The organism is Janthinobacterium sp. OK676 (assembly GCF_900103595.1).
Lineage (GTDB): Bacteria > Pseudomonadota > Gammaproteobacteria > Burkholderiales > Burkholderiaceae_D > Janthinobacterium.
In genome coordinates this window covers 257,642-303,331 of sequence record NZ_FNHA01000009.1, presented here as the reverse complement: position 1 = coordinate 303,331, position 45,690 = coordinate 257,642, and the positions used below count along the sequence as shown (strand labels likewise).

Below are 45,690 nucleotides of genomic sequence, written 5' to 3'. Positions count from 1 at the left end.
TGCTGGTCACCGATGGCCATGCCGCCTACCGGGCTTTTGCGAGGGAAGCGGGCATCAGTCATCAGGCCGTCAACTTGCGCGCCGGCATCCGCGTGCAGGGCGCCGCCCACGTGCAGAACGTCAACGCCTATCACAGCCGATTGCGACAATGGCTGGGCCCGTTTCACGGCGTGGCGACGCGCTATCTGCCGAACTACCTGGGATGGCGCTGGATCCTCGATGCCGGGCGCATCCGCTCACCCGAAACGTTATTGAAGGCAACATTGGGCGCATTCCCACATCTGACGATGACATAGCCTAAAAAAACCGGGACATGTCCCGGTTTTTGCTGATGTGGCGAAGATTATTTCTGATAAATCTTGTCGAACTCACCACCATCGTCAAAGTGTTTCTTTTGCGCTTGTTTCCAGCCGCCAAAGACGTCATCAATGGTAAACAGCGTGATCGGCTTGAAGCTGGCCGCGTATTTCTTGGCCACTGCGGCCGAACGGGGACGCAGATAGTGCTTGGCGACCAGTTCCTGGCCAGGTTCCGAGTACAGGTATTGCAGGTAGGCCGTGGCTTCCTTGCGGATGCCGCGGCGGTCGACGACCTTGTCGACGACGGCCACCGGCGATTCGGCCAGGATGGAGATGCTTGGATACACGACTTCGAAGTTGTCGCCGAATTCGGCGCGCACCAGTTGTACTTCATTTTCAAACGTCACCAGCACGTCGCCGATTTCACGCTGCGTGAAGGTGGTGGTGGCGCCGCGACCGCCGCCGTCGAGCACGGGCACGTTCTTGAACAGCTTGCTCACCAGTTCGCGCGCCTGCGCTTCGCTGCCGCCTTTTTTCACGGCATAGCCCCAGGCCGCCAGGTAGGTGTAGCGGCCATTGCCCGAGGTTTTCGGGTTCGGCACGATGACCTTGATGCCGGGCTTGGCCAGATCGTCCCAATCCTTGATGTGTTTCGGGTTGCCTTTGCGTACCAGGTACACCATGGTCGAGTAAAACGGCGCTGCGTTGTTCGGGAATTTCTTGGCCCAGTCGGCCACCACGAGGCCGCGATCGACGAGGATGTCGATGTCATTGGCCTGGTTCATGGTGACGACGGACGCTTCGAGGCCATCGGCAACGGAGCGCGCTTGCTTGCTCGAGCCGCCGTGCGACTGCTTGATGGTGATGGTTTCGCCCGTTTTGGCTTTCCAGTCAGCAATAAATGCGGGATTCACATCCTTGAACAGTTCGCGCATCACGTCGTACGAGGCGTTCAGCAAGACCACGGGTTCGGCGGCGGACACGGTCATCGGCAGGCTCATGGCGGCTGCGGAAGCGGCCAGGGCGCTGGCCAGGAACCAGCGGCGCGAGCGTTGGGTGAACGTGGCTGCGGCAGTCGATACGGCGTTGGAATGGGTCATGTTGAACTCTTGTTGTGAGAATAGATAGACATAGTCTAAAATTCCGGCCGGAAAAGAAACGAATTTTTCGTAATATGCTTAGATTTGATTCCCGTTTACGCTAAAAAACAGATATCGATTTTTGGAAACATTCGTGGGCAAGGCGCGCATCAGCACTTAGTCTGCAAGCATCGCGCCATAGGCAGAACCGGTCTGTGGCGTGCGGCAAAAAACCCGATTGCGCCGCTTGGTGTATAGTCGAATCGCGCGATACAGGGGTAAAACCGTCTGCATCGGCAACTGGAATATTTTGTGAGCGTACATGAGTCTTGAAATTCGTATTGCAACATCGACCGACGCTTTCGAGGCGTGCAATGTATTACGACGCTCCATCGTCGAATGCTGCAGCCTCGATCATCGGGACGATCCGGCCATCCTGGAAGCCTGGCTGGGCAATAAAACACCGCAGATGGTGGCGTGCTGGTTCGCGTCGCCCACCAATTTTTCGCTGGTCGCAGTCGAGGCGGGCGCCGTCGTCGGCGTCGGCTTGCTGACGCGCGCCGGCAAGCTGGCCCTGTGCTACCTGCTGCCCGAGGCGCAAGGCCGCGGCGCCGGCAAGGCGCTGGTGGCGCAACTGGAAGCGCAGGCGCGCGAGTGGGGCATCAAGGCCCTGCAGCTGCACAGCACGGCAACGAGTCAGGACTTTTTCGTCAAGCAGGGTTATGTCGAGGCGGGCAATGTGCGCTCGCCCTATGGCGTGGAAACGGTATTTTGCTGGAAACGGATTGATCCCGCGGGCATCGCCAGCGGCGACCCCAAGCGCAAGCGCTTTTGCAACTGCAATTCGGCCTGACGCCTGTCCTGCACTTCAGCCCGCCCATCCGGCGGCGGGCCTTTCCCTTCTTTTGCTCTCTCTTAATAACTAATCTGGATATACACGCCTTGCGGCGCAGCATCGTTTGACGGCAGCAAGGTGCCGCCGCTAAACAGTTTCAGTTCGCCCGGTGCGAACGCCAGCCAGTTTTCGTTTTGCGTCAGCGGATGCGTGGCGATGACGGCGATGCGGTCGTCAAGGTGGTTGTGCTGGCGAAAGTCGATGCTGCGCTCGCAGTCGATCAGCTGGGCCACGGAAAACGGGTATTCGCGTATCACGTAGTGCAGATGCGTGGAGCAGTGGGCAAACAGCAGCTCGCCGTCCGACAGGATGAAATTGAAGCTGCCATGGGCGGCGATGTTCCTGGCGACCTCGGCGATGGCGGCGCGCAAGTCGGCGCGTGCCGGTTCGCCGGCGGGAAACTGAGCGCGCAGGCTGGCCAGCAGGTGGCAGAACGCCTGTTCGCTGTCCGTGTCGCCGCTGGCGCGGTAGTGCGCGTTGGCGGGCGCGCGCCACGTTTTCAAGTCGCCATTGTGGGCAAACGACCAGGTCTTGCCCCACAGTTCGCGGGCGAACGGGTGGGTGTTTTCCGGCGCGATGCGGCCCTGCGTGGCTTTGCGGATGTGCGCGACGATGTTTTTCGCCTTCACGGGATGGCGCTGTACCTGGGCCGCCAGCGGCGAATCGATGGCGGCCAGGTGATCCGTCAGCAGGGTGCAGCCGCTACCGGAATGATAGGCGATGCCCCAGCCGTCGCGGTGCTCGTCCGTGCGTCCGCCCCGTTCGGCAAAGCCGGCGAAGGAAAATCCCAGCGCGGCCGGCTTGCTGCTGTTCATTGCGAGTAACTGGCACATGGCGGCCCTTCCTGATGATATCGGTACACGCCCACAGTAAAGGCGGGCGCCGGGGGCGGGAAGGAATGTTTCCGAGTATCGTTATGCGCCGGCCGTCGCATCGCTTATGTGCTGGGCGCATATCAAATGGCGAAACCATTCGTTCTCCTTTGCTTGGCGCTGCCTTAGTCTGCACACTTTGGCGCCGCCTTCCCCATGAGGGCAGCTGGCGCAGCCCGATGAAGGAGCACGTATGCCATTTCCCGTCCTGAAAAATTACCTGGCCCGCCTGTCGCACCAAACCCAGGCCGGCACCAGCGTCTGGCTCGACGGGGAGGGCAGGGCGCTGGGGCGCTTTTTCAATTGCACCATGACGAGCGCTTTCCAGCCGCTGCGCGAACTGGAAAGCGGCAAGCTGCTGGCGTTCGAGGGCCTGGCGCGCAGCGTGTCGAAGGCGGACGAGGGCTTGTCGCTGTGGCGCTTGCTCGATCACGCGGCCAGCGACGACGAATCCGTGGAGCTGGACCGGCTGTGCCGCATGCTGCATGCGATCAATTTCTTTCGCCAGAGCGAAGCGGAGGAGGCCGACCTGTACCTGAACGTGCATGACCGGCTGCTGAGCGCCGTCAGCAGCAATCACGGCCACGCTTTCCAGCGCATCCTCGACGCGCTGGGCTTGCCCATCGAGCGCATCGTGCTGCAATTGCCGACGGTCACGCCTAACCAGGGCTGGCTGCTCAACTACGTGGCCGACAATTACCGGCGTAACGGTTTCCGCCTGGCCATCAACGTGGCCAGCGTGCAGGAGGCAACCGGCATGCTGGAGCGTTTGCACCCGCATGCGTTCAAGCTGGACGCGGGCAATCTCAGCGACGAGCAGGCCGTCGCCAGTTTCGTCACCGTGTGCCATGCGGCGAAAATCCGCGTCATCTTCAAACGCCTCGACACACCGGCCGCCTTGGCCGCGCTGCAGCGCATAGGCGCCGCCACGGGCTTGCCCATCGTCGCCCAGGGATACTTGCTGGACAAGCCATTGACGGCACTCGCGCAGGCGAAAGAGGGCGTCGCGTCCATCGTAGCGGCCGCCTGACGCAAAAAGCGGGGCAATCAGGCGCGTACGATAGGCATGGAGGGTTTTTCTTCGCAGCACAATACGCTATAGTATTCCCATCGTTAAATTGGACTGACTATGGCATCGCGCAGAAATTTTCTACATCACGGTATGGGCCTGGCCGCGCTGGGCCTCGTTGCCACTCCTCTCATCGGCTGCGCTTCGCGCACGGCCGCTCCCGTCTCGGCTTCGGCCAGCGCCAAGCCGCGCGCGCCGCGCACGGGCGTGCCGCCCCAGCCGACGCAACTGGCCAGCGTCGACCGCTCGATCACCTCGCAGTCGCGCCAGGCCATCACCGAGATGGAACCGCCGCCCGACATCTTCGACGCGCAGGCGCTGGACCTGGAATTCTGGCTCAAGCCCCGCACCCTGGAAGTGGTGCGCCCGGCCAGCAATGAAAAGGCAAAATTGCTGTACTGGAAAGATGGCGAAGTCATCGATTCGGCCTACCAGGAACTGTGCCACTTGCTGCGCGACGTGAACGGCAAGAAGACGGCGCCCATCGATCCGAAACTGCTGGAAACCCTGTGGGGCACGCAAGCGTTCGTGGCCCGCTACGGCATCGAGCAGCCGCTGGAAATCCTGTCGGGCTACCGCACGGCCGAATCGAACGGCAAGCTGCGCGAAGCGGGCGTACCCGCCGCGCGCCAGTCGCTGCACATCTCGGGCCGCGCCGCCGATATCCGCGTGGCCAATTTGAACGCGGAAGTGCTCGGTTCGCTCGTGCGCAGCTTCAAGCAGGGCGGCGTGGGCTTTTATTACCGCTCCGGCCCCCGTGGCGGCTGGATTCACGCAGACACGGGATTGCAACGCACCTGGAAAGGTTAAGCCTACGCTTAAAACGCCTGACAAAACAGTTTGCTCAGGCGTTTTTGACTAATCGTAGTGGTAGGGCGGCTCCGGCACGCTGTCGGCGTGGATCAGTTCCAGTTCGTGCAGCTTGGCGGGGCGCTCCCACCAGATGCGCCAGCCGCGGCGCTGGTTTTCCAGTACTTCCGGGTGCGTCTGCAAATAGCCGTCGATAAAGCGGGTAAAGTCGGAGACATAGCCGCTGCGGCGGTACGGTAGTCGATGGCGCATGCGTGTCCTCCCATGATGTTCCCTTTTGACCGCCCTGGCGCGCAAAAGTGCCGCACTTTCCACCGCACTTTGCATATTCCCATGAAACTGTCCAGCCATAACATCGAACTGTTCCTCGCCGTCGTCGACGGCGGCTCGTTCTCGGCCGCCGCGCGCGCCTTGCGGCGGGCGCCATCGGCCGTCAGCATGGCGATCGCCAACGTCGAGGCGGAACTGGGCATCGCCCTGTTCGACCGGGGCGCGCGCGAAGCCGTGCCCACGCCCGCCGCCATGGCGCTGATCCCGCACGCGCGCCTGATCGCCGAGCAGTTGAAGCAGTTGCACCTGCACGTGCAGGAATTGTCGCAGGGATTGGAAAGCCGCATTTCGCTGGGCATCGCGGCCGAGCTCGACCATACGCCTTTCCTGGCCGCCGTGCGCGCGCTGTCGCAGCGCCATCCGCTGCTCGACATCGAAGTGCTGACGGCGCCGCAGGACGACGTGCTCGACATGCTGCACCGGGGCCGCATCAGCGTCTGCATGGCTTTTGCTGGCGGACGCATCAATCACGAGGAACAGTTCCAGCTGGTGGGCAGCGATGCCTTGCTGGCCATTATCTCCACCCAGCATCCGCCCGACGCGGCGGGCCGGCCCCTGTATATCGAGGAATTGGTGAATTTGCGCCAGATCATCGTGGCCAGCCGCGAACTCGACCTGGCCGATGCGCGCCCCGTCGTAGGGCTGTCCTACTGGCGCACGGACAGCTTGCCGATGGCGCTGGCGATGGTGGAGGCGGGACTGGGCTGGGGCAACTTCGCCGCCTCGGCCATCCAGGATTCGCTGGCGGCGGGGCGGGTGCGCTGCGTGGCGTTCAAGAATACGGGCAATGGCCTCGTCGTGCCCATCCACCTCGTGTGGATGAAGGACCGGCTGCTGGGGATGGCGGCGCGGTCCTTTCTTCAGTTGCTCAGTGAAGCGGCCTGAACATTCGCTGGCTCTTCCTTCGGCTGCTGCGCCGACAGGGGCACGCCGAACAGGCCGTCGAAGAAGTAGTTGAAGATGAAGCTGTAGCACGGGATGATCAGCATCAGCGCGAAATCGAGCACGAACGCTTGCCACAGGCTGATGTCGAGCCACCAGGCGATCAGCGGGATCAGGTAGATGACCAAGGTGATCTGGAAACCGATCGCATGCAGGATGCGGCGCCAGACGGTGCGCGTGCGCGACACCTGGCGGATTTCCCAGTATTCGAATGCCGTGTTGTAGAGCAGGTTCCAGATCACGGCGATGGTGGTGATCATGATTGCCAGCGGCCCGGTGCTGGTGGGCGATTCGCCCGAAAGCAGGGTCAGCCAGGCCGTGGAAATGGCCATGCCGATGATTTCAAAGGCGGTGACGTAGACGATTTTGCGTTTGATGCCTTGCATGTAAAGCCTGTAAAGAAGAGATGGCGGTCATTTTAAGTCAGGTATGCTGATGTTTGAAGTCGATAGCTGTCAGTTTTTCTGATTGATTCGGCGTGGGAATACCATGCTGGCCGCGAACGGGGGATAATGGCGGCTGGCGGGCAACCGGTCCCGCCGCATCACCGCAGAAAAGGTCAACGAGCATGCAAGGCGCAGCAGACAGCAACATCCCCGACGTTCCCGGCACCCCCGCCAGCGCGGACGAACGTCCCCGTTTCCGCCCCCGTCCATGGGAACACCTGGAAACGCCGTACGACGTGGAAGTGTGGATCGAGGAACATAACCGCAGCATGCAGGACAATATCCGCGCCACGGAAACGGGCGTGGGCATCTGCTTTACCCTGGCCGAAGGGGGCGACATTTATATGCAGACGAGCGCCGACGGCGCCGTCGTATTGGACGTGACGCCGGACGCGGCCTGGGTGTCTCCGCTGATCAGCGCGGCCACGGGCTGCGAGACGCCGGCCTCGTCCTTGTGGATATTGCCTGACGATAAGCTGATCCAGCTGATCGTGGGCTTGTCGAGCCTGGTGGCCAGCACCTTGCTGGTGGTGGGCCATGATTTCGGCTTGCGCCGGCGTGGCATGGGGCGCTGAGCCGTTTTCACTGCAGTGGGGCGGGTCATGCCCCTTGCCCGGCTCCGCTTTGCGCTGTAAGATGCTGGCGTTGTAAAATATGCCATGCCCACGCTAGCATGCCTTCCGCCTATACTTCGATTGAAAAGCCTGCGATGCATAATGATAAGCTGGACCTCCGCAACATCAGCCTGGTGTGCGTGGAAACGCGTTATCCCGAGCTGGCCAGCTTTGCCATCGAGCGCTGCCTGGCCGGCGCCGATTTCAAGGAATGCCTGCTGTTCACTTCCCGCCTGCATGACTTGCCCCCGCATATACGCCAGGTACTGATTGCGCCCATCGAGAGCGTGGAGGCGTATTCGGCATTCATGGTGCATGAGCTGGGCGCCCATTTCAGCGGCACGCATGTGCTCATCATGCAGTGGGACAGTTTCGTCGTGGATGTGCGCCAATGGCAGAACGCTTTCCTGGACTGCGATTACATAGGCGCACCGTGGTCGCATCGCCCGGTGGCCGTCGGCAATGGCGGCTTTTCGTTGCGATCGCGGCGCCTGTATGAGGTCTTGCCTCAGTTGGCCATCACGCAAGTCCATCCCGAGGACTATGCGATCTGCGAGTTGCATGGCGACCGATTGCGCGAGGATTTTGGCGTGCGCTTTGCCGACGCCGACCTGGCCTCCAGCTTTGCCTTCGAATGTGTTGAACCCACCGGCCCCACGTTCGGTTTCCATGGTTTTTTCAACTTTGGCCGTGTGCTGGACGACGTGGCGCTGCGTGATTACTTGCTCATGTGCGACGATGCCTTGATGCATGCCTCCGCCGTGCGCAGGCTGGTCAAGCAGCTGTATGGTTCCGGCCGCTACCGGATGGCGGCACACGTATTGCGCCGGCGCCTCAACGGTGGCGCCGCCATGTTCGCCGATGCCTGTCTGCTTGCCCTGCGTGCCGGCTGGCATGCGCTCACGCGTGGCCGCTCGCGCGCCCCTGCGCTGCCGGCGTAGCTGTCCTGACCGCTTGTGGCGAAAGTGGCATATCGGCAGGCATGGCTCGACACTGCGCGTGGCGCGTGCTAGTCTCGCTACTGCACCCACCTGTTTTCCAGGGCGGCCGTGCCAAGGACAGCCATGGATACACCACCGCAAGCGGTACCTGCTCTGGATTCCTCTCCGCCCGGCCACGACGGCGTGCCGCGGCATGTCGCGCCTCTGCTTGACGATGGCGTCTTCAGTCCGGAACGGATGAAGGCCGAACGCGAACAAGCGTATTTCAACGATTTATACCTGCTGGCGCCCGTCGCCTATTTCGTGCTGGGCCTCGATGGCGTGATCCTGCAGGTCAACCTGGTGGCGGCCGAACTGTTCGGCCTGGCGCGCGGGCGTCCTGGCCACGTGCTGTTCCGTTCTTTTGTGCACGAGGCGTTCCGCCGCGATTACGAACAGTTCGTGGAACGCGTGCTCAATAGCAGCGAGCCCGAGCGCATCCAGCTGCAGGTGCAACTGCCCCCGCCGCGTCCCGGCGTGCGCGAGGCGGGCTTGCCCGTCAGCCTGCTGGGCAGCGCCGACCCGAACGGCCAGGCGCTGCGCCTGGTGCTCGAGCAGGCCGAGGGCAAGCTGGCCGCGCTCGAACGCAGCGAAGAGCGCTTCCGGCGCATCGTGCACAGCGCCGAGGAGGGCATCTGGGAAATCGATGCGCAGGCGCTGACCAGCTTTGTCAATCCGAAGATGGCGCAGATGCTCGATTGCCAGATCGAGGATATGCTGGGCCAGCCGCTGGCCGCTTTCATGGATGAGGAGGGGCGCGCCATCCTCGAGCGCAACATTGCGCGGCGCCAGGATGGCATCGTCGAGCGCCACGAATTCAAGTTCCTGCGGCGCGATGGCAGCACCTTGTGGGCTACCCTGGCCACCAATCCCATCTTCGACTCCAGCGGCACCTACCTGGGCGCGCTGGCGCTGGTCAGCGACATCACGGCGCAGCGCGCGGCATCCGAACGCATTTGGCGGCAAGCCAATTTCGACCAGCTGACGGGCTTGCCGAACCGCCACATGTTTCTCGACCGCTTGCAGCACGAGGCGGCCCACGCCAAACGCGAGGGCGCTTGCCTGGCCCTGCTGTTCATCGACCTCGACCATTTCAAGCAGGTGAATGACAGCCTCGGCCACGAGAAGGGCGACATGCTGCTGCGCCAGGCGGCGCGGCGCATCACCGAACGCGTGCGCGCCACCGATACGGTGGCGCGCCTGGGCGGCGACGAATTTACCGTTATCCTGGCCGGCGTGGGACAGCTGGGCGGCATCGAGCGCGTGCTGCAGGAGCTGACGGCCGCGCTGGCCCAGCCTTTCGTGCTCGACGGCGATACGGCGCAAGTGTCGGCCAGCGTGGGCGTGGCCCTGTATCCGGCCGACGCCGAGGCGCCCGACACCTTGCTGCGGCATGCCGACCAGGCCATGTATGCGGCCAAGAGCGCGGGGCGCAACGGCTACAGCTATTTCACGCCGGCCTTGCAGCAGGCGGCCGAATTGCGCCGCAGCACGGTGCGCGAGATGCGCCTGGCGCTGGCGCAGGACCAGTTCGAAGTGCATTACCAGCCCATCATCCGCCTGTGCGATGGCAGCATCGAGCGGGCCGAGGCGCTGCTGCGCTGGCGCCATCCGCTGCGCGGTTTGCTGGCGCCCGCCGAGTTCATCGGCTTTGCCGAGGCGAACGGCCTGATCATCGATATCGGCGAGTGGGTGTTCCGCCAGGTCGTGCGCCAGGCGCGGCAGTGGCAGGACGAGCATGGCGCTTCGATCCAGATCAGCATCAACAAGTCGGCCGTGGAATTTCGCTGCGACGCCGCGCTGTACCAGGACTGGGGCGGGCATCTGGCGCGCCAGGGCCTGGCGCCGGGCGCCATCGTCATCGAAACCACGGAAGCGGTGCTGCTCGACGAGGCGCGCCAGGTGGTCGATCGGCTGCGCCAGTTCCGCGCCATGGGCCTGGCGCTGGCGCTCGACGATTTCGGCAGCGGCCAGGTGTCGCTTGCGTGCATCCAGAAGGCCGATATCGACTTTCTCAAGATCGACCGTTCCCTGGTCGGCGAACTGGGACGCGACGGCGCGGGGCAGGGCCTGTGCGAGGCGATCATTGCCCTGGCGCAGCGGCTTGGTCTGAAAGTCGTGGCCGAAGGCGTGGAGACGGCGTCGCAGCGCGACCTGCTGCGCGCCGCCGGCTGCGACTATGCGCAAGGGTATTTCTTTTCGCGCGCGGTGCCGGCGGGACAGATGGACCGGCTGCTAGCGTCTCAGCCGGCGGCCTGAAGCGTTTCCTGCGCCGGTCCGGCGCCCTCCATCAGCTGTTCCACGGCGGCCAGGGTTTCGGCAGCGCTGACGGAGGCCAGGGTCAGCCCGGTCGCCAGGATGACGCGGTAGTGGCGGCTGGCCGGATAGAACCAGCGGTAGTTGTCGGTGCGGATGTAGTAGCCGACGATTTTCTTGTCATACGCCGAAGCGATGTGGATCACCGACGTGTCGGGCGACAGCACCAGTTCGCAGCGGCGTATCAGGGCCGCCAGCTCCAGGATGTGGCCGGTGGGCGGCGCGCTCATCACGTTGGCATGGGCGGCGCCACGCACGATCTCGGCGGCGCGCGCCTCGGTGCCCGGCGCGGCGATCACCAGCAGCGCATGGCGCGGATAGCGTGCCGCCAGGGCGGCGCAGCAGCGCTGTGCATCGGCCACGCTGACCGTGCGTTGCGCATTGCTGCCCTGGAAATTGAGGCAGAACAAGCCTTCATGAGCACGCAGCAGGCTGTCGCAGGCGAGGTCGACCCGTGCCGCATGCGCGTCCACGCCGAACAGTTCATAGCGCATGTCGATGTCGCGCAGGCCAAACCCCTCGAACGTGGCGAAAAAGCTGTGCAGGATGTGGCGGCTGCGGTCGCACGGTACCGTATGGTCGAACATGCCCAGCTTCGCCGTCGAAGTACCGTACTTGGGAATGGCAAAGCCCGTCAGATAGCGGGCCCCCAGCCATTTGATACGCAGCAGCAAGGGAATCGAAAAGCGGTTGTAGGGATTGAAGATGACGTCGTAGCGGCGCCGGCGCAGGTCGGCGATGGTGGTGCGCAAGTCGCGCAGCAGCGGCTGCTTGTCCCAGATGAGGATCTCGTTCACATGCGGATTGTCCGCGATGACGTCGCGGTTGGCGCTGCTGGCGGCCACGTCGATCTGCCAGTGCGGATAGTTTTTCTTCAGTTCGCGCAGCAGGGCTGACGTGACGATCATGTCGCCGATCTTGTCGTTGCGCAAAATCAGCACCTTGCGCACCTTGGCGATATCGAGGGGCTGCTTACCGGATTTGCCCAGCAGGGCATGGCTGATCAGCCGGGCGGCGGTTTTTATCAAGGGAACTCCGGAAGTGGATGACGGAATGCGCTGGCGTACTGGTGAATTGGCCAACGACAGCAGCATCTTACGGATTTCCACTGTCCGGGGCCAGGGTGCGCGTCCTTTTTATTGCCGCGTGCGCCAGGGCGGCGCACGCGCCGGGAGCGATTATTCCAGGCCCAGCAGGGCGACAACGCGCTCGCGGCTGATGCCGACCAGTGCCGAGCTGATCGCCAGCAGCGATTCATAGCCGGGCTCGCTTGCCTTTTGCGTGAAGTTTTCCGCCAGGGTATCCATGCTGACGTTTACTTGCACCGGTTGCGCGCGGGCCACCCGTCCCGTCGCTTGCGCCAGGGCCAGGCTGACGGAGCTGCGCGCCGCCTGCAACTGCGCCAGCGCCTGCACCACTTGCTGCAAGGTGGCGCGCAGGGCTTCCACGTCGCCCGTATTCCATTCTTCCGGGGCGATGGCGGCCGGTTCCGCATCCGTGCGCACGCGGCTCATCTGGCCGGTCGGGTAGCGGATGCCGCTGCCGCGCACGGACAGGCTGTCGCGCACGTTGGCCCAGTTCGCCTCCGGCGTGCTGAACACCAGTTCGCCGTTCTCGCCCTGCTTGACGCTGATGCCTGACGGCATCAATGCGCGGTCGAAGCGCGAGACGATTTCATTCGCGCTCAGGCCAGGTTCGATATTGACCGAGCGCAAGGCCTGATTCGCGCCGCCGACGGAAAACGCCAGCACTTCCTGCGGGCCTTCCTGCAGGCTGGCCATGGTCAGGCCGCGGATGCTGAATTGCTGCTGTGCCGCCTGCGGGCTGGTATAGCCAAGCTGTGCGTCGAGCGTGCCGCCCGAGGCGCTGGCGCGCTGGCGCCAGGTATTGCTGAATTGGCGGACTCTGGCCTCGACTTGCCCTTCGCGGCCCTGGCGCGCGGCCAGCTTGGCCGCCAGTTCGCTTTTCAGCGCCTGCAACTGGCTGCTGCTGCGTTCCAGGTAGTCGAGTGTCTGTTGAGCGTTGGAAATCTCTCCCTGCAACTGGTGGTCCCAGTTGCTCAGGCCACGCTGCAAGCTCGCCGTCGACCTCTTCGCCGCCGGCGCCTCGCTGCGCGCGCTGGCGCCGCCGTTGATGGCGGCCGATGCGTCATCGACGACGCGGGCTGTGCCGGCGCCTTTGGCATTGACGCCGGAAGAGGAGGAGGTCTGAACGATTTGCATGATGGTCAGAGAAGATCAAACAGGGAAATGGTGCCAACCTTGGCGTAGGCTTTGTATGTTGCCTGCAGGGCCGTCTGGTAGCCGGTCAGTTCGATGGCAGCGGCGCCCATGTCGGTCTTTTTCAAGTCCAGCAGGGCCGAATTGTTCGACAGCGAGACATTGGCCAGGTTGCCCGAGAGCGTGGTGAGGATGTTTTGCGCGCCGCCGAAGATGGCGATCTTGCCAGAAAGTAAATCCATGCCGTCATCGGTGCCGCCGAGGCCGTCGTTGACGATGGCGCGCACGGCCGGGTCGTTCGGGTTGACGCCGGGCGCACCGAGGGTGTCGACGACCTTGTCGATCTTGTTGAGCCACACTTCCAGGTTCTTCACGTCGACGTTGGCCGCTTGGGTCACGCCATTGCCGACCACCACGGTCTGCGTGTCGGTATTGCCGACATAGGTGTAGCGCGAACCGACGGCTGCCGCCGGATCGTATTTGATCGCTGGCTGGTCGGTGGCGGTGCCGGAAAACATGTAGCGGCCTTCCTGGTCCTTCAGGTTGGCCGTGTACAGCACGCTGTCGCGCATGGCCGTCAGCGATTGCGTCATCGCATTCAGGTCGCCCGGCGTGTTGCTGCCGTCGGCGGCCCACACCAGCAGGTCGCGCGCCTGGCCCATGTCGGTCACCATGCTCGACAGGTAGTTTTCGTTTTTCAGCAGGCGCACTTTCACTGTGGCGATATTGTCCTGGTACTGGGTGACCATCGCTTGCTCGCGCGTCAGGCGCGAAATGCGCACGTTGCCGATCGGATCGTCCGACGGCAGCTGGATGCGCAGTCCCGACGACATTTGCTGGGTCAGGAAGTTGATGCGTTCCTGGTTTTGCTGAAGCGAAATATTGATCAGCGATTGGTACTGGCTACTGGCGACACGCATGATCTTCTCCTTAACCCATCATTTGCAAAGTGGCGTCAAACAGGCTATTCGCCACGGAAATGACTTTCATGTTTGCCTGGTACATATTCTGGAATTCGACCAGGCTCATCGCTTCTTCGTCCTTGTTCACGCCGCTGGTCGATTTCCAGTCGTCGATCGCTTGTGAGCGCACCGTGTTGGCCGTCTTCAGCAAGGCCTGGTTCTGCTGGCTGTAGATGCCCAGCTTGCCGACCAGTTGCGTGTCCGCGTCGCTCATCAGGACGGAACCGACCCAGCTGACGGTGATCGGTTGATTCTTGATCTCGATCAATTTCTGCAGGTTGCCGCTGTCGCCGGCCGCGCCCGTCAGCGACAGGGCCAGGTCCTTGGCGTTGAAGCCGGGAGTAATGCTCAGTTTGCCATTCGCGTAGACCAGCAGGGGACCGCCTGGCGCGCCGGCCATGGTTTTGCCCAGAGCCAGCTGTGCGTTGACCTTGCTGGTCAGCTGGGTGGCCATGTCTTGCAGCGACTGCTGCAGCGGTTTCAGGGTATTTTGCTCGAACTCACCCAGGCCGCCCATCTGGCCGCCGATGGCGACCGGGTCGAGCTTGTACGAGGACTTGGCGAAATCGAGGTTCAGGGTTTGCTCGCCCGTGTTCGTCATGCTGCTGCTCAGGGTGCCGGCCAGGCTGCCGATGACCAGCGGCTGGCCCGACTTCAGCGAGACATTGCGCGAGCCGTCCGGCTGGTCGAGCACTTCGATGCCCATTTGCGAGGCCAGGCCATCGATCAGCTGGTCGCGCGCATCCATCAGCGACGACACGTTCGTGCCCGATGCCGTGGAGGTGCTGATGCGCTGGTTCAGCGCGGCGATATTGGCCAGGGTGGTGTTGGCTTGCGGCACGATGGCTGCCCGTTGCTGCTGCACCGACAGCAGCTGGTTGCCCATGACGGTGCTGATGCTGTTGAAGCGCTGCGCCATGGCGTCGGCCGAGGTGACGATTTGCTGGCGCAGCGGCGTCGACGTCGGGTCGACGGCCGAGGCATTGAGGGCGGCGAAAAAGCCGTCGATGCCGTTGCTGATGCTGGACGCATCGTCGCCCATCACGCGCTCGAGCTGGGTCAGGTAAGGCTGGGTCTGCGAACGGGCGCCCTGGTCGGACGCGGCGCGCCACATTTGCTGGCTTTTATAGGCATCGGCAAAGCGCAGCAGGGCCGACACTTCCACGCCATTGCCGGCCGAGCGCACGCCCACGCCGGCACCAAGCGAGGACAACAGCACGCCCTGGCGCGTGTAGCCCGCCGTTTGCAGGTTGGCGATGTTCTGGCTGGCCGCATTGAGTGCGGCCTGGGCGGCGATGCTGCCTGACAATGCATTGCTGATGATGCTCATTGGGCAAGTTTCTTTCGTGAAGAGTGTGGCGCGTGCCGATGGGCAAGCCTTGAATCGTTGTTACCTTGTACAGGCGACGCTTCAGACGGATTTATTAAGCGGCGCTGCAATATTGTCGGTCTTGACAGCGCTGTTGACCGCCACGGGGGCGCCGGCCGGCGGCAGCAGCTGGCGCAGGATGGCGTCGGCGATGCCGAAGGCGCGCTGGCCGGCCATCTTGTCGGCCACCAGGTTGTCGGCCATTTCCAGCATGTCGCTGTTGATCGGGTCCTTGAAGACGCTGTCTTCGCCCGCCATCTCGCGCGTGCCCGAACGCATCTGGCGCAGCATGTGCGAGATGAAGAAGGCTTCGAACTTGACGGCCGCCTCGGTGGCCTTGGCCGCATAGCGCGGGTCGGCCGGCGTGGCTGCCGCAGGAGACTTGTCGTCGAGCGCCGAGGGCAGGGCGCTGCTGCTGTCGTTGATATTAAGCATCAGATCACCACCAGTTCGCCTTCGATGGCCCCGGCTTGATCCAGGGCTTGCAGAATTGCCATGATGTCATCGGGCGAAGCGCCCAGGCTGTTGACGACGTCGATGATCGACTGCAGCTTGGCGCCGGCCGGCCATTTGAACATATTGCCGTTGCCCTGGTCGACGGACACTTTCGATTGCGGCGTGACGGTGGTCTGGCCGCGGCCGAACGGCGCCGGCTGGCTCACTGCCGAGCTTTCGGAAATGACCACTTTCAGCGAGCCGTGCGTGACGGCGGCCGCCTTCACGCGCAAGCCTTCGGCGATGACCACGGTGCCGGTGCGTGAATTGAACACCACTTTCGGCGTATCGACGCCCACATCGACGGAGAGCGCTTCCAGCTTGGCCATGAAGGCCACGCGCTGGGTCGGGTTTTCCGGCGCCAGCACTTCCACGCTGGTGGCGTCGCGCGTCGTGGCGACGGCGCCAAAACGGCGGTTGACGGCTTCGACGATATTGATGGCGGTCTCGAAATGCGGGTGGCGCAAGTTCAGGGTGACGGTCGGCCTGGTCGAGAAATCGCTGAGGATTTCGCGCTCGATGTTGGCGCCGTTGGGAATGCGGCCCGAGGTGGGCGTGTTGACGGTGACGGACGAGCCGCTCTTGCCGGTGGCGTTCAGGCCGCCGACGACGACGTTGCCTTGCGCCAACGCATAGGTTTCATTGTCGGCGGCGCGCAGTGGCGTCAGCAGCAAGGTGCCGCCGCGCAAGCTTTTCGCATCGCCCAGCGACGAGACGGTGACATCGATGGCCTGGCCACGGCGGTATCCTGGTGGAAACACGGCGCTGACCATGACGGTGGCGACGTTCTTGCTTTTCGCTTCGGCGCCGTCCGGCATCTTCACGCCGAACTGCTTGAGCATGTTGACGACGGACTGGCTGGAAAACTTCACCTGGGTGGTGTCGCCGCTGCCGTTCAGGCCGACCACCAGGCCGTAGCCGACCAGCGGGTTGTCGCGCACGCCCTCGATGCTGACCAGGTTGCGCAGCACTTGTGCGGCGCTGGCGGGCAGGGCAAGGCCGGAGAGCGCGGCCAGCATGGCTGCCAGAGGCAGGGCGGAACGAAATTTCATGAGCTCACCTTAAAACGGCATCCATGGGCCGACGAAGAAGCGCGTCAGCCAGCCTGGTGTATTGGCTTCGGCCAGGGTGCCCTGGCCGGAATAGGCGATCTGTGCATTGGCAATGCGCAAGGACGAGACCTGGTTGTTCGAATCGATGTCGGCCGCGCGCAGGTAGCCGCGCAGGCGCACGAATTCCTCGCCCTGGTTCAGGGTCAGGGTTTTCTCGCCTTGCACGCGCAGCAAGCCGTTCGGCAGCACTTCCTGCACGATCACGGTGATGGCGCCGGACAGCGCATTTTGCTGCGTGCTGGTCGAATCGCCGGCGAAGTTGCGGTCGGCCGACAGGTCGATGCCCGTCTTGGGGAAGGTCTTGCCAAGGATGTTGGCTGCATTCACGCCGACGGACGAACCCTTGTTGAACGAGGTGCCGGCCTTCTTGCTGGCCTGCGTGGTTTCCTGCAGGGCCACCGTGACGACGTCGCCGACGCGGAAGGCGCGGCTGTCCGAGATCAGGTCCAGGCCCGCGTCGGCATTGAACACGCCGCCGCCCACGCCGCCGCGCGCGCCGCCGCGCGGCGCCACGGGCAGCGGCGTATCGGAGAAGCTGGGCGCCACCGGCGCGGCCGGCCGGCTGGCGCAACCGGCCATCAATACCAGCAGCATGGCTGCCGCGGCTTTCATGGCGACCGTCATCAGCGTGCCGCTTGCGCCAGGTATTGCAGCATGTTGTCGGCGGCCGACAGCACCTTGGTGTTCATTTCATAGGTGCGCTGGGCAGCGATCATGTCGACCATCTCTTCGACCACCTGCACGTTCGAGCCTTCCAGCGCGAACTGTTTCAGTTTGCCCAGTGCGCCTTCGCCGGGACGGCCTTCCGTCGGCGTGCCGCTCGATGCCGTTTCCTGGAACAGGTTTTCACCGAGTGCCAGCAAGCCCGTCGGGTTGACGAAGCTGGAGAGGTTCAGCTGGCCCAGCTGGGTGCCGTTGACATTGCCCGGCACGGTGGCCGTGACCATGCCGTTTTCGCCGATGGTGATCGCCGTGGCATTGTTCGGTACGGTGATCTGCGGCACCAGCGGCAATCCCTGGGCATTGACCATCACGCCGTTTTCATTGATGCCCAGCTGGCCGGCGCGCGTGTAGGCCGCTTCGCCGTTCGGACGCAGCACCTGCAAAAAGCCGTTGCCGGTGATGGCGACGTCGAATTCGCGGCTCGTCGTTTGCAGGCTGCCGGTGGTAAACACCTTTTGCGTGCCCACCATGTGGGTACCGTTGCCGAGCTGTACGCCCGATGGCGAGAGGGTATTGTCGGCGCGCTGCGTGCCCGGCTGCTGCTCGACCTGGTAAAACAGGTCTTCGAAGACGACGCGGTCGCGCTTGAAGCCCACGGTATTGACGTTGGCCAGGTTATTTGCGATGGCTTGCAGTTTGGCATCTTGTGCCTGCACGCCGGTCTTGCTGATCCACATTGCTGGATTCATGATTTACTCCTGGTAATTGGTTGGCGTTGGGCTTAGGCGCCCAGCAGGCGGTTGCCCGACTCGGTCATCGCGTCGCTGGCCTTGAAAATTTTCATCTGCATCTCGAAACTGCGGTTCAGGCTCATGGTGGCGACCATTTCCTCGACGGCCGAGACGTTGCTGCCTTCCAGGTGGCGGTCGCGCAGGCGCACCGCCGGGTCGGCCTGCAAGTCTTCGCCGCTGCGCGCCACGATCAGGCCCGCCTCGTTCTTCGTCAGCTCGCCCGCTTCCGCGTTGACCAGCTTGAGCTTGTCGACGGTCTGCATTTGCGCGGTGCCCGGCACCTGGATGGAAATCGTGCCATCGGCGCCGATCGACAGGCTGGTGTGCTCGGGAATCGTGATGGGACCGCCTTCGCCCAGCACTGGCCGGCCGTTGATGGTCAGCGCGCCCGTTTCATCGAGGTCCATGGCACCGGCGCGCGTGTAGGCTTCGCCGTTTTGCCATTGCACCGCGAGAAAACCGGGGCCCGTGACGGCCACGTCGAGTTCGCGTCCCGTTTCCTTGATCGTGCCCGTGCGCGTGCCCACGGCGCTCGACTGCGTCTGCGTCATGTGGCGGTCGTCGTAGCCGTAGCCGTTTTGCAGCGGCTGGGCAGTGGACACTTCCAGGTTGGCGCGAAAGCCGCCCGTCTCGATATTGGCCAGGTTGTTGGCGTGTACCTGCTGTGCCCGCAAGGCACGGTCGGCCCCGCTCATGGCGGTATAAATCAGCGCATCCATTGCTCTTTACCTTTGCGTATCGTGGATTACAGCGCTTGCATCAGCGATTGCAGCATGGCGTTCTCGGTCGAGATGACCTTCGAGTTGGCCTGGTAGTTGCGCTGCGACGTCATCAGGCCCACCAGTTCGGAGGTGATGTCGACGTTCGACTGTTCCAGCGAACTCGTCACCAGTTTGCCGGCCATGCCTACGCCTGGGCGGTCATACATGGCGGTGCCGGAAGTGGTCGAGGCAACCCAGCTCGTATCGTTGACGGCCGTCAGCGCGCCTTCGTCGGGGAAGGTGGCCAGGGCGATCACGCCGATGCTTTGCTTCTGGCCGTTCGTGTATTTCGCCACGACGGAGCCGTCATCGGCCAGTTCCACGCCTGTGTAGGTGCCCGAGGCATAGCCGTCGGCGCGGTCGGTCGAGGTCGTCGCTTCGCCGGCGAACTGGGTGGTGCCCGTATAGTCGATGGCGATCGTCAGCGCCGCCGCGCCAGGCGGCGTCGGCAGCACTGGCGAGGCGGACGTGCCGGTCACCAGCTTGCCGTTCGTGTCGAACGTCATGCTCGTCACTGGCGTCACATCGGCGTTGTCGAAGGTGTAGTGCACATCCACGCCCGTCACCGTCTTGACGAAGTACTGGCCCAGCGAGTGCTTGGCGCCCAGCGAATCGTAGACGATCGAGGACTTGGCGCTGTTGTAGCTCAGCTCATTGGTCTTGTCGAAAGCGGGGGTTTTGACGGCCCATTCGGACGACATATTGGCCGCGTATGCCAGTTTGGTCGACGCCACGGCGGGAATCTGGCCCGTCGGAATGAGCATGTCGCCCATGGTGCCCAGGGTGGTGCTGCCCTTGACGGCGGCGTAGCCTTGCACCAGGCGGCCGTTCGAGTCGATCAGCTTGCCGTCATTGCTTGCCGAGAAGATACCGACGCGGCTGTAGCTCATGGTGTTTTGCGCATCGCGCGCGACGAAATAGCCGCGGCCGTCGATGGCCGCGTCGAGCGCGCGGCCTGTGTTGAGCACGCCGCCATTGAGCGACATGCTTTGCGTGATCGAACCGATTTCCGTGCCCGTCGCGCGCGAGCCGGCGTACATGGCCGAAAAGTTGGCGCGGCTGCTCTTGAAGCCATAGGTGCCGGCGTTGGCGATATTGTTACTGGTGCTGTTCAACTGCTGGTTGATGGATTGGATACCGGACAGGGCGATGTCGAAACTCATGTTGACTTCCTTTAGTGAAGGACGAGATTAGTGTGCTGGAAACAAAGGGAAGGGCGGATCAGGCCGTCTTGCCGTTAAAGCCGGTGATCGCGCCAGGGTTGACTTCGCCCAGGTTCGATACGCTCAGGATCATGGCGCCGCCGGACGACAGGCGCACGCTGTTGAGCTTGCCCGCGATGTCGACCGTCGGTTTTTCGGTGCCGCCTGTGCTGACCGTCATGCTGTAGGTGCCGGCAGGCAGGCCCAGGGCCACCGGGTCGATGGTGAACGGCACCGTGCCGGCCGACTTGGCGCCCAGTTCGATCTTGTATTCCTTGTCGTCGATGCCTTTCAGGGTCACCGTGGTCATGGTGGTGCTGGCGGCCAGCGCGATGCTGCCGTTGACCTTGCTCTTGTCGAGTTGCACCGTTTCGCTGTTGACCATCACTTCGGAACCGACTTGCGCGCCCAGGGCCAGCACCTGCATCGATTGCAGCACGCTGGCATTGGCGCTGGTCAGCGCCGACAGGTTTTGCATCGCTTCCGTCTGCGCCTGCTGCGTCAATTGATTGACGAACTGGCTCGGGTCGGTCGGCGCGAGGGGGTCCTGGTTCTTGATCTGGGCGACCAGTAATTTGGTGAACATGTCCTGGGTGGCATTGCCTTGCGACTTGACCGCATTGCTGCCGTTGTTGCTGCCGCTGGTGTTATTTGTAAAGAGATTGGTTTCCATGGATTATGCTTCACCTAATTTGAGGAGCGATTGCTGCATCGACTTGATGCGGCCCAGAACTTCGACATTGGTTTCAAAGGCGCGCGACGCCGACATCATGTCGGTCATTTCAGCGACCTGGTTGACGTTGGGGTAGAACACCATGCCATCGGCATTGGCCATCGGGTGGCCCGGTTCATACACCTTGCGCAGCGGCTCGTCGCTTTGCACCACGTCGAGCACCTGTACGCGCCCGCCCGCGCCGCTGGCGCCGGGGCCGTCCATCACGGCCGCAAACACGGGTTTGCGCGCGCGGTAGGTTTCGCCTTCGGAACCGGCAACGGAATCGGCATTGGCCAGGTTGCTGGCGATGGTATTGAGGCGCACGGTTTGCGCCGCCATCGCCGAACCGGCGATCTTGGAAATATCCTGGAAGCTCATGCTGATCCTTATTGTCCGGAAATGGCCTTGGACAGACCCTTCAGTTTCATGTTGACGAAAGTGAGGCTGGTCTGGAAGTCGGTGGCATTCTGCGAAAACGCCGCCTGTTCGACGCCGATTTCGACGGTATTGCCGTCGCGGCTGGGGTGGTAGGGGACGCGGTACAGGGCGCTGGCATCGTCATCGGTCGACAGCAGGCCGGCTTCGTTGTCCTGCAATTGTTGCAGGGCGCTGCCGAAATCCATGTCCATGGCCTGGAAGCCGGGCGTGTTTTCATTGGCGATATTGGCCGCCAGCACGCGGGTACGGTCGGCACGCAGCGCGAGTGCATCGGCGTGCACGCCCAGCGCATCCTTGAAATTAATCCCCATGGTCATCCTTTGTATTGAATTCGATCGTGCTTTTTGCGGTTCGGGCCAGAAAACAGGTGGTGCAGAGGTAAAATCCCAGCCTGGTCATGTTGACGCATGGTAAGGTCATGCCGCTTCAGTATCTTTGATTAAGGTTAGCAATGATTTACTTTGAGAACTATTCCGTGATGTGGAACAAGGCGCAATATCGCTGCATACTGCTTCCTGGCCTCTTTTTACTGGCCAGCCTATATAGTAGTGCAGGTCGCGCAGAATTGCCAGCCGACAATATATTTTCACGTGTGGAACAGTTGGCGCGGGAGCAATTGGCACAGCAGGCAGCCTCGGCGGGACTGCTGGAACCGCAGTTTCAGGTGACTGTCGTGAAAAGCACGCGCCCCATGCCGGCGTGCGCGGCGCCCGTTGCGCTGGAAACGGCGGACAGCCGCTCGGCGCAGCGCATGCGTTTTGTCGCGGTGTGTCCTGGAAGCAACGGATGGCGTTATGAAATGCTGGCGCGCGGCAGCATCACGGCCCAGGTGGCCGTCACCAGCGCCCCCGTTACGGCCAATACGCCGCTGCAGGCGGGCGACGTGACCCTGGCGCGGCGCGACGTGACGATGGTGCCCGACAGCATAGCCTCCTTGGCTGGCGCCGTTGGCCTGTCGAGTCGGCGCAGCCTGCGCACCGGCGAAGTGTTGCGCCAGGGACAGCTGGCGTCGCCCGTGCTGGTCAAGCGGGGCAGTGCCGTCAACATCGTGGCGCGCAAGGAGCAGGTGGAAGTGAGCATGGCCGGCGAAGCGATGGATCCGGGCGCGCTGGGCGAGGTGATTCGCGTGCGCAACGCCACCAGCGGCACGGTCATACGTGCCAGGGTGGTCGATGCGGGCGTGGTGGAACCGGCCGATATTGTCGGCCGTTAAGGAGATCAGTCGGCGGCGGCCGTGCGCTGCAGGCGCGTCGCCAGCTGCGTCAGCTTGGCGGCGTAGTTGGGATCGGTGGCATAGCCGCCCCGTGCCAAACCCTGCGCGAAGGCGCCCGCATCGGCGCCCGTGTTCAGGGCGGCGCGGTAGCGTGGGTTGTCGAGCAACACTTGCGCATAGTCGCGGAAGGCGCTGGCCTGGTCCGGGTAGCTGCGGAAGCGTTCCGTTTTCTTCAGGGCCGTGCCGCTGCCCGCCTCGTATTCGGTGGTCATGTTGCTGGCCACGTCGCCCTGCCATTTGCCGCCGGCCTTGATGCCGAACAGATTATTCGTGTCCGCGCCCGTGCCCTGGCGCAGCGGACGCTGGCCCCAGCCCGATTCCAGCGCCGCGTGGGCGGCGACGATTTCCGGCGCCACGCCCAGGCGGGCGCCCGTTTCTTGCGTCCACGGCTTGATCGAGGCGAGGAATTGCTGCTGCGTTTCGCCGATCTCGCCGCCCTGGTTGATGCTGCCCAACACATTCACGGGTTGGCTCTGTTCCAGGTAGGCGCGTCCTTGCGGACTCAGGCTGGTGGCGTTGCCGCCACCCTGTTCGATGAAACGGGCCACTTCGCCCTGTACCTGGCGGAATACGCTACTGAAGTTGCCGGTCGAGGCAGTGGCGTCGGTGGCGCGCATATTGCTCTGCACGGCGGACGTGGCTGCCGTCGATGGGGTTGCCGCCGTGGCGCGGGTGGTCAGGAAATCAGCTTGGCGCATACGTATCTTCCTCGCCATGCAGCACGCGCTGCATGATGCTGTACTGCTCTGTTAATAAATCGCTGTTGCGGGTATTCAGGCGCTTGCATTCGAGCACCATCTGCTCGAGCGCGGCCCAGTCGGCCGCAGCCTTGCTGCGCGCGTCTTGTTGTAACAGCGCAAACAATTGCGCCATATCGCCTTGCGGGCCCAGCAGGGCAGCGACGAGGCTGACACGCTGGCGGCGGCGCGCATCGAGCGGTTCGACGGCGGCGATGACCTGGTCGGCCAGCGCCGTCAGCCGGGCGCTCTGGTGGTGCAGGGTGGCCTGGAATTGCTCTTCCAACAAGGTGTGCAGGGCGGCGTAGCCGGCGCGGTCATCCGCCATGCCTAGCAGCACGCGGCGCACGGCTTCCTGGCGCGTGATGCCCTTGCGCGGCGCGGTCACGATTCGCCGCCGTGGAAGCGCTGGATCAAGCCGGCCAGTTTCGATGGATCGAAGGGCAATTCGCCCTTGGCCAGCGCATCGCGCAGCATGGCCACGCGCTCGTGGTCGATCTCGGGCATGGCGCGCAAGGCGGCCATGGCCGGTTGCAGCACGGCCGATTGCAGTTCCGCCCCGGCCGACGAGCCGGCCATGGCGCCTGCGGCGCCCGCGTGTTCGGCGATCGCCTCGGCCGGCGCGACGGCGCTGCTGCGCACGGCAGCACCGGTGTTGCCGGAGGAGATTTTCATACGTTGTCCCTTGCCCTTAATTTGCATGCTCGTCCCGTTCCTTCTTTGCCGGCAGGCCCAGCTTGTCGCGCAACCGTTGCAGGGTGCCGGAGTCCGGTTCGCCCACCTGCAGCTCGTCGCCTTGCGGCTTTTGTCCGGCCATGCCGAACATGGCGGCGATGCTGTCGGCCTGGCCACGCGTCAATATTAACAGTTCGATGCGGCGGTTGATGCCGGCGCTGGCATTTTTCACGTCCAGCGGCGCGCGGTCGGCCATGCCCACCACTTGCAGCACGCTGTCCGGACTCATGCTGCCGATCAGTAATTGCGCGCGCGCCGACATGGCGCGGTTGGCCGACAGGGTCCAGTTCGAAAAACCTTCATAGCCGGTATTGGCGTATTGCATCGAGTCCGTATGGCCGACGATCAGCATCTGGTTTTCCATTTGCGCGAATACCGGGCCCATCTGGCGCAGCAGCTTGCGGAAACGGTCCGTCGGCACGGCGCTGCCGCGCACGAACATGCCTTGCTTGTCCGTATCGTGCAGCATGACGCGCAAGCCGTACGGCGTGATCACCGATTGCAGATTGCTCTTCAGTCCAGCTTCGTCGCTGAGCTTGTCGAGCGCGCGCGACAGCGACAGCAGGTCTTCCGGCGACTGGTAGCTGACCTTGGTCTGGTTTTGCGGCGCGGCGCCGGCCTTGCCTTCCTGCGTCTGCTTGCCTTCCGTGCGCGTGTCGCCCGAACCCTTGCGGGGCATGGGGAAACGCTCGATCAGGCTGCCGCGCGGACCGCCGCTCTGTTCGGGCATGACGCCCTGGCCTTCGCCCTGGCGGCTGCTGGCCGACGCATCCATCATGATTTCCTTCATCGCCTGCTGCTCGCGCGCGGCCATCAGCCACAGCACGAGGAACAGCGACAGCAGGGCCAGGCAAAAGTCGGCGAACGCTACTTTCCAGGCGCCGCCATGGCCATCGTCGTCATGCTTGCGTCCCGCACGCTTGATGATGGCCTGTTCATGTTTCTCATGCGGCTTTAGCACGGCGGCCTCCCCGGCCTTGGCCTTGCTCTTGTTCGGCGCCGCCATCTTCCAGCGCATTGATCCAGCTTTCCAGCTGGGCGAAGCTCGGCTTGATGTTCAGCTGTACCAGGCGGCGGCCCGCATCGATGGCCAGCAGCGGCGGTTTGCCCGCCACGTGCGTGACCAGCACGACCTTCACGCATTCCATGGTCGAGCCTTCCTCGCCCACCAGCTGCTTCATCATGTTGCACATCGGATCAAGCACGCCGTAGCAAAAGAAAATACCGATGAAGGTACCGACCATGGCGGCGCCCACTTTTTCCGAAATTTCCGCCGCATCGGCGCCGTCGGCCACGGAATTCATGGCCATCACGATGCCCAGAACGGCGGCCAGAATACCGAAGCCGGGCATGGCTTCGGCGATCTTGTGCAAGGATTTCGACGGTTGCAGCAATTCGTCGTGGATGGCTTCGAGTTCCTGTTCCAGCACGCCTTCGAGTTCATGCGCGTTGATCTTGCCCATCGCCATCAAACGGAAGTTGTCGACGATGAAGGCCAGCAGCTTCGGCTCTTCCAGCACCAGCGGGTAGCGCTGGAACAGGGCGCTTTCGCGCGGCGCCTCGACGTGGGCGTCGAGCGCTTTCAGGCCGCCGGCGGCCGTTTGCAGCAGTTCATACATCAGCAGCAGCAACTGGCGCTGGAATTCCGAGCCTTGCTTCTTGTGCGTGACGATCTTGCGCATCTGGTGCAGCATTTCACCGAGTACATGCTTCGGGTTGCCCAGCACCAGGGCGCCGACGGCGGCGCCGATGATGATGATCAGCTCGACCGGTTGCCAGATCGCGTGGACGGTGCCGCCCATCAGGGCGAAGCCTCCGAATACACACCCCATCACGATTAAGATACCGATAATTACCATGTCAACTGCCTTTCTGCGTCATTGTGCTGCGTCAATTTGATGGATAGTGAAACTTATGCGTCTTGCAGCATGGCTTTCATCTTGCCCAGTGCCGTCTTGTTGAGCTGGCAGACGCGGGCGTCGCTCAGGTCCAGCACGGCGGCTATTTCTTTGTAGCTCAGTTCGAATTCGTAATACATCTGGATCACGCGCTGCTCGCGTTCGTCCAGCGCGCGCAGCGCCTGTTCCAGGCTGCGCCGCACCATCAATTGCTCTTCCGGACTCGGTGCGCTGTCGGCCTGTCCCAGGCTTTCCTGCAGTACTTCGTCAAAACTGGCGATCAGCTCGGCGTTTTCCGCCAGCTGGTATTCCTGGAAGGCTTCCGGCGTCAGCTTCAGGGCGGCCATGATTTCCGCATCCAGCGGCTCGCGCCCCAGGCGGCGGGTCAGGGCCCGCACGCTGTCGCGCAGGCGGTGGCTTTCCTGGCGCACGGCGCGCGGGCGCCAGTCCTGGCGCCGCAGTTCATCGAGGATGGCGCCGCGGATGCGCAGGCTGGCATAGCTGCCGAAAGACTGGTCCGGCACACCGTAGCGGCGCAAGGCTTCGAGCAGCCCCATCAGGCCGATCTGTTCCATGTCGTCGCGGTCGATGGCGCCCGACACCTGCGAATTGAGCTGGCGCACGATGCGTTTCACCAACGGGGAGTACGCCACCAGATGTTGTTGCTCTTCAGCAACGCTGAGCACGGCCGCGCAAGCGCTGGCGGCGGCATATTCGCCGGCGCCGTACGCTTCCTGGTATTGCTCTACATAGGCCAAGGGATCTCCCACTAGGTCGTCTGGCGTGTTGGCTTATTCAATGATCAGCTTGCCGACCATGACTTCGGTGAACGGCTTTTCCATCTGCTCGCGCTCGTAGCTGACGTTGAAAGCCTTGTTGATCTGCTCGGCATATTGTTCCACGGTCATGGTCTGCGCCTTGTCCAGCGGAAAGCTCGACAGGGTGCTGACGGCGATCGAGCGCATCAGCGGCAAATGGTCCTTGGTCAGTTTTTCCTTTTCCTCGGTGGTGGCGATCACCAGGTCGGCCGACAGGTAGTGCGTTTCGCCATCGCCGGGACCGCGGCGCAGCATCACGATGACCTTGTCGAGCGTGAGGAACTTGCGCGCCTTCTTGCCCGTGGCGGGCGGCGGCGGGGCTTTCGCTTCGGCGACATCGGCATGGCCGGCAACGGGCTTGGCCAGGTACCACATGGCGCCGCCAGCCGCGCCGGCGGCCAGCACGGCCACGCCGACAAAGCCGGCTATCAGTTTCATTTTCATATTCATCAGGCGCTCTCTCGCTCGTGCATGGCGTAAGTGGTGGCGGCAGTGCTGCCGTCGGACAGGGCACGGCCCGGTTCGGCATCATCGTGCTGGCGGCCCGGTTGGCGCTGGCCGCGCGCGTCGCCTTCGGCAAACGCCTGCGCGGCGGGGCTGCGCGGGGTGGCGCTGATATTGACGGCCACGTCGGTGTACTGGCGCTGCGCCAGGTCGCTGCGCATGTTTTCGCCGATGCCTTGCAATTGGCGCAATACTTCCGAGTTCGATGCCGTGACGTTCACCTGCAGCGCGCCGGCCGTGTGGCGGATGGAAATCTCAATGCGGCCCAGCATGGGCGGCTCGAGACGGATCGTCGCGTGTTCGCTGTTGCGGCCGATCTGCGTCTGCAGGCGTTCGCCGAGCGCTTCGCGCAGCGGTTCCTGCCATTGCTGGGCTGGGCCGTTGAGCTTGATGGTGTCGCCAGGCTGGGCCGCCGTGGCCGTATTGCCGATGGCGCCCGTCAGTCCCAGGTTCGGTGCGGCGGGTGCCGGCGTTGCGGCGCCGCGTTCGCTTTCGCGCGCGGCAGGGGCCACAGGGGCGGCGATCGCGGCTGTGGCCGGCGCGCCTTGCTGCGGCAGCGATTCGAACGGCTGTGCAGGCGCGCCGCCCTTGGCGGGTGCCGCCGGGTTGGCGGCGGCCAGCGGTTCGCGCGTATCGCGGCCTGCAGCTTGCGCCGTTCCCTGTGCCGTGATGGTGATGGCCGCCGGATGCAGGCTGATGTTGAGTGCCGGATTGGCTTGCGCCACGTTCACCTGCGCCACGTTCGCCTGTGCTGATGTCTGTGCTTGCGTCTGGGCGGCGACGCGTGCCTCGGCCGCAGCCGCATCCGTTGGCGGCAGCATCGTCACCGGCAAGCCGATGACGGGGGCGGCCATGGCGGGCAGGCCGTTGTCGGCCTGGTCGTCCGTATCGCCATCCTTGGCGGGCGCGGGCGCGGGCGTGCCGGCGTCGGCCGTTTCGCCGCCCGTCACATCGAGCACCTGCGCAAACAGGGGCAGGGCGGAAGGGGCGGTGCTGCCATAGCCTGGCGTGCCGGGCGAGGCGGCGGCCTGTGACGGCGCTGGCGCCGATGCTGCCGCCGGTGCCGGTGCAGGCGCGGCGGAAGCCGTCCGTGCCGGTGCTGCCGGCGCCGTGTTGAAGTTCATGATCATGCTTGATTCCCGTCCGAGTCGTATTCGCCGAGCGCGGCGTAGGCGACCCAACCTTCCTTATTTGCCTGTAATGCACCCAGGTGTTGACCCAGGCGTTCTTTTTCCTCAGAGCAAATTTTAACCGCTTGCGCGTGAATTTTGCGCAAATGCAACAATTCTGTTTGTTCCTGCGCAGTCCATGCGCCCCGTTCGGCCAGCAACGGGATGTTTTTCGCCAGGCTGGCCGACAGTTGTTCCATCGCCGCCCAGTCCGGTTGCGCGAGCGCCGCGCTCAATTGCCGGCTCAGCTGCTGCAGCGCCGCGCGCCTAGGCATTGTTGGCCTGGACACCCACCCAGCCGCGCTTGATGGTGGTCATCAAGGTCGTCACTTCGTCGATCAGGGTAGGGTCGAGCTTGATGCCCGCCGTGTACAGGCGCGCCACGCAATAGTCGTACAGGCGCGCCAGGTTGACGACCACTTCGCCGCCATTGTCGAAATCGAGCGAGCTCGACAAACCGTTGATGATTTGCGTGCACTTGTCCAGGCTGATCGCCTTTTGCTCGTAGCGCTTGCCCACGATGTGCCCGCGCGCGCGCGCCAGTTCTTCCAGCAGGCCATCCGTCAGCACCAGTACCAGCTCGACCGGTGTGGCGCGGGCGGTCTGGGAGTCCAGGTTGACGGCGTGGTAGCTGCCGTAAGCTTCATTGTTCAACATTATTATCTTCTCGCTATGTTAACTGTGGCGGTGCGGCTGGCACGTCCGCCTCAGGATTTACTGTTATTAAACATGGCATCGAACATGTCGGAATTGCGCGTCATTTGCTCCTGCAATACCTGCAGGCGGGAAAACTGGTCCAGGAAACGGTTGTACGCCGTGTTGTACTGATTGGTCAGGCGCTCGCTGCTCTGGGCCAGGCTTTTCTGCAACTTGTCCGTCGCCGCCAGGCGTTGGGTGATCTGGCCTTTGGTGACATTGCTCCACTGTCCCAGCACCTTGTCCAGGCCGCCGAGCACGCCGGCAGGGGCCGACAGGCTGTTATTGCCGAACAGTTTGTCCAGGCCGCCAGGATTGTCCGCCAGCTTGGCCGTCAGCTTGGCCGTATTGAGGCTGATCGTGCCGTCGCGCTGGGCGGTAATGCCATACGCCACCAGCGATACGCCATCGACATTCAGGCGCAAGGCATCGCCCATGCTCGAGCGCAGGGCGTTCAGGCCGGAGTCGTGGGCAAAGAGGCCGGCGGCGATGTCCTTCTCCGGATTACCGGGGCTGGCCAGGCCATCCATCACGCTTTTCAGCTTGTTGTAGGCGTCGACGAAAGCTTGCACATTGGCGATGGTGCCCGTGTTGTCGGTGCCGACGGTCACGGTGATCGGGCTCTCGCCGGCGCTCATGGCCTTGGTGAACGTCATTTTCACGTCGGGCACGTTGGTGAAGGTATTCGATGCCTGGGTAATCTTGGTGCCGGTGCCCTGGGCGCCCAGCCAGACGATGGCATCCTTGGGCGCCGCGATGGCTTTGATGTCGCTCTGCAGCGCCGTCTGCAGTCCCGGATCCGTCACGCTGTTGGTGTCGATCGAGACGGCATTGGCGACGCCCGTGACATTCGACGTCAGCACCAGTTGCGCCTGGTTGCCGATATTGATGACGGAAGCGGTGACGCGCGCATTATTCTTGCTGTTGCCATTGATGGCGGCGGCGATTTCCTGCGGCGTCAGGTAGGCGTCGCCATCCTTGTTGGCGGCGGCCAGGTCGATGTCGAAGGCGTTGTCGGCGGTGACGGCGGCTGCCGGGTCGCCGATGCGGATGGTCATGTTGCCGCCGTTGGCGGGCGTGGTGCTGCTCAAGCCGCCATACGAAGTCTGGCTGGCCGTGGCCAGTTGTTCGACAAAGAATGCATAGCTGCCCGGCGCCGCCTTGATGCCTGCCGTGCCCGAACCATATGCGGTATTGCTGAAAGTGGCGGACTGGCTCAGCACGGATTTGCTGGACGTCATGGACGACATGGCCAGCTGGAATGCGGAGATCGCCGATTTCAGGTTGCCCAGCGCGCTGGAGGTATTGTTGGCCAGCGCGGTCTGCGCAGCCAGGGCGGCCTGTTGCGCCGCTACCGACTTGGTCGCCAGATTTTTTGCCGTGACGATCGGATCGTATTGCGGTGCAGTAATTACGTTTGCCATGCCAGACTCCTGAATAAAGGGATATACCGGTACAAGGCGACCCCCATTCCCGTTTCGTGAAGTTTTCCTGAAAGAAACTTACACAAACCTCATTTTACCTGCCCGCGGAACCAGAATTGCGTCGCCAGCTCATCCTGCCGCTTGGCATCGACTCGGTGTTGCTCATTTGCAACATGTTTTTGTTTTTGCGTCAGCACCTGATCCAGCACCTCGCGCTTGGCCCAGGCCGTATTCAGGGCGCGTTGCGAAACGGCCATGTTGGCTTCGTGCAAATGCAAGTCGGTACGGTGCTGGTCGGCCATCTGCATGACCACTTGCTTGAAGTTGCCGCAGTTGACGGACAGGGCCAGGGGCAGGGCGCCGCTGGGGCCGCTATCCGTGTACAGGCCCGTCAGGCGCTCCAGGTTTTTCTGGTAGCGCTCGCGCACGGCCGTCTGCGCCGCCATTTCGCCTTGCAGGCGTTCCACTTCGGTGCTGCGCAGGCCGACCAGCGTGGTCAGGTTGCGGATGGTATGCGCGTCGCTCACGTATGCTCCTAGGCCATGATCTGTTCAAGTTGTTCGATGCACGGCCCCATCGGCGCCTCTTCCTTGGTGCCCTGGCACAGGAAGGCTTCGATGGGCGCGTGCAGTTGCACGGCGCGGTCGGTGATCGGATCGGCGCCGGGCACGTAGGCGCCCAGCGGGATCAGGTCGCGCACGCGCGCATGGCGCGCCATCGACGCTTTCAGCGCGCGCGACGCCTGCATGTGCGTGGGCGTGATCACCTGCGCCATGCAGCGGCTGATCGAGGCGGCGATGTCGATGGCGGGGTAGTGGCCCCGCTCGGCCAGCTCGCGCGTGAGCACGATGTGGCCGTCGAGAATCGCGCGCGCCGTGTCGACCACCGGGTCCTGCTGGTCGTCGCCTTCGGCCAGCACCGTGTAGATGGCGCTCATGCTGCCTTCCGGGTGGGCGCCATTGCCGGCGCTTTCCACCAGTTGCGGCAGGTTCGAAAACACGGATGGCGGATAGCCGCGCGTGGCCGGCGGCTCGCCCAGGGCCAGCGCCACTTCGCGCAAGGCCATCGCATAGCGCGTCAGCGAATCGACGAGCAGCAGCACGTGCTTGCCCTGGTCGCGGTAATGGGCGGCGATCGAATGGCACAGTTCGGTCGCCATGATGCGCATCAGTGGCGATTCATCGGCCGGCGCGATCACCAGCACGGCCTTCTTGAGACCTTCGGCACCGAGCGACTTTTCCACGAATTCGCGCACTTCGCGACCCCGTTCGCCGATCAGGCCGACGACGACGACATCGGCCACCGTCTGGCGCGTGATCAAGCCCAGCAGCACGCTCTTGCCCACGCCGGAGCCGGCCATCAGGCCCACGCGCTGGCCCTTGCCCAGGGTCAGCATGCTGTTGATGGCCCGCACGCCCACGTCCAGGGGCTCGACCACCGGTTGTTTCTTCAGGGGATTGATCTTTGGCGGCGTCACTTCCAGTATGTGTTCGCCGCCGAGGCGGCCCAGGTCGTCGATCGGCTCGCCCAGGCCATTGACCATGCGGCCCAGCCACGAGGGGCCGATCTGCAGGCTGGCCTTGTCGGGCAGGGGCAGGACGCGCGCGCCCGTGGTCAGGCCCGTCGCCTTCTTGAACGGCATTAAATACGACAGCTTTTCGCGAAAGCCGACGACTTGCGCATCGAGCCACTCGCCGTTTACAGTTTCAATTTGACAACGCTGGCCCGTGTGTAGGCGGCAGCCGGCGCTTTCCAGCAGCAGGCCGGAAGCGCCGACCAGGCGGCCGGTCGGTGTCGCGACCGGGATATCGCCGATCTCGAAGCTGCGCAGCGTGTCGGCGATCATGCAGGCGCGCCCTGGTCCGCGTGTTCGGCGGCCAGCGCCAGGTGGCTGCTGACTTGCTCCATGCAAGCCGACAGACGCTGATGGCAGCCCGCGTCGACTTCATTGTCGCCCGCCTTGATGCGGCATTCGCCCGCGTCGAGGCGCGCATCGGCGATCAGGTTCCAGCGCTTGGCGCGCTTCGGATCGAGTTCGCTGATGCGTTTCAATTCTTCCGGATTGAGGAAGACGTCGATTTCCTCGCGCGTGGGCGGCATCGAGGCCAGGGTCTCGTCGACCAGGGCCAGCAATTGCACGGGCTGCAGCGCCAGTTCCGCGCGGATCACCTGGCGCGCCACCTTGGCCACCAGGTCGACCACTTCCTTGCGCTGCGCTTCGCGGTAATCGGCGCGCACTTTTTTCAGGTCGCGCAAGATCGCGTCGACGGGGCGGGCCAGGCGGTCCAGCGCCACCAGGGTTTCATTGCGGCCTTCTTCGCGGCCCTGCGCCATGCCGTCGCTGCGCCCGGCGTCGTAGCCGTCCTGCTGGCCTTGCACCAGGCCCACTTCGTAGCCGTCGCGCTGGCCCTGCTCGAAACCTTCCGAGACGGACGCCTGCCACTGGCCATCCGTGTCCTCGCTGGCGGCGCGCTGGCCGGCGGCGATGAATTGCGACAGGGGAGGGAAGCGATACGAGCGGAAGTGTTTCATTCGATCACCGCTTCGGCAAACAGCTGCACTTCGATCTCGCCCGCATCGGCGAGGCCCTTGACGGTGGCCATGATTTCCTGGCGCGTCTGTTCGATGCGCGACAGCGGCACGGGGCCGGAACGGCGCATCATGTCCTCGAAGCTTTGCGCCTGGCGGCGCGGCATGGTTTTCAGCACGGCGTCGCGGATAGCCGGTTCCGCGCCCTTGAGGGCGATGGCCCATTGTTCCATCGGCACGTCTTCCAGGATGCGCGTGAGCGTGACATCGCTCTGCGTGGCCAGGATCAGGAAGTCGTACATGCTCAGTTCGATTTCCGACACCACGTCCGGATCGTGCGCGCGCAGCAGTTCGACCAGCGCGGCGCGGTTGCCAGGCATGCGGTTGAGGATCTCGGCCGCCTGGCGGATGCCTTCCACGCTGGTGCTTTGCGTGTCGAGCGTGCCCAGGCAGCGGCCCACCAGTTCGTCGAGCTCGACCAGCAGGTCGCGGTCGATCTCGTCCAGGCGCGCCAGGTTCAGCAAGACCAGGTCGCGGCCTTCGGCGGGCAGGGCGTCGAGGATCTGGCCGGCCAGCGCGGGCGGCAAAAAGGCCAGGAAGACGGCCTGCATCTGCACGTGCTCGTTGACGATGTATTCGGCCAGCCATTTCGGCGAGGCCCACTGCAGGCGCGCCATTTTTGGACGGATGGCGTCGCCATAGATGTTGTTCAGGACGCTATTGGCGATATCGCTGCCCAGCGCCATGTCCAGCGAGCGCTTCAGGTAGCTGCGCGAGGCGCCATGCACGCCGCTTTGCTGGCGGTAGTCGTCGAAGAAGGTCTGCATGGCCGTTTTCACGGATTCGACCTTGATGCCGCTCATGCGCGACATCACTTGCGTGACTTCCAGCAATTCTTCACGCGACAGGCAGCGCAGCACGTTGGCGGCCTGTTCTTCGCCTATGCTCAGCAGCACGATGGCGGCCTGTTCCACGGGGGGCAGACTGGCGCTTTCGTACTCTGCACCGTCGGAGGGATTACTGTTGTTGAGTTCGGCCATTTTTCTGCATCCATTGTTTGACGACTTCGGCGACACGCTCGGGTTCTTTTTCCGCCAGGACTTTCAGGTGGTCGACCATCACGTCGACCGCCGAGCCTGGTGGCGGCAAGTCATAGTTTTCCAGCAGGGGCACGACCGGCATGTTGCCAGGCGCGGCCGCTTCGCCTTCGAGCGCCAGCGGACTGCCGTTCACGCCCAATGCCGGCGCGCCGGCAACGGCCACGCCATTGGCGCCGGCGGCGGCGCTGCCGCCGCCCAGCGCCAGGGCCGGATCGATCTGCTTGAGTGGCGCCGGCGCCAGGCGCGAGGTCAGCAGGCGCAGCAGCGGACGCAGGATCAGGAAGTAGCCGAGCACGGCGCCCAGGGCGTACAGCAGCCAGCCGCTGAAATCGACGACGGCGTCGCGCTCTTCCCACCACTGCGCCACGGGCGGCTTGGCAGGGAAAGGCAGCGCCGTCAGGCTCAAGCTGTCGCCGCGCTGGGCATTGATGCCCAGGCCGCTGGCCAGCATCTTTTCAATATTGCCCAGTTCGGCAGGGGTCCAGCCCGTTTTCGGATTCGGTGCGGCGGCGCTGTTGAGGACGACGGCCACGCTGAGTTTTTCCAGGCGGCCACGGCTGCGCTTGATCTGCGTGATGCTGCGGTCGTAGGCGTACTGGCGCGTGGTGGCGTTCTTGCGGGCAGTGCCATCGTCGGACGGCTTCGGCGCGCCATCGGCGGGGGCGGCGCCGGCGGCGTCGGCCGGTGCCGGCACGGCGGCCGCTGGCGGACGGTTCGACAGGCTGCCGGGAATGCCGGCCACGGTGCGGTTGCGTTCCTGCTCTTCGCGCATCGCCTCGCTCGTCACTTTCGGGGCTTCGCCGTATTTTTCCAGCGTTTCATCGACGCGGTCGTTGTTCACGGCGGCCGTCACGCTGAGCTTGAAGTTGTCTTCGCCGATGACCGGGCCCAGCAAGCCGGTGACGTTGCGGCGGATCTCGTCCTGGAAGCGTTTCGCGCCTTCGTTGCCGGCGGCCGAAGCGTCGAAGCCGTCCGTCAGGTCGACGTGCGAGGACAGCAGGTTGCCGCCCTGGTCGACCAGGCTCACGCGCGTGGGCGCCAGGCTGGCGACGCTGCCGGCCACCATGTTGATGACGGCGGCGATCTGTTCCGGCGCCAGGGTGCGGCCCGGTTTCAGCGCCACGACGACGGACGCCGACGATTTGTCGCCGTCGCTGGCAACGAACGACGTCGACTTGGCAATCGACAGATGGACGCGCGCCGAAGCGATCGCGTCCATCGTCATGATGCTTTGCGCCAGCTCGCCTTCCAGGCCGCGGCGGAAGCGCACGTCCTGCACGAATTGCGACACGCCCAGCGGGTCGTTCTTGTCCATCAATTCCAGGCCGGCCGGCAACTGCGCCGTCACGCCCTTCGAGGCGAGCAGCATGCGCACCTTACCCAGCATGGCGTCGGGCACCAGCACCTGGCCGCTGTCCGGATGCAAACGGTAGGGGATGTGCTCGGCGTCGAGTGTTGCCATCATGTCCGTCACGGCCACTTTTTCGCGCGCGCCAAATACCGGCTTGTAGTTGGCCTGGTCGCGCCAGGCATACATGGTCACCATGGCGGTGATGCCGATGGCCAGCACGACGATGGGAACCAGGTTTTTCAGCAGGGCGGGCGGGATGGCGGGCTGGGCGCCAGGGCGCCAGCGCGCAAATGCGGACTTCATGGTGGTAATCACTTGGGGTAACTTTCGCTGGGAGGCTGGGCGTGGATCAGGACGTGAAGATTACAGAGGCAGTTTGATGAGTTCGTCGACGGCGCCCATGACCTTGTTGCGTACTTGCATCAACATGGAGAAGGACAGGCTCGCTTCCTGGCTGGCCAGCATGGCGCCGACCATGTCGTCGCTCTTGCCGCTGTCGACGTCGCTCATTTTCTGCGCGGCCATGCGGTCGTCGCCGTTGACCTTGCCGATGGCGTCTTTCATGCTTTGTGCAAAGGAGAAGCCCGATTGTTCCGGTGCGCCGAATTGGGCGGCGGGCATGATGCTGGCACCCAGGGCGTGCGCGTCATTGCTCAGTGCTGCCAGATCGGCCTTGATCAGACCTGCGAGTTCGTTGCTCATCTTGCCCTCTACTTTCATTATGCGGTGACGTATCAATCAGAATTACTGGTGTTGCCAATCCGGCAGTAGTGCATGTCATGCCATTCCGCCCGGCCCGATCCGCAGGGCCCATCAGTTTTATCAGTTGCCACACCATCCGCTCAAGCAGACTCAAACAAACTCAGCAAACCCGCGCCGACAGGATTTACAGGGCCATGACAATGAATATTTATCTGATAAAAGTTTCTGCTGGTGGCAATAAGAAGGGCTGAAAACTGCCATAAAAAACCGGAATCAGGTAAGCGGAATGGCGCACTGCAAATCATTATTTTGTCGCTATAAGCTTACCTCGGGGCAACTATAAAGTAAAGAGAGGATTGGCTCAAGGAATATTGATACATGGCAATATTTGGCTTTTTCATGTATTGTTCAGCACCGTAGTCATCTACCATGCGATACGATGCGCAATCGTTTGCTTGCAGGTCTGTTGCAAGACCAAGATGATGCTGTATTTAATTTCGGGCGATCCGTATAATTTGTTCTGCCACCGCAATACGACATGACCCTCATGATAACCACTAAGACAGATCAAACTGTGCGCCATCAAGTCCTCGATTCCTGTCTGCTTGGACGTCCTGTCCATTTGCTGCATGTATTCGGCGCCCAGCTGCGCGACGACCTGGCCGTGGCCCTGCGCCAGCCGATGAGCCGTCGCTACTGGGGCAATTTCCAGATCGATGCCGTGACCTTGTCGCGCGTGGAAAACGAGGACGGCACGAACCGCTGGCTGAGTTTTTCCACGCCGGCCGGCCAGCCGGGCTTTGCGCTCGAGCGGCAGATACTCTTGAGCGTGCTGAACTATCGCTATGGTAGTGCCGGTGCCAAGGGCGCGCTGCCCGATCCGGCGCAAGTGCGCGTGACGGCCACGGAAGAGCGCTTGGCTGTGGTGCTGGGGCAACAGTTGGTGGGCAGCTTGTTTGCCCGCATCCACAAAAACCTGCAAACCCTGGGCAAGAGCAGCGACATCGACACCAGTGCCGAGGTCGCCGTGCAGTCCGGCGTGCATCCGGCACGCGGCAGCTGGGTCGTCACCGTGGCGCTCAGCGACGTCGAGGCGGGGCAGAGCGGCCAGTTCTGGTTTTCGCTGGACAAGCGCCTGATGGCCGACGTGCTGCGCGGCCTGCTGCCCGAGCGCGCGCAAGCGAAGAAAGCCTTGCGCGGCAGCGTGCGTCCGCTCGCTTCGCGCCTGCAAGTGACCCTGGAAGGCCGCCTCGTCAGCAAGCAGGTGCAGCTGGGCGCTTTGTTCGACCTGCGCGTGGGCGATGTGATTCCCGTCAGCCTGAGCCGTACCGACGTCATGCTCGACGATTCCCGTTTATTTACAGCGGCTGTTTCCGAACACAAGGGCAAGCTCTGTTTAACCTCATTTGAAGATGTCGAATAATATGAATATGACCGATACCAACCAGAGCGAAACCCTGCTGGAAGACCTGGGCGATGACATGATCATTGACCAGGGCGACGTCGCCGACGTGGCCAGCACCCGCGCGCGCCGCGACATTCCGCAGATGATGCGCAAGATTCCCGTCACCCTGACCCTGGAAGTGGGCTCGGCCCGCATCTCGCTGGAAGAGTTGATGGCCATCGGCCCGGAAAGCGTGATCGAACTTGACATGCTGGCCGGCGAACCGCTGGTGATCAAGGTCAACGGCACGCCGATCGGCCGTGCCGAAGTGGTGGTGGCCGGCGAGAACTATGGCCTGAAAGTCATCGACCTCGACGGCCTCAATCTCGACCTGATGACAGCATGAAGCTGGCGGTACCCGGCTTGAGCCGGCGCCGCGGCGCGCTGGCCGCCGCGCTGGCTGTTCCCGTTCTGATGCTGTGCTGCAGCGCCGCCGGCGCGCAGGATTTGCTGTCCGGCGTGGTGCCGGGCGCGAAGACCGACTTGTCGGTGAAGATGCAGATCCTCGTCGTCATGACCCTGCTCGGGCTGCTGCCCGTGATGGTCATGATGATGACCAGCTTTACCCGCTTCGTCATCGTGCTGTCGCTGTTGCGTCAGGCCCTGGGCCTGCAGCAGGGCTTGCCCAACCGCATCGTCACGGGCATCGCCCTGATCCTCACCTTGCTCGTCATGCGTCCCATCGGCGACCAGGTGTGGAAGGAGGCGTTCGTGCCCTACGACCGCGACCAGATCGGCATGCAGGAAGCCTTGAAAATTGCCGAAGTGCCGATATCGCGCTTCATGCTGGCGCAGACGAGCAAGGCCGCGCTGGCGCAGATCGCCCACCTGGCCGGCGAGCCGTCGACGATGCGCCCGCAAGACCACAGTTTCACGGTCAAGCTGGCCGCGTTCGTGCTGTCCGAACTGAAGACGGCGTTCCAGATCGGCTGCATGCTGTTCATCCCCTTCCTCATCATCGACCTGGTGGTGGCGTCCGTGCTGATGGCCATGGGCATGATGATGCTGTCGCCGCTCGTGATTTCCTTGCCGTTCAAGCTGCTGCTGTTCGTGCTCGTCGACGGCTGGACCCTGACCGTCAACACCCTAGTTACCAGCATACAGGGCTATTAATTCATGTTTACCCCTGAAGTCGCCGTCGACCTGATCATCGAAGCACTGCATGTCGTCATGCTGCTGGTGGTGATCCTGGTCGTCCCGGGTTTGCTCATGGGCTTGCTGGTCGCGCTGGTGCAGGCGGCCACCTCGATCAATGAGCAGACCATGAGTTTCCTGCCGCGCCTGCTGGTCACCCTGCTGGCCCTGATCCTGGCCGGACGCTGGATGGCCGGTTACCTGATGGATTATTGCGTGTCCATTTTTCAGCGCGCCGCCACCCTGGTCGGATAGCACCGCGCCATGGATCAGATTTTCAATCAGGTGCTGCCATTTCTGCTGGCCGTGTGGTGGCCGTTCTGCCGCATCCTGGCCATGCTCAGCGCCTCGCCCGTGATCGGCGACGCGATGGTGCCCGTCCCCGTGCGGGTGCTGCTGTCGCTGGTGCTGGCGATCCTGATGCTGCCCGTGATGCAGGCGTCGGGCGCCTCGCACGAATTGCTGAAGATCGATCCGTTTTCCCTGCATGCCGCCGTCGCGACCCTGGAGCAGGCCATCGTCGGCTTCGTCCTGGGCCTGGCTTTCCACTTCGCCATGTCCGTCATGTCGGTGCTCGGCTATCTGGTATCGAGCCAAGTGGGCTTTTCCATGGCCGTCATGAACGACCCGCTCAACGGCACCTCGTCGGACGTGATCTCGGGCTTGCTCACCATCATGTGCATGATCGTGTTCTTCGCCATCGACGGCCACCTCGTGCTGACGGGCGTGATCGGCGCCAGCTTCACGGCCTGGCCCGTGGGGCAGGGCTACGGCCCCATGCTGCTGCAGACGGTGGCCTACAACGTGGCGTGGATTTTCGCCGCCGCCATGCTGCTGGCCCTGCCCATCGTGTTTTCCACCATGGTGGTGCAGCTGGGCTTTGGCTTCCTGAACCGGGTGGCGCCGTCGCTGAACCTGTTTTCGCTGGGCTTTTCCATGATCACCATGTTCGGCCTGCTGATGCTGATACAGATCGTGCGCTTTATCCCGGAGCACTACGTGGCCATGACGAACCGCGTGCTCGACATGATCGCCGAACAGATGCGGGTGGCCCATGGCGGATAGCAGCACTGGCGACAAAACAGAAAAGGCGTCAGCGCAGAAGCTGAAGAAATCGCGCCAGGAAGGGCAGGTGGTGCGTTCGCGCGACCTGTCGACGGCGCTGGGCATCCTGATCAGCATGAAGGTCTTCATTTACCTGCTGCCCGGTTATCTGCTCAGCTTTCGCGAGCTGTTCGCCATGGCCTTCATGCCGCTCGACAGCAAGGGCGCGCTGGAAAATGCCATGTCGATGGCGTTTACGACGTCGGTGAGTTTGCTGATCAAGATGATCGTGCCGCTGTTCTGCGTGCCCTTGTTCGTCGTGCTCGGCTCATTGATCCCCGGCGGCTGGGTCATCAGCACGAAGAACTGGATGCCGAAGATGGAGCGCCTGAGTCCGGCCAAGAACCTGGGCCGCCTGATTGCGCCCAAGCATGCCTTTGAGTTCGGCCTGTCGATTGCCAAGGCCGTCGTGCTGGGCATGGTGCTCGTGCATGTGAGCCGCTCCAGCCTGACGCAATATGTGGATTTGCAACACCGGCCCCTGCAGCAAGCCATGCTCGATGGCTCGGCGCTGATGCTCGACGGCCTGATGGCGCTCATTTCCGTCTTCGTGCTGTTTGCCATCATCGACGTGCCGGCGCAGGCGTTTTTCTTTGCCCGCAACCAGCGCATGAGCAAGCAGGACGTCAAGGAAGAACATAAAAGCAGCGAAGGGCGGCCCGAAGTGCGCCAGCGCATCCGCCAGCTGCAGCAGCAGATCGGCCGGCGCAGCGTACGCAAGACCGTGCCCGACGCCGACGTGGTGATCGTCAATCCCGAGCATTACGCCGTTGCATTGAAGTATGACCAGGACCGCGCCGAGGCGCCGTTCGTCGTTGCCAAGGGCGTCGACGAGATGGCGCTGTACATCCGGCAAGTGGCGAAGGAGCACCATATCGAAACGCTGGAGTTGCCGCCGCTGGCGCGCGCCATCTACAACACCAGCCAGGTGCAGCAGCAGATTCCCGTGCAGCTGTACCAGGCCGTGTCGCAGGTACTCAACTACATCTTGCAGCTGAAAGCATTCCGTACTGGGCAGCGCGCCGCCCAGCCCCCATTTCCCACCGAGGTGGTCGTGCCATCTCATTTGAGCGAGGTAGTACCTTCATGAATTTCCTGAACAGACTGGTTGCCGAAATGCGCCGCCACAAGTTCGCCACGCCGCTGTTCCTGCTGGTGATCCTGGCGATGATCATCTTGCCGCTGCCGCCCGTGCTGCTCGATATCTTGTTCACTTTCAATATCGTGCTGGCACTGATCGTCATCCTCGTCAGCGTGTCGGCGAAACGGCCGCTCGATTTCTCCGTCTTCCCGACGGTGATCCTGGCCACCACCATGCTCAGGCTGACCCTGAACGTGGCGTCGACGCGCGTGGTGCTGCTGCACGGGCACACGGGCGCGGACGCGGCCGGTAAGGTGATCGAGGCCTTCGGTAACGTGGTCATCGGCGGTAACTTCGTCGTCGGTATCGTCGTCTTCGTGATCTTGATGATCATCAACTTCGCCGTCGTCACCAAGGGCGCCGAGCGTATCTCGGAAGTGTCCGCGCGCTTTACCCTTGACGCCTTGCCGGGCAAGCAGATGGCGATCGACGCCGACCTGAACGCCGGCCTGATCAACCAGGAAAAAGCCCAGATCCGCCGCAAGGACGTGGCCGCCGAAGCGGATTTCTACGGCGCCATGGACGGCGCGTCGAAGTTCGTGCGCGGCGACGCCGTCGCCAGTATCTTGATCCTGATCATCAACATGGTCGGCGGCGTGGCCATCGGCTCGCTGATGCACGACCTGTCGTTCGGCGACGCCTTCCGCCAGTACGCACTGCTGACCATCGGCGATGGCCTGGTGGCGCAGATCCCGGCGCTGCTGCTGTCGGCCGCGGCCGCCATCCTGGTGACCCGCATCAGCGATTCGGGCGACTTCGAACAGCAAGTGGCGGGCCAGGTGCTGACCTCGCCAACGGTGATCTTCAGCGCGGCCGGCATGATGGTGGCGCTGGCCCTGATTCCGGGCATGCCGTGGTTCATGTTCATGACCTTTGCCGCCGTGCTGGCCTTTGTTGCCTGGCGTCTGACCAAGCGCGTGAAGGGACCCGATGCGGCCGGACTGGCCGCCATCGAGGCGGCCTTGCACGACGACAAGCCGGCCGAACTCGAGTGGCAGCAGCTGCCCGCCGTGCAGCCGCTGATGGTGATGCTCGGCTACAAATTGGTGGGCATGGTGGACAAGACCCAGGGCGAACCGCTGAACAAGCGCGTCAAGGGCGTGCGCCAGAGCCTGTCCGAAGCCATGGGTTTGCTGTTGCCGAACATCGGCGTGCGCGACGACCTGGCCCTGAAACCGTCGCAGTATGCGATCGTGCTGTCGGGCACCGTGGTGGCGCAGGCGGAAGTGCAAGCCGACCGCCTGATGGCGATCCCGTCGCCGAACGTGTATGGCCAGCTCGACGGCATTCCCGGCATCGAACCGGCCTACGGCATGCCCGTCACGTGGATCGAACCGAGCGAGAAGGCGCATGCGCTGGGGCTGGGCTACCAGGTCATCGAGGCCCCCAGCGTGATCGCCACGCACTTGTCGAAGATGGTGCGCGAATACTTGCCGGAACTGTTCCGCCATGAAGACGTGTCGAACATGATGGAGCGCCTGACGGCCCTGTCGCCCAAACTCGCTGGCGCGCTGGACAAGGCGCTGACGCACACGCAGCTGCTGCGCGTGTTCCGCGTCTTGCTGGCGGAAAACGTGTCCTTGAAGGATATCGTGCCCATCGCCACGACCTTGCTCGACAGCTCCGAAACGACCAAGGACCCGATCCTGCTGGCAGCCGAGGTGCGCTGCGCGCTGCGGCGCCAGATCGTCAGCGGCCTGTTTGGCCAGAAGATGGAAATGCAGGCGTTTAACCTGGGCGGCGAACTGGAAAACATGCTGCTCGGTTCGCTGAACCAGGCGCGCCAGGCGGGCAAGGTGACACTCGATAACTATCCGATCGACCCGCATCTGCTGTCGCAATTACAGGTGAACATGCCGGTGGCGCGCGAGCAGATGAAGCAGCAGGCCACGCCGCCGCTGCTGCTCGTGCTGCCGCAGATCCGTCCGCTGCTGGCCCGCTATGCGCGCCTGTTTGCGCCGGGATTGCACGTGTTGTCGTACAACGAAATCCCGGAAAACCGCGAAGTGAGCATCATCGGCACGGTGGGCTAAAATGAAAAACGGCGCTGCGGGCGCCGTTTTTTTTGTGCTGCATCAATCCTGCCGTATCAATTCTGTTGGTCAATCCTGCTCGTCGATGGGCGGCAGCAGCTCGTGTTCCTGGCCGTCGGCCAGCAGCAGCACGGCGCCGCCTGGTGCCGTGTCTTCCTCGTCGCCATAGTCGTAACCGAACGGCGCCGCCACTTCCTTCGAGGCGATGATCTCTTCTTCCGGCTCGGCCGCGGGTGCCGCAGGCGCATCGGGATCGGCCGCCACTTCCGCTTCCGGCTGCGTCAGCAGCAGGGCCACTTCGGCCATGGCGCGGAACAGGGGCAGCGACAGCGCGGCGGCGCCCGCCTGCATCGGGTAGTTGCCGTGCACGCGCTGCGCATGCAGCTGGCGGTTCAGGCGGCAGCGCACGACGCGCAGGCCGGCGCGCCGCACGGCGTCGGCGATCTCGGGCAGGGCCAGGCGCAAATGGCGTTGCGCGGCCTCCTCGTCGGCGGCCAGTTCCAGCAGCACGCCGTCGCCCGATGGCTCCATCTGGATCACGACCCGGCCGATGCCGATGATGATCAGTTCGACGCGCAGCGCCACCTTGCCGCGCCGCCTGGGCGTTGCCTCTTCATCCTCGTCGCTGGCCAGCACGCGCAGCAGCAGGCGCTGGCCGCCCCAGCCATACACGGCAAAGCGCCACGCTTCGCTGTCGACCGTCAAGGGCGGACGGGCGCCTTCGCGCAGCAATGCCGGTTGCTGTTCGGCCATGAACAGGCTGCCCGGCACGTGCTGGCCGCGCGCCTGTTCCTGCAGGGCCGCATATTGCTCGCCATACGTGCGCACCATCACGCGCCACGAGGCGGCCAGCTGCGCCGCGTCGGGCGGCTGCCAGACCAGCTGGCGCGTGAAGAACAGCTGGTTGACCTGCATGGCGCTGCTGTCGCGCGGCATGGCGCCGCCCGTGCCGTCGGCATTGGGCTTGATGAGGGACGCCAGGCCGTCCTGTCCCTGCTGCAGCTGGGCGGGCAGGGTGCCGGCGTCGGGCGCGGGCGCCATGTAGGGGCCGATGGGCACGAGCGGCTGGACTACGCCAGGCACCATCGGCGTTGCGGGGCTGACGTCGAAGCGCTGGGTAATCAGGGGCACCGGGTTGCCCGATGCAATGCGGTCTATCGCCATGCCGTTGCTTCCTGCTGGTACATATTCATCCGATCCGCCATCGCGTCCTGCCGGTAATTATTGTAGTAAAGAAAGAATCAGCTTGCTCATGCTCTGGCTTTGCTTGAGCATGGCCGTGCTCGCTTGCATCAGCATTTGCGCCGACGTCATGTTGGCGCTTTCGGCCGCGTAGTCGACATCCATGATGCGGCCGATGGCGGCTTTGGTGTTGGTGACCATGTTCGACAGGTTATTGTAGACGTGGCCGAGCCGGTTCGCGGTGGCGCCCAGGGCCGAGCGCACGCTGCCGACCTTGTCGACGGCCGCCGCCAGCAGGTCGATCATGCCGTTGGCGCTGCTGTTGCTGGCAAACTCGCTGCCGGCTGTGGCGCCTGGCGCGAAATTGACGGAGATCGCTTGCAGCGCAGTATTGAGCGTGCCCATGTCGGCCGCCACGCTGAACTGCATGGTTTCGCTGCCGGTGGCGCCGATCTGGAACGTCATCGCTTGCGACAAGGTACCCATGCCGGCGCTGCCGTTGCCCAGCAATAAAGTGCCGCCATAGCGGGTGTTCGTCATGACGTTGTACAGCTCGGCGCCCAGCGCATCGTATTCGCCCTGCATGGCGTCGCGGTCCTTCTGGTTCGACGAGGCGTCCGCCGCCTGGGTGGCCAGGTCCTTCATGCGCACGAGCATGGCGGTGACTTCGCCAAACGCGCCTTCGGCCGTCTGCAGCAGGGAAGTGCTGTTTTGCGTGTTGCGCATGGCCACCGCCATGCCGCTGGTCTGTGCGCTCAGCCTGGTGGCGATCTGCAAGCCGGCCGCGTCGTCCATGGCCGAGTTGATGCGAAAGCCCGTGGAGAGGCGCGTCATCGACGTCGACAGCATTTGCTGTGCCCAGCCCATGGCCCGCTGGGCAGACAGTGCGGCAGTATTGGTGTGAATGCTCAGCACGCGGCGGCTCCAGTAAGCGGTTGTTCGGTGTTCTACCTTGTATAGGCGACTATGCCGACAACATCGTTAAACGTGATGGCAATTTAGTGCATTTTGCGGTCAATGCGCACAGGCCGCACACGAAAAAAAAGCCAGACCGGAGTCTGGCTTCGAGAGACTGGCCGCGAGCGGCCAAGTCCATATTATTGCAGCAGGGACATGACCATCGAGGACATGCTGTTGCTTTGTTTCAGCATCGCGGTGCCAGCTTGCAGCAGCATTTGCGACGACGTCATGTTCGAGCTTTCGGTCGCGAAGTCGGTGTCCATGATGCGGCCGGTAGCGGCCTTGGTGTTGGTGGCGATGTTCGACAAGTTGGTGTTGACGTGGTCCAGACGGTTGGCCGTCGCGCCCAGTGCCGAACGCACGGTGCTGACGCTGTC

At 63.4% G+C, this 45,690-nt stretch carries 53 protein-coding genes; 16 read left to right on the top strand and 37 right to left on the bottom strand.

Annotated features, from left to right (window positions below; translation table 11 throughout):
• Positions 1 to 296: IS1595 family transposase (locus tag BLU39_RS19035; protein ID WP_139178368.1), on the top strand; the 296-nt coding region annotated here is incomplete at its 5' end.
• Between the two features lie 47 nt (positions 297 to 343).
• Here the strand turns inward: BLU39_RS19035 and BLU39_RS19030 are convergent.
• Positions 344 to 1,399: a sulfate ABC transporter substrate-binding protein gene (locus tag BLU39_RS19030; protein ID WP_092715748.1), complete on the bottom strand. Its 1,056-nt coding sequence runs from the start codon at positions 1,397 to 1,399 to the stop codon at positions 344 to 346.
• A gap of 301 nt (positions 1,400 to 1,700) precedes the next feature.
• Here BLU39_RS19030 and BLU39_RS19025 point away from each other — a divergent pair, with 301 nt between their 5' ends.
• Positions 1,701 to 2,231, top strand: a complete 531-nt coding sequence (locus BLU39_RS19025; protein ID WP_092715746.1) for a GNAT family N-acetyltransferase — start codon at positions 1,701 to 1,703, stop codon at positions 2,229 to 2,231.
• Positions 2,232 to 2,293: 62 nt separating this feature from the next.
• On the opposite strand, the gene BLU39_RS19020 is transcribed toward BLU39_RS19025, so the two are convergent.
• Entirely contained in the window at positions 2,294 to 3,106 is an 813-nt protein-coding gene (locus BLU39_RS19020; protein ID WP_092715744.1) for a class II glutamine amidotransferase, read from the bottom strand.
• 232 nt (positions 3,107 to 3,338) lie between these two features.
• On the opposite strand from BLU39_RS19020, the gene BLU39_RS19015 reads away from it, so the two are divergent.
• Both BLU39_RS19015 and BLU39_RS19010 read left to right on the top strand, forming a co-directional pair.
• Entirely contained in the window at positions 3,339 to 4,175 is an 837-nt protein-coding gene (locus BLU39_RS19015) for an EAL domain-containing protein (protein ID WP_092715742.1), read from the top strand.
• A 132-nt stretch (positions 4,176 to 4,307) separates the two neighbouring features.
• Positions 4,308 to 5,024 carry a YcbK family protein gene (locus BLU39_RS19010; RefSeq protein WP_092715740.1) on the top strand — a complete coding sequence of 239 codons (717 nt, stop codon included), beginning with the start codon at positions 4,308 to 4,310 and terminating at the stop codon, positions 5,022 to 5,024.
• 48 nt (positions 5,025 to 5,072) lie between these two features.
• On the opposite strand, the gene BLU39_RS19005 is transcribed toward BLU39_RS19010, so the two are convergent.
• Positions 5,073 to 5,276 carry a DUF3460 family protein gene (locus tag BLU39_RS19005; RefSeq protein WP_092715738.1) on the bottom strand — a complete coding sequence of 68 codons (204 nt, stop codon included), beginning with the start codon at positions 5,274 to 5,276 and terminating at the stop codon, positions 5,073 to 5,075.
• Between the two features lie 81 nt (positions 5,277 to 5,357).
• Between BLU39_RS19005 and BLU39_RS19000 the strand changes: the two genes are divergently transcribed.
• On the top strand, positions 5,358 to 6,239 hold the full coding sequence (locus BLU39_RS19000) for a LysR family transcriptional regulator (protein WP_092715736.1): 882 nt from the start codon (positions 5,358 to 5,360) through the stop codon (positions 6,237 to 6,239).
• On the opposite strand, the gene BLU39_RS18995 is transcribed toward BLU39_RS19000, so the two are convergent.
• A complete protein-coding gene (locus BLU39_RS18995; protein ID WP_034757742.1) occupies positions 6,215 to 6,682 on the bottom strand; it encodes a PACE efflux transporter in 468 nt (155 codons plus the stop codon). The genes BLU39_RS19000 and BLU39_RS18995 overlap by 25 nt on opposite strands.
• A gap of 182 nt (positions 6,683 to 6,864) precedes the next feature.
• Here BLU39_RS18995 and BLU39_RS18990 point away from each other — a divergent pair, with 182 nt between their 5' ends.
• The 3 genes from BLU39_RS18990 to BLU39_RS18980 all read left to right on the top strand — a co-directional run bounded on the left by BLU39_RS18990 (position 6,865) and on the right by BLU39_RS18980 (position 10,595).
• Positions 6,865 to 7,317: a hypothetical protein gene (locus BLU39_RS18990; RefSeq protein WP_092715733.1), complete on the top strand. Its 453-nt coding sequence runs from the start codon at positions 6,865 to 6,867 to the stop codon at positions 7,315 to 7,317.
• Between the two features lie 134 nt (positions 7,318 to 7,451).
• Entirely contained in the window at positions 7,452 to 8,297 is an 846-nt protein-coding gene (locus BLU39_RS18985) for a DUF5672 family protein (RefSeq protein ID WP_092715731.1), read from the top strand.
• Positions 8,298 to 8,420: 123 nt separating this feature from the next.
• Positions 8,421 to 10,595, top strand: a complete 2,175-nt coding sequence (locus tag BLU39_RS18980; RefSeq protein ID WP_314608177.1) for a putative bifunctional diguanylate cyclase/phosphodiesterase — start codon at positions 8,421 to 8,423, stop codon at positions 10,593 to 10,595.
• On the opposite strand, the gene BLU39_RS18975 is transcribed toward BLU39_RS18980, so the two are convergent.
• The 13 genes from BLU39_RS18975 to flgB form a co-directional block, all read right to left on the bottom strand.
• Positions 10,580 to 11,680, bottom strand: a complete 1,101-nt coding sequence (locus BLU39_RS18975) for a glycosyltransferase family 9 protein (RefSeq protein WP_157808711.1) — start codon at positions 11,678 to 11,680, stop codon at positions 10,580 to 10,582. The genes BLU39_RS18980 and BLU39_RS18975 overlap by 16 nt on opposite strands.
• A 150-nt stretch (positions 11,681 to 11,830) precedes the next feature.
• Complete coding sequence (locus tag BLU39_RS18970; protein WP_254789013.1) at positions 11,831 to 12,874, bottom strand: hypothetical protein; 1,044 nt, start codon at positions 12,872 to 12,874, stop codon at positions 11,831 to 11,833.
• A gap of 5 nt (positions 12,875 to 12,879) precedes the next feature.
• Positions 12,880 to 13,791 (bottom strand): flagellar hook-associated protein FlgL, encoded by a 912-nt coding sequence (gene flgL / locus BLU39_RS18965; RefSeq protein ID WP_092715725.1) that lies wholly within the window; start codon positions 13,789 to 13,791, stop codon positions 12,880 to 12,882.
• Positions 13,792 to 13,801: 10 nt separating this feature from the next.
• The gene (gene flgK, locus BLU39_RS18960; RefSeq protein ID WP_092715722.1) at positions 13,802 to 15,163 is read right to left on the bottom strand and encodes a flagellar hook-associated protein FlgK; all 1,362 of its coding nucleotides are present in this window, start codon (positions 15,161 to 15,163) and stop codon (positions 13,802 to 13,804) included.
• Between the two features lie 81 nt (positions 15,164 to 15,244).
• Complete coding sequence (locus tag BLU39_RS18955) at positions 15,245 to 15,637, bottom strand: rod-binding protein (RefSeq protein ID WP_092715720.1); 393 nt, start codon at positions 15,635 to 15,637, stop codon at positions 15,245 to 15,247.
• Positions 15,637 to 16,749: a flagellar basal body P-ring protein FlgI gene (locus tag BLU39_RS18950; RefSeq protein WP_092715718.1), complete on the bottom strand. Its 1,113-nt coding sequence runs from the start codon at positions 16,747 to 16,749 to the stop codon at positions 15,637 to 15,639. Before BLU39_RS18950 ends, BLU39_RS18955 begins: the two co-directional genes overlap by 1 nt.
• Before the next feature lie 9 nt (positions 16,750 to 16,758).
• Positions 16,759 to 17,421, bottom strand: a complete 663-nt coding sequence (gene flgH, locus BLU39_RS18945) for a flagellar basal body L-ring protein FlgH (RefSeq protein ID WP_092715787.1) — start codon at positions 17,419 to 17,421, stop codon at positions 16,759 to 16,761.
• Between the two features lie 11 nt (positions 17,422 to 17,432).
• Positions 17,433 to 18,221 carry a flagellar basal-body rod protein FlgG gene (gene flgG, locus BLU39_RS18940; protein ID WP_171985002.1) on the bottom strand — a complete coding sequence of 263 codons (789 nt, stop codon included), beginning with the start codon at positions 18,219 to 18,221 and terminating at the stop codon, positions 17,433 to 17,435.
• A 32-nt stretch (positions 18,222 to 18,253) separates the two neighbouring features.
• On the bottom strand, positions 18,254 to 18,982 hold the full coding sequence (locus BLU39_RS18935; protein ID WP_092715716.1) for a flagellar basal body rod protein FlgF: 729 nt from the start codon (positions 18,980 to 18,982) through the stop codon (positions 18,254 to 18,256).
• A gap of 26 nt (positions 18,983 to 19,008) precedes the next feature.
• Positions 19,009 to 20,187, bottom strand: coding sequence for a flagellar hook protein FlgE (locus BLU39_RS18930; protein ID WP_092715713.1), 1,179 nt, complete (start codon positions 20,185 to 20,187; stop codon positions 19,009 to 19,011).
• Between the two features lie 58 nt (positions 20,188 to 20,245).
• Positions 20,246 to 20,899, bottom strand: coding sequence for a flagellar hook capping FlgD N-terminal domain-containing protein (locus BLU39_RS18925; protein ID WP_092715711.1), 654 nt, complete (start codon positions 20,897 to 20,899; stop codon positions 20,246 to 20,248).
• 3 nt (positions 20,900 to 20,902) lie between these two features.
• Positions 20,903 to 21,319, bottom strand: a complete 417-nt coding sequence (gene flgC, locus BLU39_RS18920; RefSeq protein WP_034757795.1) for a flagellar basal body rod protein FlgC — start codon at positions 21,317 to 21,319, stop codon at positions 20,903 to 20,905.
• 8 nt (positions 21,320 to 21,327) lie between these two features.
• A complete protein-coding gene (gene flgB, locus BLU39_RS18915; protein ID WP_034758109.1) occupies positions 21,328 to 21,690 on the bottom strand; it encodes a flagellar basal body rod protein FlgB in 363 nt (120 codons plus the stop codon).
• A gap of 362 nt (positions 21,691 to 22,052) precedes the next feature.
• Between flgB and flgA the strand changes: the two genes are divergently transcribed.
• Positions 22,053 to 22,592, top strand: a complete 540-nt coding sequence (flgA, locus tag BLU39_RS18910) for a flagellar basal body P-ring formation chaperone FlgA (protein ID WP_232731046.1) — start codon at positions 22,053 to 22,055, stop codon at positions 22,590 to 22,592.
• A 5-nt stretch (positions 22,593 to 22,597) separates the two neighbouring features.
• Here flgA and BLU39_RS18905 read toward each other — a convergent pair whose 3' ends face one another.
• From BLU39_RS18905 to BLU39_RS18825, 17 genes are all read right to left on the bottom strand, one after another.
• Positions 22,598 to 23,350: a glycoside hydrolase family 73 protein gene (locus BLU39_RS18905; RefSeq protein WP_092715706.1), complete on the bottom strand. Its 753-nt coding sequence runs from the start codon at positions 23,348 to 23,350 to the stop codon at positions 22,598 to 22,600.
• A complete protein-coding gene (gene flgN, locus BLU39_RS18900) occupies positions 23,337 to 23,777 on the bottom strand; it encodes a flagellar export chaperone FlgN (protein ID WP_092715704.1) in 441 nt (146 codons plus the stop codon). Before flgN ends, BLU39_RS18905 begins: the two co-directional genes overlap by 14 nt.
• On the bottom strand, positions 23,774 to 24,064 hold the full coding sequence (gene flgM / locus BLU39_RS18895; RefSeq protein ID WP_092715702.1) for a flagellar biosynthesis anti-sigma factor FlgM: 291 nt from the start codon (positions 24,062 to 24,064) through the stop codon (positions 23,774 to 23,776). Before flgM ends, flgN begins: the two co-directional genes overlap by 4 nt.
• A 16-nt stretch (positions 24,065 to 24,080) precedes the next feature.
• Positions 24,081 to 25,142 carry a flagellar motor protein MotB gene (locus tag BLU39_RS18890; RefSeq protein WP_092715700.1) on the bottom strand — a complete coding sequence of 354 codons (1,062 nt, stop codon included), beginning with the start codon at positions 25,140 to 25,142 and terminating at the stop codon, positions 24,081 to 24,083.
• Positions 25,069 to 25,983 (bottom strand): flagellar motor stator protein MotA, encoded by a 915-nt coding sequence (motA, locus tag BLU39_RS18885; RefSeq protein WP_034757817.1) that lies wholly within the window; start codon positions 25,981 to 25,983, stop codon positions 25,069 to 25,071. Before motA ends, BLU39_RS18890 begins: the two co-directional genes overlap by 74 nt.
• Positions 25,984 to 26,036: 53 nt before the next feature.
• Positions 26,037 to 26,780, bottom strand: coding sequence for a FliA/WhiG family RNA polymerase sigma factor (locus BLU39_RS18880; protein WP_046684903.1), 744 nt, complete (start codon positions 26,778 to 26,780; stop codon positions 26,037 to 26,039).
• A 33-nt stretch (positions 26,781 to 26,813) separates the two neighbouring features.
• Positions 26,814 to 27,278 carry a flagellar basal body-associated FliL family protein gene (locus BLU39_RS18875; protein WP_332870855.1) on the bottom strand — a complete coding sequence of 155 codons (465 nt, stop codon included), beginning with the start codon at positions 27,276 to 27,278 and terminating at the stop codon, positions 26,814 to 26,816.
• 11 nt (positions 27,279 to 27,289) lie between these two features.
• A complete protein-coding gene (locus BLU39_RS18870) occupies positions 27,290 to 28,474 on the bottom strand; it encodes a flagellar hook-length control protein FliK (RefSeq protein WP_092715696.1) in 1,185 nt (394 codons plus the stop codon).
• Positions 28,471 to 28,749 carry a hypothetical protein gene (locus BLU39_RS18865; RefSeq protein ID WP_254789012.1) on the bottom strand — a complete coding sequence of 93 codons (279 nt, stop codon included), beginning with the start codon at positions 28,747 to 28,749 and terminating at the stop codon, positions 28,471 to 28,473. Before BLU39_RS18865 ends, BLU39_RS18870 begins: the two co-directional genes overlap by 4 nt.
• 31 nt (positions 28,750 to 28,780) lie before the next feature.
• On the bottom strand, positions 28,781 to 29,170 hold the full coding sequence (fliS, locus tag BLU39_RS18860) for a flagellar export chaperone FliS (protein WP_034757830.1): 390 nt from the start codon (positions 29,168 to 29,170) through the stop codon (positions 28,781 to 28,783).
• Positions 29,171 to 29,220: 50 nt separating this feature from the next.
• Positions 29,221 to 30,633, bottom strand: coding sequence for a flagellar filament capping protein FliD (gene fliD, locus BLU39_RS18855; protein WP_092715692.1), 1,413 nt, complete (start codon positions 30,631 to 30,633; stop codon positions 29,221 to 29,223).
• 89 nt (positions 30,634 to 30,722) lie between these two features.
• Positions 30,723 to 31,160, bottom strand: a complete 438-nt coding sequence (locus BLU39_RS18850) for a flagellar export protein FliJ (protein ID WP_092715690.1) — start codon at positions 31,158 to 31,160, stop codon at positions 30,723 to 30,725.
• An 8-nt stretch (positions 31,161 to 31,168) separates the two neighbouring features.
• Positions 31,169 to 32,479 carry a flagellar protein export ATPase FliI gene (fliI, locus tag BLU39_RS18845; RefSeq protein WP_092715688.1) on the bottom strand — a complete coding sequence of 437 codons (1,311 nt, stop codon included), beginning with the start codon at positions 32,477 to 32,479 and terminating at the stop codon, positions 31,169 to 31,171.
• Complete coding sequence (fliH, locus tag BLU39_RS18840; RefSeq protein ID WP_076569647.1) at positions 32,476 to 33,165, bottom strand: flagellar assembly protein FliH; 690 nt, start codon at positions 33,163 to 33,165, stop codon at positions 32,476 to 32,478. Before fliH ends, fliI begins: the two co-directional genes overlap by 4 nt.
• The gene (locus BLU39_RS18835) at positions 33,162 to 34,202 is read right to left on the bottom strand and encodes a flagellar motor switch protein FliG (RefSeq protein WP_092715686.1); all 1,041 of its coding nucleotides are present in this window, start codon (positions 34,200 to 34,202) and stop codon (positions 33,162 to 33,164) included. Before BLU39_RS18835 ends, fliH begins: the two co-directional genes overlap by 4 nt.
• On the bottom strand, positions 34,180 to 35,916 hold the full coding sequence (gene fliF / locus BLU39_RS18830; RefSeq protein WP_092715785.1) for a flagellar basal-body MS-ring/collar protein FliF: 1,737 nt from the start codon (positions 35,914 to 35,916) through the stop codon (positions 34,180 to 34,182). Before fliF ends, BLU39_RS18835 begins: the two co-directional genes overlap by 23 nt.
• Before the next feature lie 60 nt (positions 35,917 to 35,976).
• Positions 35,977 to 36,315 (bottom strand): flagellar hook-basal body complex protein FliE, encoded by a 339-nt coding sequence (locus BLU39_RS18825; protein ID WP_092715684.1) that lies wholly within the window; start codon positions 36,313 to 36,315, stop codon positions 35,977 to 35,979.
• A 574-nt stretch (positions 36,316 to 36,889) separates the two neighbouring features.
• Here BLU39_RS18825 and BLU39_RS18815 point away from each other — a divergent pair.
• The 7 genes from BLU39_RS18815 to BLU39_RS18785 are packed head-to-tail and all read left to right on the top strand — an operon-like array spanning position 36,890 to position 43,171.
• The gene (locus tag BLU39_RS18815) at positions 36,890 to 37,738 is read left to right on the top strand and encodes a FliM/FliN family flagellar motor switch protein (RefSeq protein ID WP_332870856.1); all 849 of its coding nucleotides are present in this window, start codon (positions 36,890 to 36,892) and stop codon (positions 37,736 to 37,738) included.
• A gap of 1 nt (position 37,739) precedes the next feature.
• Positions 37,740 to 38,105 (top strand): FliM/FliN family flagellar motor switch protein, encoded by a 366-nt coding sequence (locus BLU39_RS18810; RefSeq protein WP_070220030.1) that lies wholly within the window; start codon positions 37,740 to 37,742, stop codon positions 38,103 to 38,105.
• On the top strand, positions 38,102 to 38,872 hold the full coding sequence (gene fliP, locus BLU39_RS18805; RefSeq protein ID WP_092715676.1) for a flagellar type III secretion system pore protein FliP: 771 nt from the start codon (positions 38,102 to 38,104) through the stop codon (positions 38,870 to 38,872). Before BLU39_RS18810 ends, fliP begins: the two co-directional genes overlap by 4 nt.
• Positions 38,873 to 38,875: 3 nt before the next feature.
• On the top strand, positions 38,876 to 39,148 hold the full coding sequence (locus BLU39_RS18800; protein ID WP_034757874.1) for a flagellar biosynthetic protein FliQ: 273 nt from the start codon (positions 38,876 to 38,878) through the stop codon (positions 39,146 to 39,148).
• Between the two features lie 9 nt (positions 39,149 to 39,157).
• Positions 39,158 to 39,958, top strand: coding sequence for a flagellar biosynthetic protein FliR (locus BLU39_RS18795; protein ID WP_092715674.1), 801 nt, complete (start codon positions 39,158 to 39,160; stop codon positions 39,956 to 39,958).
• A complete protein-coding gene (flhB, locus tag BLU39_RS18790; RefSeq protein ID WP_092715672.1) occupies positions 39,948 to 41,087 on the top strand; it encodes a flagellar type III secretion system protein FlhB in 1,140 nt (379 codons plus the stop codon). Before BLU39_RS18795 ends, flhB begins: the two co-directional genes overlap by 11 nt.
• The gene (locus BLU39_RS18785; RefSeq protein WP_092715669.1) at positions 41,084 to 43,171 is read left to right on the top strand and encodes a flagellar biosynthesis protein FlhA; all 2,088 of its coding nucleotides are present in this window, start codon (positions 41,084 to 41,086) and stop codon (positions 43,169 to 43,171) included. Before flhB ends, BLU39_RS18785 begins: the two co-directional genes overlap by 4 nt.
• A gap of 69 nt (positions 43,172 to 43,240) precedes the next feature.
• Here the strand turns inward: BLU39_RS18785 and BLU39_RS18780 are convergent, their stop codons facing one another.
• The 3 genes from BLU39_RS18780 to BLU39_RS18770 form a co-directional block, all read right to left on the bottom strand.
• Entirely contained in the window at positions 43,241 to 44,335 is a 1,095-nt protein-coding gene (locus BLU39_RS18780) for a hypothetical protein (protein ID WP_092715667.1), read from the bottom strand.
• Between the two features lie 57 nt (positions 44,336 to 44,392).
• Positions 44,393 to 45,268 carry a flagellin N-terminal helical domain-containing protein gene (locus tag BLU39_RS18775; RefSeq protein WP_092715665.1) on the bottom strand — a complete coding sequence of 292 codons (876 nt, stop codon included), beginning with the start codon at positions 45,266 to 45,268 and terminating at the stop codon, positions 44,393 to 44,395.
• Positions 45,269 to 45,450: 182 nt separating this feature from the next.
• A partial coding sequence (locus BLU39_RS18770) for a flagellin (protein ID WP_254789011.1) occupies positions 45,451 to 45,690 on the bottom strand: 240 nt, incomplete at its 5' end.

Bases quoted from the DNA above. Each gene is read 5' to 3' on its own strand.
- BLU39_RS19030 (WP_092715748.1), bottom strand. From the start codon at position 1,399: ATGACCCATTCCAACGCCGTATCGACTGCCGCAGCCACGTTCACCCAA.
- BLU39_RS19025 (WP_092715746.1), top strand. From the start codon at position 1,701: ATGAGTCTTGAAATTCGTATTGCAACATCGACCGACGCTTTCGAGGCG.
- BLU39_RS19020 (WP_092715744.1), bottom strand. From the start codon at position 3,106: ATGTGCCAGTTACTCGCAATGAACAGCAGCAAGCCGGCCGCGCTGGGA.
- BLU39_RS19015 (WP_092715742.1), top strand. From the start codon at position 3,339: ATGCCATTTCCCGTCCTGAAAAATTACCTGGCCCGCCTGTCGCACCAA.
- BLU39_RS19010 (WP_092715740.1), top strand. From the start codon at position 4,308: ATGGGCCTGGCCGCGCTGGGCCTCGTTGCCACTCCTCTCATCGGCTGC.
- BLU39_RS19005 (WP_092715738.1), bottom strand. From the start codon at position 5,276: ATGCGCCATCGACTACCGTACCGCCGCAGCGGCTATGTCTCCGACTTT.
- BLU39_RS19000 (WP_092715736.1), top strand. From the start codon at position 5,358: ATGAAACTGTCCAGCCATAACATCGAACTGTTCCTCGCCGTCGTCGAC.
- BLU39_RS18995 (WP_034757742.1), bottom strand. From the start codon at position 6,682: ATGCAAGGCATCAAACGCAAAATCGTCTACGTCACCGCCTTTGAAATC.
- BLU39_RS18990 (WP_092715733.1), top strand. From the start codon at position 6,865: ATGCAAGGCGCAGCAGACAGCAACATCCCCGACGTTCCCGGCACCCCC.
- BLU39_RS18985 (WP_092715731.1), top strand. From the start codon at position 7,452: ATGCATAATGATAAGCTGGACCTCCGCAACATCAGCCTGGTGTGCGTG.
- BLU39_RS18980 (WP_314608177.1), top strand. From the start codon at position 8,421: ATGGATACACCACCGCAAGCGGTACCTGCTCTGGATTCCTCTCCGCCC.
- BLU39_RS18970 (WP_254789013.1), bottom strand. From the start codon at position 12,874: ATGCAAATCGTTCAGACCTCCTCCTCTTCCGGCGTCAATGCCAAAGGC.
- flgL (WP_092715725.1), bottom strand. From the start codon at position 13,791: ATGCGTGTCGCCAGTAGCCAGTACCAATCGCTGATCAATATTTCGCTT.
- flgK (WP_092715722.1), bottom strand. From the start codon at position 15,163: ATGAGCATCATCAGCAATGCATTGTCAGGCAGCATCGCCGCCCAGGCC.
- BLU39_RS18955 (WP_092715720.1), bottom strand. From the start codon at position 15,637: ATGCTTAATATCAACGACAGCAGCAGCGCCCTGCCCTCGGCGCTCGAC.
- BLU39_RS18950 (WP_092715718.1), bottom strand. From the start codon at position 16,749: ATGAAATTTCGTTCCGCCCTGCCTCTGGCAGCCATGCTGGCCGCGCTC.
- flgH (WP_092715787.1), bottom strand. From the start codon at position 17,421: ATGAAAGCCGCGGCAGCCATGCTGCTGGTATTGATGGCCGGTTGCGCC.
- flgG (WP_171985002.1), bottom strand. From the start codon at position 18,221: ATGAATCCAGCAATGTGGATCAGCAAGACCGGCGTGCAGGCACAAGAT.
- BLU39_RS18935 (WP_092715716.1), bottom strand. From the start codon at position 18,982: ATGGATGCGCTGATTTATACCGCCATGAGCGGGGCCGACCGTGCCTTG.
- BLU39_RS18930 (WP_092715713.1), bottom strand. From the start codon at position 20,187: ATGAGTTTCGACATCGCCCTGTCCGGTATCCAATCCATCAACCAGCAG.
- BLU39_RS18925 (WP_092715711.1), bottom strand. From the start codon at position 20,899: ATGGAAACCAATCTCTTTACAAATAACACCAGCGGCAGCAACAACGGC.
- flgC (WP_034757795.1), bottom strand. From the start codon at position 21,319: ATGAGCTTCCAGGATATTTCCAAGATCGCCGGTTCGGCGATGGCGGCG.
- flgB (WP_034758109.1), bottom strand. From the start codon at position 21,690: ATGGGGATTAATTTCAAGGATGCGCTGGGCGTGCACGCCGATGCACTC.
- BLU39_RS18905 (WP_092715706.1), bottom strand. From the start codon at position 23,350: ATGCGCCAAGCTGATTTCCTGACCACCCGCGCCACGGCGGCAACCCCA.
- flgM (WP_092715702.1), bottom strand. From the start codon at position 24,064: ATGAAAATCTCCTCCGGCAACACCGGTGCTGCCGTGCGCAGCAGCGCC.
- BLU39_RS18890 (WP_092715700.1), bottom strand. From the start codon at position 25,142: ATGCGCTGGAAGATGGCGGCGCCGAACAAGAGCAAGGCCAAGGCCGGG.
- motA (WP_034757817.1), bottom strand. From the start codon at position 25,983: ATGGTAATTATCGGTATCTTAATCGTGATGGGGTGTGTATTCGGAGGC.
- BLU39_RS18875 (WP_332870855.1), bottom strand. From the start codon at position 27,278: ATGAAACTGATAGCCGGCTTTGTCGGCGTGGCCGTGCTGGCCGCCGGC.
- BLU39_RS18870 (WP_092715696.1), bottom strand. From the start codon at position 28,474: ATGATCATGAACTTCAACACGGCGCCGGCAGCACCGGCACGGACGGCT.
- fliS (WP_034757830.1), bottom strand. From the start codon at position 29,170: ATGTTGAACAATGAAGCTTACGGCAGCTACCACGCCGTCAACCTGGAC.
- fliD (WP_092715692.1), bottom strand. From the start codon at position 30,633: ATGGCAAACGTAATTACTGCACCGCAATACGATCCGATCGTCACGGCA.
- fliI (WP_092715688.1), bottom strand. From the start codon at position 32,479: ATGATCGCCGACACGCTGCGCAGCTTCGAGATCGGCGATATCCCGGTC.
- fliH (WP_076569647.1), bottom strand. From the start codon at position 33,165: ATGAAACACTTCCGCTCGTATCGCTTCCCTCCCCTGTCGCAATTCATC.
- BLU39_RS18835 (WP_092715686.1), bottom strand. From the start codon at position 34,202: ATGGCCGAACTCAACAACAGTAATCCCTCCGACGGTGCAGAGTACGAA.
- fliF (WP_092715785.1), bottom strand. From the start codon at position 35,916: ATGAAGTCCGCATTTGCGCGCTGGCGCCCTGGCGCCCAGCCCGCCATC.
- BLU39_RS18825 (WP_092715684.1), bottom strand. From the start codon at position 36,315: ATGAGCAACGAACTCGCAGGTCTGATCAAGGCCGATCTGGCAGCACTG.
- BLU39_RS18810 (WP_070220030.1), top strand. From the start codon at position 37,740: ATGAATATGACCGATACCAACCAGAGCGAAACCCTGCTGGAAGACCTG.
- fliP (WP_092715676.1), top strand. From the start codon at position 38,102: ATGAAGCTGGCGGTACCCGGCTTGAGCCGGCGCCGCGGCGCGCTGGCC.
- BLU39_RS18800 (WP_034757874.1), top strand. From the start codon at position 38,876: ATGTTTACCCCTGAAGTCGCCGTCGACCTGATCATCGAAGCACTGCAT.
- BLU39_RS18795 (WP_092715674.1), top strand. From the start codon at position 39,158: ATGGATCAGATTTTCAATCAGGTGCTGCCATTTCTGCTGGCCGTGTGG.
- flhB (WP_092715672.1), top strand. From the start codon at position 39,948: ATGGCGGATAGCAGCACTGGCGACAAAACAGAAAAGGCGTCAGCGCAG.
- BLU39_RS18785 (WP_092715669.1), top strand. From the start codon at position 41,084: ATGAATTTCCTGAACAGACTGGTTGCCGAAATGCGCCGCCACAAGTTC.
- BLU39_RS18780 (WP_092715667.1), bottom strand. From the start codon at position 44,335: ATGGCGATAGACCGCATTGCATCGGGCAACCCGGTGCCCCTGATTACC.